Source organism: Mesorhizobium sp. P2_F8, from assembly GCF_056403655.1.
The window spans coordinates 1-54,200 of sequence record NZ_JBFUFB010000022.1; the positions used below are offsets into that span (position 1 = coordinate 1).

At 59.3% G+C, this 54,200-nt stretch carries 44 protein-coding genes and 4 pseudogenes; 32 read left to right on the top strand and 16 right to left on the bottom strand.

Annotated features, from left to right (window positions below; all coding sequences use genetic code 11):
- The first annotated feature begins 131 nt into the window (after window positions 1-131).
- From AC1DZP_RS32090 to AC1DZP_RS32105, 4 genes are all read left to right on the top strand, one after another.
- Window positions 132-596, top strand: coding sequence for a hypothetical protein (locus AC1DZP_RS32090; RefSeq protein WP_477307932.1), 465 nt, complete (start codon window positions 132-134; stop codon window positions 594-596).
- 56 nt (window positions 597-652) lie between these two features.
- Window positions 653-1,768, top strand: coding sequence for an ABC transporter ATP-binding protein (locus tag AC1DZP_RS32095; RefSeq protein WP_477307934.1), 1,116 nt, complete (start codon window positions 653-655; stop codon window positions 1,766-1,768).
- Window positions 1,769-1,858: 90 nt separating this feature from the next.
- A complete protein-coding gene (locus tag AC1DZP_RS32100) occupies window positions 1,859-3,103 on the top strand; it encodes an ABC transporter permease (RefSeq protein WP_477307936.1) in 1,245 nt (414 codons plus the stop codon).
- Entirely contained in the window at window positions 3,103-3,954 is an 852-nt protein-coding gene (locus AC1DZP_RS32105; RefSeq protein WP_477307938.1) for an ABC transporter permease, read from the top strand. Before AC1DZP_RS32100 ends, AC1DZP_RS32105 begins: the two co-directional genes overlap by 1 nt.
- Before the next feature lie 554 nt (window positions 3,955-4,508).
- Here AC1DZP_RS32105 and AC1DZP_RS32110 read toward each other — a convergent pair.
- Both AC1DZP_RS32110 and AC1DZP_RS32115 read right to left on the bottom strand, forming a co-directional pair.
- A complete protein-coding gene (locus AC1DZP_RS32110; RefSeq protein ID WP_477307940.1) occupies window positions 4,509-5,429 on the bottom strand; it encodes a LysR family transcriptional regulator in 921 nt (306 codons plus the stop codon).
- A gap of 374 nt (window positions 5,430-5,803) precedes the next feature.
- Window positions 5,804-6,802: a LysR family transcriptional regulator gene (locus AC1DZP_RS32115; RefSeq protein WP_477307942.1), complete on the bottom strand. Its 999-nt coding sequence runs from the start codon at window positions 6,800-6,802 to the stop codon at window positions 5,804-5,806.
- Between the two features lie 440 nt (window positions 6,803-7,242).
- Between AC1DZP_RS32115 and AC1DZP_RS32120 the strand changes: the two genes are divergently transcribed.
- On the top strand, window positions 7,243-8,394 hold the full coding sequence (locus AC1DZP_RS32120) for an acyl-CoA dehydrogenase family protein (RefSeq protein WP_477307944.1): 1,152 nt from the start codon (window positions 7,243-7,245) through the stop codon (window positions 8,392-8,394).
- Between the two features lie 649 nt (window positions 8,395-9,043).
- Here the strand turns inward: AC1DZP_RS32120 and AC1DZP_RS32125 are convergent.
- Complete coding sequence (locus AC1DZP_RS32125; protein WP_477307946.1) at window positions 9,044-10,471, bottom strand: aldehyde dehydrogenase family protein; 1,428 nt, start codon at window positions 10,469-10,471, stop codon at window positions 9,044-9,046.
- 223 nt (window positions 10,472-10,694) lie between these two features.
- Here AC1DZP_RS32125 and AC1DZP_RS32130 point away from each other — a divergent pair, with 223 nt between their 5' ends.
- Window positions 10,695-11,795 carry an ABC transporter substrate-binding protein gene (locus tag AC1DZP_RS32130; protein WP_477307948.1) on the top strand — a complete coding sequence of 367 codons (1,101 nt, stop codon included), beginning with the start codon at window positions 10,695-10,697 and terminating at the stop codon, window positions 11,793-11,795.
- A 46-nt stretch (window positions 11,796-11,841) separates the two neighbouring features.
- Window positions 11,842-12,663 carry a creatininase family protein gene (locus AC1DZP_RS32135; RefSeq protein WP_477307950.1) on the top strand — a complete coding sequence of 274 codons (822 nt, stop codon included), beginning with the start codon at window positions 11,842-11,844 and terminating at the stop codon, window positions 12,661-12,663.
- 159 nt (window positions 12,664-12,822) lie between these two features.
- On the opposite strand, the gene AC1DZP_RS32140 is transcribed toward AC1DZP_RS32135, so the two are convergent.
- The 9 genes from AC1DZP_RS32140 to AC1DZP_RS32180 all read right to left on the bottom strand — a co-directional run bounded on the left by AC1DZP_RS32140 (window position 12,823) and on the right by AC1DZP_RS32180 (window position 24,833).
- Entirely contained in the window at window positions 12,823-14,049 is a 1,227-nt protein-coding gene (locus tag AC1DZP_RS32140) for an acyl-CoA dehydrogenase family protein (RefSeq protein WP_477307952.1), read from the bottom strand.
- 15 nt (window positions 14,050-14,064) lie between these two features.
- Window positions 14,065-15,093, bottom strand: coding sequence for a phosphotransferase family protein (locus AC1DZP_RS32145; RefSeq protein WP_477307954.1), 1,029 nt, complete (start codon window positions 15,091-15,093; stop codon window positions 14,065-14,067).
- Between the two features lie 90 nt (window positions 15,094-15,183).
- A complete protein-coding gene (locus AC1DZP_RS32150) occupies window positions 15,184-16,248 on the bottom strand; it encodes an NAD(P)H-dependent flavin oxidoreductase (RefSeq protein ID WP_477307956.1) in 1,065 nt (354 codons plus the stop codon).
- Between the two features lie 106 nt (window positions 16,249-16,354).
- On the bottom strand, window positions 16,355-18,571 hold the full coding sequence (locus AC1DZP_RS32155) for a 3-hydroxyacyl-CoA dehydrogenase/enoyl-CoA hydratase family protein (RefSeq protein WP_477307958.1): 2,217 nt from the start codon (window positions 18,569-18,571) through the stop codon (window positions 16,355-16,357).
- A complete protein-coding gene (locus tag AC1DZP_RS32160; RefSeq protein WP_477307960.1) occupies window positions 18,568-19,704 on the bottom strand; it encodes a thiolase family protein in 1,137 nt (378 codons plus the stop codon). The genes AC1DZP_RS32155 and AC1DZP_RS32160 overlap by 4 nt, the downstream gene beginning before the upstream one ends.
- Before the next feature lie 17 nt (window positions 19,705-19,721).
- Window positions 19,722-20,504, bottom strand: a complete 783-nt coding sequence (locus tag AC1DZP_RS32165) for an enoyl-CoA hydratase/isomerase family protein (RefSeq protein ID WP_477307962.1) — start codon at window positions 20,502-20,504, stop codon at window positions 19,722-19,724.
- A 256-nt stretch (window positions 20,505-20,760) separates the two neighbouring features.
- Window positions 20,761-22,314, bottom strand: coding sequence for an ABC transporter substrate-binding protein (locus tag AC1DZP_RS32170; protein WP_477307964.1), 1,554 nt, complete (start codon window positions 22,312-22,314; stop codon window positions 20,761-20,763).
- 458 nt (window positions 22,315-22,772) lie between these two features.
- A complete protein-coding gene (locus AC1DZP_RS32175; protein ID WP_477307966.1) occupies window positions 22,773-23,858 on the bottom strand; it encodes a Zn-dependent alcohol dehydrogenase in 1,086 nt (361 codons plus the stop codon).
- 183 nt (window positions 23,859-24,041) lie between these two features.
- The gene (locus AC1DZP_RS32180) at window positions 24,042-24,833 is read right to left on the bottom strand and encodes a hypothetical protein (RefSeq protein WP_477307968.1); all 792 of its coding nucleotides are present in this window, start codon (window positions 24,831-24,833) and stop codon (window positions 24,042-24,044) included.
- Between the two features lie 295 nt (window positions 24,834-25,128).
- On the opposite strand from AC1DZP_RS32180, the gene AC1DZP_RS32185 reads away from it, so the two are divergent.
- From AC1DZP_RS32185 to AC1DZP_RS32195, 3 genes are all read left to right on the top strand, one after another.
- The gene (locus tag AC1DZP_RS32185; protein WP_477307970.1) at window positions 25,129-26,331 is read left to right on the top strand and encodes an aromatic ring-hydroxylating oxygenase subunit alpha; all 1,203 of its coding nucleotides are present in this window, start codon (window positions 25,129-25,131) and stop codon (window positions 26,329-26,331) included.
- Between the two features lie 320 nt (window positions 26,332-26,651).
- On the top strand, window positions 26,652-27,647 hold the full coding sequence (locus AC1DZP_RS32190; protein WP_477307972.1) for an NADPH:quinone oxidoreductase family protein: 996 nt from the start codon (window positions 26,652-26,654) through the stop codon (window positions 27,645-27,647).
- Window positions 27,648-28,299: 652 nt separating this feature from the next.
- Complete coding sequence (locus AC1DZP_RS32195) at window positions 28,300-29,403, top strand: NADH:flavin oxidoreductase/NADH oxidase (RefSeq protein WP_477307974.1); 1,104 nt, start codon at window positions 28,300-28,302, stop codon at window positions 29,401-29,403.
- 384 nt (window positions 29,404-29,787) lie between these two features.
- Here the strand turns inward: AC1DZP_RS32195 and AC1DZP_RS32200 are convergent.
- Window positions 29,788-30,124 (bottom strand): annotated as a pseudogene (locus AC1DZP_RS32200) (short-chain fatty acyl-CoA regulator family protein); the annotation flags it as partial.
- Between AC1DZP_RS32200 and AC1DZP_RS32205 the strand changes: the two are divergent.
- The 3 genes and pseudogenes from AC1DZP_RS32205 to panD form a co-directional block, all read left to right on the top strand.
- Window positions 30,120-30,938, top strand: a pseudogene (locus tag AC1DZP_RS32205) (aminotransferase class III-fold pyridoxal phosphate-dependent enzyme); the annotation flags it as partial. The pseudogenes AC1DZP_RS32200 and AC1DZP_RS32205 overlap by 5 nt on opposite strands.
- Window positions 30,935-31,918, top strand: coding sequence for a beta-ketoacyl-ACP synthase III (locus AC1DZP_RS32210; protein ID WP_477307976.1), 984 nt, complete (start codon window positions 30,935-30,937; stop codon window positions 31,916-31,918). The pseudogene AC1DZP_RS32205 and the gene AC1DZP_RS32210, both read left to right, overlap by 4 nt.
- Window positions 31,919-31,965: 47 nt before the next feature.
- Window positions 31,966-32,418, top strand: a complete 453-nt coding sequence (panD, locus tag AC1DZP_RS32215; protein ID WP_477307978.1) for an aspartate 1-decarboxylase — start codon at window positions 31,966-31,968, stop codon at window positions 32,416-32,418.
- A 764-nt stretch (window positions 32,419-33,182) separates the two neighbouring features.
- Here panD and AC1DZP_RS32220 read toward each other — a convergent pair.
- Window positions 33,183-34,307, bottom strand: a complete 1,125-nt coding sequence (locus tag AC1DZP_RS32220; protein ID WP_477307980.1) for a 2Fe-2S iron-sulfur cluster-binding protein — start codon at window positions 34,305-34,307, stop codon at window positions 33,183-33,185.
- Between the two features lie 173 nt (window positions 34,308-34,480).
- Entirely contained in the window at window positions 34,481-34,699 is a 219-nt protein-coding gene (locus AC1DZP_RS32225) for a hypothetical protein (protein WP_477307982.1), read from the bottom strand.
- A gap of 87 nt (window positions 34,700-34,786) precedes the next feature.
- Between AC1DZP_RS32225 and AC1DZP_RS32230 the strand changes: the two genes are divergently transcribed.
- From AC1DZP_RS32230 to AC1DZP_RS32275, 10 genes and pseudogenes are all read left to right on the top strand, one after another.
- Window positions 34,787-35,098 (top strand): zinc-binding dehydrogenase, encoded by a 312-nt coding sequence (locus tag AC1DZP_RS32230; protein ID WP_477307984.1) that lies wholly within the window; start codon window positions 34,787-34,789, stop codon window positions 35,096-35,098.
- Window positions 35,091-35,216: a hypothetical protein gene (locus AC1DZP_RS32235; protein ID WP_477307986.1), complete on the top strand. Its 126-nt coding sequence runs from the start codon at window positions 35,091-35,093 to the stop codon at window positions 35,214-35,216. The genes AC1DZP_RS32230 and AC1DZP_RS32235 overlap by 8 nt, the downstream gene beginning before the upstream one ends.
- 742 nt (window positions 35,217-35,958) lie before the next feature.
- The gene (locus AC1DZP_RS32240; protein ID WP_477307988.1) at window positions 35,959-37,224 is read left to right on the top strand and encodes a M20 family metallo-hydrolase; all 1,266 of its coding nucleotides are present in this window, start codon (window positions 35,959-35,961) and stop codon (window positions 37,222-37,224) included.
- A gap of 61 nt (window positions 37,225-37,285) precedes the next feature.
- The gene (locus AC1DZP_RS32245; RefSeq protein WP_477307990.1) at window positions 37,286-37,456 is read left to right on the top strand and encodes a hypothetical protein; all 171 of its coding nucleotides are present in this window, start codon (window positions 37,286-37,288) and stop codon (window positions 37,454-37,456) included.
- Window positions 37,457-37,950: 494 nt separating this feature from the next.
- Entirely contained in the window at window positions 37,951-38,034 is an 84-nt protein-coding gene (locus AC1DZP_RS32250) for a hypothetical protein (RefSeq protein WP_477308016.1), read from the top strand.
- A gap of 162 nt (window positions 38,035-38,196) precedes the next feature.
- The gene (locus AC1DZP_RS32255) at window positions 38,197-39,651 is read left to right on the top strand and encodes an NAD-dependent succinate-semialdehyde dehydrogenase (RefSeq protein WP_477307992.1); all 1,455 of its coding nucleotides are present in this window, start codon (window positions 38,197-38,199) and stop codon (window positions 39,649-39,651) included.
- Between the two features lie 14 nt (window positions 39,652-39,665).
- Entirely contained in the window at window positions 39,666-40,727 is a 1,062-nt protein-coding gene (locus tag AC1DZP_RS32260) for a tartrate dehydrogenase (protein ID WP_477307994.1), read from the top strand.
- A 489-nt stretch (window positions 40,728-41,216) separates the two neighbouring features.
- Entirely contained in the window at window positions 41,217-41,399 is a 183-nt protein-coding gene (locus tag AC1DZP_RS32265; RefSeq protein ID WP_477307996.1) for a hypothetical protein, read from the top strand.
- 389 nt (window positions 41,400-41,788) lie between these two features.
- A pseudogene (locus AC1DZP_RS32270) lies at window positions 41,789-42,355 on the top strand (DUF3991 domain-containing protein); the annotation flags it as partial.
- Window positions 42,356-42,561: 206 nt separating this feature from the next.
- Window positions 42,562-44,221, top strand: a pseudogene (locus tag AC1DZP_RS32275) (ParB N-terminal domain-containing protein).
- 182 nt (window positions 44,222-44,403) lie between these two features.
- Here AC1DZP_RS32275 and AC1DZP_RS32280 read toward each other — a convergent pair.
- Window positions 44,404-45,252 carry an IclR family transcriptional regulator gene (locus AC1DZP_RS32280; protein ID WP_477308018.1) on the bottom strand — a complete coding sequence of 283 codons (849 nt, stop codon included), beginning with the start codon at window positions 45,250-45,252 and terminating at the stop codon, window positions 44,404-44,406.
- A gap of 108 nt (window positions 45,253-45,360) precedes the next feature.
- Here AC1DZP_RS32280 and AC1DZP_RS32285 point away from each other — a divergent pair, with 108 nt between their 5' ends.
- The 9 genes from AC1DZP_RS32285 to AC1DZP_RS32325 all read left to right on the top strand — a co-directional run bounded on the left by AC1DZP_RS32285 (window position 45,361) and on the right by AC1DZP_RS32325 (window position 53,978).
- Window positions 45,361-46,392, top strand: coding sequence for an ABC transporter substrate-binding protein (locus AC1DZP_RS32285; RefSeq protein WP_477307998.1), 1,032 nt, complete (start codon window positions 45,361-45,363; stop codon window positions 46,390-46,392).
- 159 nt (window positions 46,393-46,551) lie between these two features.
- A complete protein-coding gene (locus AC1DZP_RS32290; protein WP_477308000.1) occupies window positions 46,552-47,640 on the top strand; it encodes an ABC transporter ATP-binding protein in 1,089 nt (362 codons plus the stop codon).
- Between the two features lie 7 nt (window positions 47,641-47,647).
- Window positions 47,648-48,523 (top strand): ABC transporter permease, encoded by an 876-nt coding sequence (locus AC1DZP_RS32295; RefSeq protein ID WP_477308002.1) that lies wholly within the window; start codon window positions 47,648-47,650, stop codon window positions 48,521-48,523.
- Window positions 48,520-49,338, top strand: a complete 819-nt coding sequence (locus AC1DZP_RS32300) for an ABC transporter permease (RefSeq protein ID WP_477308004.1) — start codon at window positions 48,520-48,522, stop codon at window positions 49,336-49,338. Before AC1DZP_RS32295 ends, AC1DZP_RS32300 begins: the two co-directional genes overlap by 4 nt.
- A gap of 49 nt (window positions 49,339-49,387) precedes the next feature.
- Complete coding sequence (locus AC1DZP_RS32305; RefSeq protein ID WP_477308006.1) at window positions 49,388-50,239, top strand: creatininase family protein; 852 nt, start codon at window positions 49,388-49,390, stop codon at window positions 50,237-50,239.
- Between the two features lie 211 nt (window positions 50,240-50,450).
- Window positions 50,451-51,248 (top strand): SDR family NAD(P)-dependent oxidoreductase, encoded by a 798-nt coding sequence (locus AC1DZP_RS32310; protein WP_477308008.1) that lies wholly within the window; start codon window positions 50,451-50,453, stop codon window positions 51,246-51,248.
- 45 nt (window positions 51,249-51,293) lie between these two features.
- Window positions 51,294-52,469: a CaiB/BaiF CoA transferase family protein gene (locus AC1DZP_RS32315; protein ID WP_477308010.1), complete on the top strand. Its 1,176-nt coding sequence runs from the start codon at window positions 51,294-51,296 to the stop codon at window positions 52,467-52,469.
- Window positions 52,441-53,778 carry a thiamine pyrophosphate-binding protein gene (locus AC1DZP_RS32320; RefSeq protein ID WP_477308012.1) on the top strand — a complete coding sequence of 446 codons (1,338 nt, stop codon included), beginning with the start codon at window positions 52,441-52,443 and terminating at the stop codon, window positions 53,776-53,778. Before AC1DZP_RS32315 ends, AC1DZP_RS32320 begins: the two co-directional genes overlap by 29 nt.
- Window positions 53,775-53,978, top strand: a complete 204-nt coding sequence (locus tag AC1DZP_RS32325) for a thiamine pyrophosphate-dependent enzyme (protein WP_477308014.1) — start codon at window positions 53,775-53,777, stop codon at window positions 53,976-53,978. The genes AC1DZP_RS32320 and AC1DZP_RS32325 overlap by 4 nt, the downstream gene beginning before the upstream one ends.
- Window positions 53,979-54,200: the final 222 nt, after the last annotated feature.

The following is a 54,200-nucleotide window of genomic DNA, read 5'->3' on the forward strand; positions in this document are numbered from 1 at the left end:
GTGCTGGGCACGAATGTTGCGAATTTCCTTGAGGGGTTTGTCGGCGCGGCACCCTGAGGGTGGCAACGAAATCGTCAACTTCGAGCAAACCGAAGCAAGCATCGACTATCCGACGTGGCGGCGGGTAAGGCTTGATCCTAGTCTTTCCCGACAAAGGGGGAGGGCCCTCGGCGAAGGGGAAGCTCACCATCCTCGCCAGTCAAATGGGGGCACGAATGAAAGGGGCATGTCTCACATTCGCAGCATTGCCGCAGCTCTCCGGGGCAGTCTTTGCGCAGCAGACGCTGACGGTTGTGCCTTCCGGTGGCGATACGACCCAGCTCGAAGCGCAGATGCTCCACAGGCCGTTCGAGCAAAAGGCCGGCGTCGTGAGCGCAAACAGTTGCGTCGGCTTGGTGCCGCTCCGAGCTCAGGTTGAAAGCATTGCCGTCATCTTGGACTACGAAACTTCCCTGAGCTTCGAAGCACTTCGGACAGTCATCTCGACATGGCCATTGGCGCCAGCGGCGGGCCGTCCTGCGGCGAAGAACGATTTCATCAAGGTCGTCCTCGATTGCCCAGCTGGCATCGCAGGACGCGCCGTTCGGTTCGGATAACTACAGAGGAGTCGGTTGAATCCGGCCCGCCCTGCTACATCACATTGGAGGTCTTCTTGCCGGCAGCTCAAGAGAATGATGCGATCGTCAGCTACGACGCCATTTCGAAATCATACGACGGGCGCACTTATGCCATCCGGGGGTTTGATCTCGACATCAAGCCTGGGGAATTCCTGACGATGTTGGGGCCGTCCGGTTCTGGCAAGACGACGCTGCTGATGATGCTGGCAGGTTTCGAAACTCCGACCAGTGGCCGCATCATCGTGCGCGGACGTCCCATCCAGGACACGCCGCCCTATAAGCGCAACATCGGCGTGGTCTTCCAGAGCTACGCTCTTTTCCCGCACATGACCGTGGCGGAGAACGTGGCCTATCCCCTCAAGGTGCGGCGTATCCCAAAGGTGCAGATGGCCGAAAGGGTGAAGCGTGCTTTGGAGATGGTGCAACTGGACCCATACCGCGATCGTCGTACTACTCAACTGTCCGGCGGCCAGCAGCAACGCGTCGCTCTCGCGCGGGCTCTGGTGTTCGACCCCGAACTGATCCTGATGGACGAACCGCTCGGCGCACTGGACAAGATGCTGCGTGAAGAGATGCAGTATGAGATCAAGAAGCTTCATACCAAGGTCGGGGTGACGGTTGTCTACGTTACACACGACCAGTCTGAAGCGATGGTGATGTCCGACCGAGTAGCGATCTTGCGAGACGGGGCGCTTCGTCAGGTTGCGCCGCCGCGGGAACTCTACGAGCAGCCCGCAGACGCATTTGTCGCCAGTTTCATCGGAGAAAACAACCGCCTCAACGGTAAGGTCGAATCCCTGTCGTCCGACATCTGTTCAATCATGGTTCCCGGGTGCGGTCGCGTCGTCTGCCGTTCGGGAGATCTCGATCGGGAGGGCGGCGAGGCAACCGTAACGATCCGCCCTGAGCGCATTCATATCAACCGCGTTCAGGATCCTGACGCACGGGAAAACTCGCTCCAAGCCACCGTTACCGACGTCACCTATCTCGGCGACAGCTTTCGGCTGGAGCTGCGGCTCGCTTCCGGCGTGTCGCTTCTTGCGAAATCGCCCAATACGGCGCGCTTCGAAACCTTTTCGGCCAATGAGACTGTCGAAGTGTCGTGGTCGCGTGCGGAGGCCATAGCCTTCAAGCCGGAGGCGGTTGCCTGAGAGGTGCCTTCCGGCTCGGCTGCCCGTCAGTTGAATTCTTGCGGCTTGCGCTCTTGGACCGAGCAAGCCGACCAAAGTGAGGACGTGCGAATGAGTACTGGCATGACCGCCGAAGGGATAGCAATCCCTGTGCAACGTCGGAAACTGTTTGGCCGGCAGGGTGCAGGCACTGCTCTACTTTTGCTGCCAATGGTGGGCTTTCTCGTCATTTTTTTCCTGACCCCACTCGGGATGATGATCAGCCGTAGCGCCTACGATCCGACATCCGGCGAAGCCCTTCCTGAAACCCGAATGGCGCTGAAGAACTGGAATCCCGAGCAGGGCGTCCCAGGAGAGCCAATCCTAGCAGTTTTCTCGCGTGAACTGGTTCGTTCCCTGGGCGACCGGAGCATCGGCCGGGTGGGTTCGAGGATGAACGACCGCATCTCGGGTGCACCGCAGCTTCTGCGTCGAACGGCCGTCGCGTTTCAGAAAGGCACCGAGCTTCCGCCTTCCAAGGTTCTTGCCTCGGTCAGCCCCGACTGGGGCGAGGTCGGCACCTGGTCGGTACTGAAGGATTCGCTCATCAGCCTGACCCCGGACAAGTATCTGGCGGCAGTCGACGTCGTTCGCGCACCGACCGGCGAATTGACTGCCGCTGAGGGCGGCGCATTCATCAATCTGCGCATCCTCTGGCGAACCATGTGGGTAAGCGCGGTCATCTGCGTATCATGCCTGATCCTGGCCTATCCAATTACCTATCTAATGACCCAGGTGTCGCCACGCGTCGCCAGCGTGTGCATGATCGCCGTCCTCATTCCCTATTGGACGTCCGCTCTTGTCCGCACAACAGGCTGGATCGTCCTTCTCCAGCGCGAGGGGGTCCTCAACAAGGCGCTCGTTGCGCTTGGTATTATCAGGGATGACCAAAGGCTCGCGCTCATTTTCAATATGACCGGGACGCTGATCGTCATGGTTCATGTGCTTCTCCCGATTATGGTCCTGCCCCTCTACAGCTCGATGCTTGCTGTTCCGAAGTCGTACCAGCGCGCAGCGATTTCGCTCGGAGCGCATCCATTCTACGCCTTCTGGTCGGTGTTTGTGCCTCTGACGCGCCCCGGCATCGCCGCCGGCATCACTCTGGTGTTCATGCTGTCAGTCGGATTTTACGTCACACCTGCGCTTGTGGGCGGCGCGCAAGGCACGTTCATCGGAAACGTCATCGCGTTCCACATGGACACGAGTCTCAATTGGGGCCTGGCGGCGGCCATGTCGACGATCCTCTTCGTCCTCGTTTTGTTGATCTATATTTTCTATTCAAAGAAGATCGCCCAAGGCGGAAAGATGTTCGGCTGATGTCAAACCAAAACATTTCCCCCATTGGTATGAAAATTGGCTGGCGAATTTATGTCGCGGTTTGCGTATTGATATTCGTATTCCTTCTTTTGCCGCTGCTGGTAATTATACCCTTGTCGTTCAACGCGGTTCCTTACTTCTCGTTTACGCCGGGGATGCTTAACCTGGACCCAGCTGCATATTCGACGAAATGGTATCGTGAGGTGTTCGCGAGCTACGAATGGGCGGCGGCTTTTCGCAACAGCGTGGTCATTGGCCTAGCGTCTACAGCGATTGCGACCGTCCTCGGAACGCTCGCTGCCCTTGGTCTGGAGCGCGCTCGGTTCGGAGGGCGCGAGTTGATCTCGGCGGCACTGCTGCTGCCAATTTTCGCGCCGACGATCGTGCTCGCGACCGGCCTCTATTTTCTCTACGCCAAGATCGGGCTCCTCGAGAACCGACTTGGCGTCATCTTGGCACATGCCGCCATCGCGGCTCCGTTCGTGCTTATATCAGTACGGGTAGCGCTGGCAGGCATCGATCCTCGCCTTTCGAAGGCAGCTCAGAGCCTCGGAGCCGGCCCCGTCTATACCTTCATGACGATCACTCTCCCGCTCGCAGTTCCGGGCGTGGTGGGCGGCGCTATACTAGCTTTCATCACTTCGTTCGACGAACTGATCATCGTCCTGTTCGTCGGTGGCGTCGACACCGTGACTGTCCCTCGGCAGATGTGGACAGGCGTCCGCGAAGATCTGAGCCCTCGTGTGCTGGCCGTGGCAACGATGCTGACAGTGGTTGCGATCCTTACGATCATCCTGACGCAATTGCTGCGTCGTTTCGCCGAACGCAGAACCCGAAGCGTGGCTGGATAAGCCCGGTTTCGAATGGTGGCTCGGCGAACGGAGACCTTGGCAATCTCATGCCCTGGCCATGACCGCGGATGCGAGCGGATTTGAACGGGGCTCCGCAGGGGTTAATTTCCACCATCAATATGCCTGTTCCCGATCTGCAGGACTCGATGGCTGCACGGCGGCTGTAGGCGTACATGGCCGGATCGTAGCGCTGGGACGTTCCGACTTGGCGTCTCGGGGACGAGTGGTTGCCGAGCCGCTGGCGCGGAAAAGTGCTGGCTAACCCCGCTTGAGGGTCGGGCTTTCGGAATATGACGGTCGTGCACTCGATGCTATCCCGGTTGCCATCGAACGGCTTACACCTGAGTTCGCGTGCATGCCGTGTCGCGTTCTGCGCCTGCTGACCAGAAGCGCGCTATATTTGCCCCCGAGCTGGTGCTTTTCGTGAGGAAGTTGGCCAGGTGTTGGTCCGGCGTGCCGCTCACGCGTATCGAGGAGCTGTGTTTTGAACGGGCACCTGTATTAACGCTCCAGATAACCAGGTCAGAGCGCGCTATTAACGGCTAGTATTCGAACTATCTTTCGGCCAGCGGCTTGTGTGCCTCGACAATCATATCCGAGAGCTTCGATGCAAGACGAAATTTGCGCATACCAGGGCCGCTGATCAGGGCAACGGGGTTGACGGTCGATTCTATCCGGCCCTTGATCTGCTTGAGCGAGCCGCCATGCAGAAACGGCGCGGCGATATGATCTGGCATGTAGCCGATTGCCCGGCCGGACAGGATGAGCGCGAGCTGGGCCTCGGCGCCAAACCCGACATCGTTTGTAAGGGCATCGCCGCCCCATTCGGGATGAGCCCATTCGAGGTGCGCGCGGCTGCAGTAGCGATACTCGCGGACCTGTTCTTCAGTGATATTGTTCGTATCCTCCGAAAACAGGGAGTGTTTGTCGGAGCAATAAAGGTGAGCGGACTCGCCGAAGATGGTTGTCGACGTCACCTGTGGAAGGTTGTTCCGCAGCAGGCAGATCCCGAGCGGAACCACGTTGTCGGCCACGCGGCCCATCACTTGAAAACCCAGCATCATCTCCACCTTCACCCGGACGCGGGGATAAGCCTGCTCGAACATCCTGAGGGCTTCGGACAGCCGTGATGATGGATTGCTCGCTATCGCATCCTGGATCGCAATCGTGATCTGCCCGACCGTTCCGCGATTGATGCTAGTTATCTGGTCCTTGAAGCTATCGATGGCGAAGAACATTTCGCGTGCCGCAGCGTAAACCTTCTTTCCATCCTCGTAGAGTTGGAAGCCCTTGGGGCCGCGTTGGCAGAGCGTCATGCCGAGCCTCACCTCCAAAGATTTCAGATACTCGCTCAAGCTCGATTGCGACAGGTTGAGGCTGGTCTGCGCTGCCGTGAAGCCTCCTTCTTCCACGATAGTGCAAAACACACGAAGTGTTTTTAAGTCTATGTCATGTAGTTGACCGATTTTTGTCATCTATGTCGCTTCAGGGAAGTTCGCCAATGCGACACTCCTTACTTTCGTCTGTGTTCATCGACCGATCGCAGCGCTTACCGTCCACTGGCTGCGGCCACACCTGCAACTTCGCAAGAGATCACAGTCAATCTCAGAGCGCATGGCAACGCCGGTGAAACCTGACCCCGCTGTGCCTGTTGTTCCGAACTCACTTCCTCGCTTATATAGCGTCTGCCTGACGTGCTTTGCAACGTCTCTGGCGCCTGGGCCGCGGAGCGCATTGGGTAGGTGCGGCGCTCCAAATCTGACATGGTTCCGGTGCAGACTCTTGTGCGTCAGGGCGGCTCTGCATGCACACGATCATCAGCCGTCGATCTCGAATTCCTGAACAGTACTCAATCCTCGGCAAGCGCGCCGCCCAATGCCGTGGAGCCGATGAGCGACTGGGCTGTGGGGCGCCGCACCGGCAGCTTGGCGCGGGTGTGCGCATGCGCTTCAGCCAGAATTCGGATGAAGTGACGCAGAAGCTTGTTCTTTGCGGACCTCGGACCGGTCATGGCGGCAACGGTCCTGATGCGGTGGATGAGGTCCGAGCGGACGCTCTTTAGGCGGCCCGCCGCCACGTAACTGGATGCGATATGTACCGGGAGGTATCCCAAGTCCCGGCCGGACAGGATTAGCGCGAGCTGCGCTTGTGCACCCAACCCGATATCGCCGGAAAACGGTATGCTGTTGTCCACGCGTTCGGGATGTGCGGCTTCGAGATGGCCCCTACTGCAGTAGGGAAAGCTGGCGATCTGATCTGCAGTGATCCGATCGTCCGGGACGTCAAAGAGGGGATGGTTGCGGCCGCAATAGAGGTACAGATGCTCCTCGAAAAGATGCGACGAATCCAACTGGCTGAACGAAAGGTTTTCCAAGCCCACGCCGACAGGAAAAAGCCCGTCCGCCACCCTACCGATCAATTGGGCTCCAAGCATGATCTCGACACGAATTCGAATGCCAGACGCGACATTCGAGAATCTCTCGATCGCTTCGGGTATATGGCAGTCCGGGTTCTCTATGATGCTGTCCTCGACCCCCAGCACCAACTCTCCACGATAGCCGGCGCTCACATTGGTGACGCTGTGCTTGAATGCGTCTATGGATGCGAAGAGCTCGCGTGCGGCGAGATAGACCTCGCGCCCTTCTTCGTAAAGCTTAAATCCCTTCGGTCCCCGCTGGCAAAGCGTCACGCCGAGGCGCAATTCGAGGGTTTTCAGGTATTCGCTGAGGCTGGATTGGGACAGCCGCAATGCCACTTGGGCGGCGGTGAGGCTTCCTTCCTCCACGATCGTGCAAAAGCATCTGAGCAGCTTCAGGTCAACGTCCTGGATTTGGCCAATTCTAGACATCGCGCTCCTTCAGGCGGCGGTCCGCCATTGTTTTACGTTCCGAAGCAGGCATGAAGGGATCGTCAAGCGGTTGAGGTCATTATGTTAGCAGAGGATCGAGATCGCCGAGATCAACTCCGTGCACAAGCATCATATTCCTACGCGGCGGTCCACCGCAATGTCAGGAAGCGCTTCCGCACGACAGGCAGAAAGACTTCACGCCAGGCTGGCTCACGCCTGAAGTCGGCATTCGCCAAGCAAAGGCTTTTGGATGGCGCGACCCGTCGCGTAATGGGAACGGCGTGCGTCCCAAAGCTGGGCTAATGCAAGCATCGTAATTTCGCAGAGCAAACAACGCTTACGCCAAATTGACACCAAGGCAGATGAGCGATTTACCAATGCATGACTGGCTAATTGAAAGATTGCAGGAAGTACACCTGTCAAATCCGAAGGGGCGCTCCGTGAGCCTTGATCCTGAAACGCTGCAGCAGTTCCTCTCCGCTCTCGAGCGCTTCGTGCGCGAGCGCCTCGTACCGCACGAGGCGCAGGTCTCTGATGACGACGCTATTCCCCCGCAGATTGTTGCGGAGATGAAGGAAATGGGACTTTTCGGCATGTCCATACCTGAAGAGTATGGCGGTCTTGGGCTTACCATGTCCGAGGAGGTGGCGGCAGCCTTCATCCTGGGAAAGACGTCGCCGGCGTTCCGCTCGCTCGTGGGCACCAACAATGGAATCGGTTCGCAGGGCATAGTCCTCGACGGAACCGAAAACCAGAAACGCAAATACCTGCCGCGCCTTGCCAGTGGCGAGATCATAGCATCCTTCGCGCTTACCGAACCAGATGCAGGTTCCGACGCGGCTTCGGTCCGGACCTCCGCCCGCCGCGATGGCGACCACTACGTTCTAAACGGGACAAAACGCTACATTACGAATGCGCCCTGTGCAGGTTTGTTCACGGTATTCGCAAGGACGGATCCGGGTTCGCATGGGGCAGGGGGCGTCACGGCATTTCTGGTCGAGGCTGGCGCGCTCGGTCTGTCTCTCGGCGTGATCGACCGCAAAATGGGACAACGCGGCTCGCATACCTGCGACGTGATTTTTGACGGGTGTCGTGTGCCGGCCGAAGCGATCCTGGGTGGCGTAGAAGGACAGGGCTTCAAAACCGCGATGAAGGTGCTCGATCGGGGGCGCCTTCACATTTCGGCTATCTGCGTCGGCGCGGCCGATCGGCTGATCAGGGACAGCCTTGCCTATGCGATGAATCGCAAGCAATTCGGCGGTCCTATTGCGGAAAAGCAACTGGTTCAGGCCATGCTGGCCGACAGTGAAGCCGAAACCTATGCCGCCCGATGCATGGTCGAGGAGACCGCGCGGCGCAGGGATCGGGGCCAGAACGTCTCGACCGAGGCTGCCTGCTGTAAGATGTTTGCTAGCGAGATGGTGGGCCGTGTCGCTGACCGCGCCGTACAGATCCACGGGGGCGCCGGCTATATGGTCGATTATGGGATCGAGCGTTTCTACAGGGACGTCCGGCTTTTCCGAATCTACGAGGGAACTACGCAGATTCAGCAGACAGTGATTGCCCGCAACATGATCAGGGCGGCTGGCTAGTCGGTCACGCGAAAAAGCTCCGAATCTCGCGTGAGGAAAGGCGTTGCGACCTGGGGGATCGCGCAGCCTGAGAGTGGCATCAGCCTTCGTGGGTCCAACCGGACATCGCCTTGGGTTCGAGAAATTCCTCCACTGCCTTCCTTTCGCTGGCTCGCCCGGATGCCTTAATGCCGTCGAATGGCGAACCAGCCCCGCGTCCATTGCCGTCCATCTCGACCATATCCTGCGATTTGGACGTAATTCGTCGGCGTGTCGTTGGCTATCTGTATTGCTTCCTCTGCCGTATCGAATCGATTGATTGAAGCACAGGCCCGAGAATCTCCACTTGGACGAGCGCATGTCATTGTTGACCTCCACGAACGCGATGGGGCCCACGAAGCTGCTGCGATTCAATCGGGCTGGACGGCCCGTTCCACGGTAACGCGCCGCGCTCCCTCATCGACGCTCTTCTGGATCATGGTTCTGCACTTGGTGAATTGTGCCTCGGACCCGAGTGGTCCCATGCGCCATGGCGGTTGGTCGTCCGCAAGGGACGCGGGCGTTCATGCCGGATGTCCTACTCGGAGAACGGTGCGTCACATGCCCCGAGTAGAGCAGTTACTGTGGTGCGCGGCAGCGCTTGCATGCGAGTCCGCAGTGACACGACGTATTACGCAGCTGCTCCGGATATGACCTTGGTTTCAAGATACTCCTCAAGGCCCATTTCGCCTTGCTCGCGGCCGTTCCCGGATTGCTTCATGCCGCCAAACGGAGAATCGCCGCTGGTGCCCGATCCGTTGATCAATACGTTGCCGGCCTTGATCTGCAAGGCGACGCGATATGCCTTCTGAGGATTCGTCGACCAGATCTGGCTGGACAGTCCGTAATTCGTTTCATTTGCGATACGGATTGCGTCATCCTCATCCTCGTAGGGAAGGATCGACAACACTGGCCCGAAAATCTCTTCGCGGGCGATGACCATATCGGTGTTCACGTTCGCGAAGACGGTGGGCTGCGCGTAATAGCCAGCGTTGAACAGGGCAGGGCGGCCGAGCCCGCCGGCAACGAGGGTGGCACCCTCGTCAATGCCGCGCTGTATGAGGCGTTGGACCCGGTCGAACTGCTTGGCGTTCACGAGCGGCCCCACAGTTGTCGCGAAGTCCGATGGTGCACCGACGATGGCGCTCTCCGCAGCCTTTATTGCGATTTCCACCGCTTTTTCGTGGAGCTTGACCGGCACGAGCATCCGCGTCGGCGCGGTACAAGTCTGACCGCTGTTGCGAAAGACAGAATTTGCACCACGCGTGACGGCTGCCGCCAGATCGGCATCCTCGAGAATGATATTGGGAGACTTGCCTCCCAATTCCTGCGAAACGCGCTTGACGGTATCCGCCGCAGCCTTAGCGACAGAAATTCCCGCGACGGTGGATCCCGTGAATGACACCATGTCGACATCAGGATGCGATGAAAGGGCACTGCCCGCACTTGGGCCGTCGCCGTGAATCAGGTTGAAAACGCCGGCCGGAACTCCTGCCGCGTCCAGGATCTCGGCAAAAATGTGAGCGGAGATAGGTGTCTCTTCGCTTGGCTTCAAAACCATCGTACAGCCGGCGGCCAGCGCATAGACGACCTTGCACACTGCCTGGTTCATGGGCCAGTTCCAGGGCGTGATCATCGCGCAGACTCCGATCGGCTCCTTCACGATCAGATCGCCCGCGTTGCGCTTCGCGAACTGATAGGAGCGCAGGGTTGCGATAGCGCCCTTGATATGACTGGAGCCCGATGGCGCCTGTGCCGTGCGGGCCAGCGTTATCGGTGCGCCCATCTCGTTCGAGATCGCTTCCGCGATCTCTCCGATCCGCCGCTCATATTCGACGCCGATCCGCGTCAGCATCGCGAGCCGGTCCTCAACGGACATTCTTGAAAAAGTGGCAAACGCTTTCCGCGCCGCTCGAACCGCTGCATCGACGTCGTTGCGATTGGCGAGGATGATTGTCTCGAACGCCTGCTCGGTGGAGGGGTCCACGACCGCGAAAGTCTCGCGGCTGTCGGGTACGATCCACTTTCCGTTGATATAATAATGCTGATATTTAGTCATCCATTCTTCCTGCTGCGCGTTGGCGATGTGCGCCCGTGTTTGTCCATTGGATCGCGCCCCAAGTCTGGACCATCACCAGAAGATAAAGCATCCGAAAGCGCCGAAGCAGGAATCGAGTTTCGCGGGTAGACCGGGACGAGCCAGCCCATAACTTAATGAGTGCGAATAAACCTCGTGCCCCCGCGTCTGACGGGGATTGCGCGGAAGAAAAAGGGGAATGGCAATGAAGCGTTTGGTCGCCTCACTCATATTTGCGACTATGCTGGTCGCACCGGCAGTCGCCGAGGAAACGCTGACGGTGGTGTCCTTTGGCGGAGATACGAAACTTCGCGAGGAGACGGCCTTCTATCGTCCCTTCGAAAAAGAAACCGGCGTTCGGATCGTATCTGTCGATTACAATGGCGGAACCGCACAGATCCAGGCTCAGGTCGAAACCGGGAATGTATCCTGGGATGTCGTGAACGGGGAAGTAGCGCTTGCCCGCAAGGGCTGCGATGAGGGCCTCCTCGAACAAACGAGTGACATCAGCCTTCCGCCGGCCGCGGACGGTACGCCGGCGAAAGAGGATTATCTGCCGGGCTCGGTCGTAGATTGCGGAGTCGGCATGACGACCTGGTCCGTTGCCTGGGGCTACCAATCGGCCCTGTCGGACAAGCCAACAAGCCTCGCCGACGTCTTCGATACGAAGAAGATTCCAGGCAAGCGGGGCTTCTACAAGTCCCCAATGTATGTCCTGGAGTTCGCGCTCCAGGCTGATGGCGTGCCGCCGTCGGACATTTGGAAGGTGCTTTCGACTGAGGAAGGCGTCGACCGTGCATTTCACAAACTCGATACCATCAAGAACGATATCGTGTGGTGGGAGTCCTGGTCGCAAGGAGCACAACTTCTGGCCGACAAGGAAGTGGCTATGGGAATGTCCAGCTCGCAACGGCTGCTGGTCGCAACGGGACAGAGGAAACTACCGATTGGCATCATGTTCAACGGTCAGCTGGCGCAGATGGATGTCTATATGATCCCGAAGGGAACCAAGAAGCTTGAGCTCGCGAAGAAGTACATTGAATTCGTATCGCGGCCAGAGATCGCAAAACGCCTTTACATAGCAGAGGCCGATTTCAAAGGAGGTCCGAACGACTTCCGCTCCAAGAGCCTGTCGGCGCGGTTGTCCGTCCTCAAGTCGACCAATTACGATGAGAACGACCGTCAGGCGGTCGAGCCTTTCATCAGCCCGAGTGCCGAAAAGGGAGTCGTATACGATGACGGCTCGTTCTGGTCGGTGCATCTCGACGAACTCCAGAAGCGCTTCAACGTCTGGCTCAACAAATGATGAGTCGACCGGCCGCGGAGACGCGGCCGGCCTCCCCGAGCCGATGATGAAAGGCAGTACCTCGATGTCCCATGATTACTTTCGGATGCGCAGCCCGCAGATTGCAACGGCGATCGGGTCCAACCAACCGGTGGTCGTTTGTCTCGGCGCTGTTGAGCAACACGGAACTCACCTGCCTGTAGGGACCGATACAATTCAGGTCGAAGGTCTTGCTCGCAAGGCACGCGACATTCTTGCGCACAGAGGCATTCATCTGCATTTAGGGCCGACCATACCTTTCGGGCCGAGGCAATTCCGTTCCGAGGCGCCTACCGACTTTCCCGGTACAATCGCGGTTACGCCAGGGCTGCTCGGACAGATGATCAGGGAAATCGGATCCGAGTTGGTGAGGCACGGCTTCAGGCGGATATATCTTCTGATCGGAAACGCCGAGAGCGACGCGCCGTCCCAGGTAGCGGCGAAGGAGCTGAACGACGAAACGGATGCCGTCGTCACGACAATCAACTGGATCGTCGTGAGCGCGGAGCTCAATCGAGGCAATGCAGTGTTTCCCTCGCCTCAGGGACATGGCGGAGCGGGCGAGACGTCCCGCATGATGGCGCTCTTGCCAGATTCCGTCGACCTTACGGACGCGAAATCATTCTTTCCGACGGACTGTTGCGGCACCTACAAGGGAGCCGGCATGCCCTATATCGGAGGTGCGGTCGGCCGCTACAAGCACCCTAGAGGCAGCTTCGGGGACTTTGCTGGTATCATCGGCGCACCCCATGAAGCGTCCGCGGCAACCGGTGAGCGCTTGATCGACAATATTGGATCCTGGATAGCCGACGTGATTTTTCACGAAGAGTCGATTTGGATGTCCGCCTGAGTCCGATGATCGCGGCCGAGGTGATCGTGGTCGTTTAACGCGGCGACGATCTACCCGCTGCCCGCCGTTTCGTCGCCACCTCAGTGCTCCAGGCGTTTCTGACGGTTGGCGTACAGTGTAGGCTGGTCCACCCTCGCTCGGTGACAAGTTCCGATCTTCTCAGCCGGCGCCTGAGCGGTGCCCTGCTCGCTTCAGTTCCTGGCGCGCGATCCCTCGCAGATGGACTTCGTCCGGACCGTCGATGAATCGAAGCGCGCGTCCCCACGTGTGCAGGTATGCCAGCGGCGTGTCGTTTGTCAGGCCCATTGCTCCAAACACCTGGATGGCCCGATCGGTGACCTTCGTCTGCAAGCGGGCAGCCGCGACCTTGATCATCGAGATCTCGTTCCGGGCGGATCTGCTGCCGTTTGTATCCATCATCCAGGCAGCCTTCAGATTGAGGAGGCGAGCCTGTTCGATTTCGATTCGCGACTCGGCAATCCAGTCGCGAACGTTTGAGTAATCCGCAAGCCGGGTGCCGAAAGTCTTGCGTGCGAGAGCCCGGTTGCACATAAGCTCGAGGGCCAACTCACATTGGCCAATCGCTCGCATGCAATGGTGGATGCGGCCTGGCCCCAGCCTTGCTTGAGCGATCGCGAATCCAGCGCCAAGTTCGCCCAGTAGGTTCTGGACAGGAACCCGGACGTCTTTGAACTCGACTTCGCAATGCCCCTCTATGGAATGATGGCTGAGGATCGGTACATCCCGCACGACGCGAAAACCAGGAGTATCAGCAGGCACAATCACGAAAGAATGCCGACGATGTGCCGCTGCTTCAGGATCCGTGTCGGAAACGCCCATTACGAGGGTAAAAGCAAATTTTGGGTGCAGCGCGCCGCTTGTGAACCACTTACGACCGCTGATAACGAAATGATCTCCGTCACGCCGTATGGTGGTCTTCAGATTGGTCGGGTCTGACGAGGCCTCGTCCGGCTCGGTGATCGAAACGGTGGAACGGATACTCCCTTCCAGCAGCGGATTCAACCACCTCTCCCGTTGTTCAGGAGTGGCGAAGAGATGCAGGATTTCGATATTTCCTGTGTCAGGCGCGTTGCAATTGAAGACTTCGGAAGACCACGGTACTCGGCCCATGATCTCGGCCAGCGGCGCATATTCCAGGTTCGAAAGGCGCGTGCCAGGCTCGTCGTCTCGGAGCGTCGGCAGAAACAGATTCCAGAGTTTCGTCGCCTTTGCCTTTTCCTTCAGCCCGTCTACGAGCCGCTCGGGATAGACGCCCTTGTCCGCGCTTTCATGCCAATCGGCATTCGCGGGATGGATGTGCGCGGCCATAAAGGCGTTGAGTTCGTCGATCAAGCCGAGAACGCGCGGCGAGTAAGAGAAATCCACGTCAAACCTCCTTAGCTAATCGAGCAGTTCGACCGCGCGACGGGCGAACACGGACGCCAGCGACCCAACTTTGTGAGCATCGGCGGACGTTGCGTTGCCGGCGAGCGCCCGGGCGGCGATGCCTTCGAAGATGACGGCGTTACGAAACAGCGCGAGTACAAGATCGAACGCCGAAATGCGGTGGCCGTCTCCGGTCGACTGATAGTAGAGGTCCAGGAACTGCTCGAGCGACGGCAAGCTGAGTTCGTCGAGAGGGAGGTCGCGAACGCCGCCATATTCGTCGGCGTTCATGGACCAGGTGAAAACGCACATGTGGGCAAGGTCGGCCATGGGATGACCGAGCGTTGACAGTTCCCAGTCGAGGACAGCGATCACTCGCGGTTCCTTCGGATGGAAAATCAAGTTGCCGATACGGAAATCTCCATGCACAAGCGTGGTTTCGTCGCTGTCCGGCAAATGCTGCGGGAGCCAGGCGATGAGCGTCTCGACGTTTGCGTCGTCACGGGTCTTCGACAGCTGCCACTGCTTGGTCCAGCGGCTTATCTGACGCTGATAATAGTTGCCTTTTTTTCCATAGCCGCCAAGGCCAGTCGCTTCGATGTCGACGGAGTGCAGGGCGGCCAGCACCTTCGCCGCCGAGCCGTACATCGGCATACGAACGCATGGCGAGGCGCCTCCAAGAGCGCTATCCGCAAAAATCCGGCCTTCGACCCGCTCCATCACGTAGAAGGGCGTGCCCATGATCGAACTGTCCGTTTCCAACAGCAGTACCGGAGGAACGGGAACTGCCGATTGCTGCAGCGCCGACAGGACACGATACTCCCGTTCCACAGCGTGGGCGGAAGGCAGGATGACGCCTCCAGGCTTCTTGCGGATCACGAGCCTGCGGTTGTCGTAGTCCGCGAAGAAAGTTGGGTTTGAACGTCCGCCCATAATGGGCTGAAGCCTCAAGGTGCCCTGAAGTCCCCGGATATGTCGACGAAGATGGTCGTCGACCTCTCGCGTGCCAAATCCGTGCTGGGCTTCGTCGAATGGTGGTGTCATCCTAGCGGTCCGTCGCTCGCAGGCATGTAGATTGAATAGCGATCGCGCATCGTCCCACGAACGGTGACGAAACACCGTTGGTTCTCGCCTTCACGGCGACCAGCAATCTGAACAGGTGGTTGCGTCAGTGCGTTTGAACTCAGGCACTTGCGGTGACATATCGGATTCGGGAGGCGACGCCGGTTCGTCCAGGATCTTCACAAGCATCCCAATGCGAGTCCGGCATTGACGATCGATCCTTTGGAGAAGCTCTGCGCAACTTGGAACGTCGTCGATCAGGCCGACGCAGAGTCCGGCCCAGATAAGTCCACCTTCCGAATCCCCGTCCAGCAAGGCCTTCAGGCCGCGGACACCTGACACGAGAGGCTTTATATCGTCAAAAACGGCGCCGCCCGGGCAGTTTTCTATCGCGACGACCTCTACGGAAACTGCGTTGCGCAAAACCCGTCCGGTGTTTCGAAAGGTACGGAAGATCAACCTCGTGTCGCGCTCGGTAGCTTCCGTTAGGCGCTGTTTGATATTCTCATGGATGGGGGCTTCCTTGGTCACCATGAAGCGGGTGCCCATGTTGATCCCGTCCGCCCCTAAGGCGAGGGCTGCTGCCAAGCCGTTCCCGTCGGCAAATCCGCCGGATGCGACTATGGGCACTCGCAGCTGACGCGCCGCGGCGGGGATGAGGATCAGTCCTGGAATATCGTCTTCACCTGGATGGCCAGCACACTCGAATCCGTCGATGCTGATGGCGTCCGCGCCTCGCTTCTCAGCCGAAAGAGCATGCCGCACCGACGTGCATTTGTGGATGATCTGGACATTGTTTTCCTTGAAAAGCTGCGTGATTTCTACGGGATGGTTGCCTGCCGTCTCCACGATCGTGACGCCTTCGTCGATGATCGCCTGGGCGTACGCGTGGTAAGGCGGTGGCGATACCGTGGGAAGAATGGTGAGGTTGACGCCAAAGGGTCTTTTGGTCATGGCGCGACAACGGCGGATCTCGGTTCTCAACGCCTCGGGTGTGGGCTGCGTAAGCGCGGTCAGGGTGCCGAGTCCACCTGCGTTGGAAACCGCACTGGCAAGCTCGGCACGCCCTACCCACATCATGCCACCCTGCACCACCGGATATTCGATGCCCAGCAAATCGGTAAGGCGTGTTTTCACAGTTTCTCCAAATCGCTATTACCAAGCCATGACATGTGAACATGCGTCGTGAGGTAGGCGGGGCGGGCGGACGTCGAACCTCCGCCCTTGGTTGAGAACGACCGGGTCAGTTTTGCAGTGGCTTGCCAGTCTTGAGCATATGCTCCATGCGCGCCCGAGTGGTCGGCATGGTGACGAGCTCACGCAGGGCTGCCCGTTCGAGCGCCATGATGTCCTCTTCCTGCATTGCTCGGTTCGGGTCGGCGTCTGGGCCGCCCGTGAGAACGCCGGCGAGGATCTCCGCGATGCGCTGGTCGGTGTCCGTCGCCCGGCCGGCCTGAACGTTGGCGGACACAGGGGCGAGCAGGCCAAGCTTGCCCGATGGCCCCCCAACCGTGATGAGCGCGGCCGCGGGCGGAGCATAGCCGTCCGCGAGTTCGAGCGCCTTTGCCTTTGCGGATGGCAACAACCGGTCGCGGTGCATGACGATACCATCGGCAAAGCGCAGGAACCCGGCCGCGCGCGCTTGCAAGGCAGAGGTCGTTACGGTTCCTGGCAGGATCGCATCGAAGGCGGTCGTGGCAGATGCCAGCGGTCCCCTAGGCCCGGAGCGGGAGGCTGCTCGCAGCAAGAGTTGCGTGCAGCCTCCCCATGCGGGGATGAGGCCCACCTTGGTCTCTGGAAGGCCCGCGTTTAGCTCCGCATGGGCAATCACAGCATCGGCATGCATGAGGAATTCGCAGCCGCCCCCGAGCGCGAATCCATGAGCCGCCGCGACGACCGGGACCCGAGCGTACTTCAGGCCTAGGAACAGCTTCTGCCCGCGTGCTATATATGCTTCGAGCGCTTCGATGCCGCCACTGTCGATCATCTTCATGATGAAGGAGAGATCGGCGCCGGCAGAGAAGGCGCGCGGGTCGTCGTTGCCGAGAACAAGCGCAGTAAAATCCCGGCCGACGCGTGACAGGGTGTCCTCCAGCGCATCGAAGACCTCCGGCGCGAAGGTGTTCATCTTGGTCTGCATCTGGAAGCAGGCGACGCCGTCTCCGAGATCTATTAGTCTGGCCGCTGCATTGCTGGCGATTTCGCGCGCGCTGCTGAGAAGGCTTGGGCTCAATGAAGCGGTGTGCTTCGCAGCTGTCTCCAGTCCGATACGTTCGGCAAGTTGAAACGGTCCCTCACGCCAGGAGTAGCCCAGCGCAATGGCGGTATCGATCGAGCCCGCGTCGTCGGCGATCTCATCCGCATGGTCGGACGAATAGGAGACCACGCGCGACAACACGGCCTGTGCATAAGTGCCAAACTTGCCCTTGTCGGCGAGCAGCGCTGCAATATCGCGCCCGCCGCCGGGCAGCGACGCCGGAATGACAGGGTGTTCCGGACGGTACTCGCCGGTTGCCAGATCAAGCGCCTCGCGCGATCCATCCCTGGCCTTCCGGTAGAAGCCCTGGCCGGCCTTGCGGCCATGTCGACCGGCCGCGATCATCGCCTGAATCGTCCGATCCCCCGGTAGGTCGAAATTGTGGATATCGTCGCTCGCCGGGAGCATCCGCATCATGCTGCCCCAGACATGTGGCACGAGGTCCACGCCGATCAGATCGAGCAGGCCGAAGACACCGGTGCGCGGCACGCCGAATACCGTATGAATCGCGTCCGCCTCCTCGACGGTCAGGCCGAAACGCTTGGCCTCCAGCGCGCCTACCGCGAGCCAATAGCAGCCGATGCGGTTGGCGATGAAGCCGGGCGTATCGCGGCAAATCACGACCGTCTTGCCGAGCCCGTCCCTGCAGGCGAGGGCGGCGCGCTCGAAAAGCTCCACCGGGTTCTCTCTGGCCGAGACGATTTCAACCAACTTCATCACGCGTGGCGGGTTGAAGAAATGGGTGATGATGAAGTCCCGCGCGAAAAGCTCGCTCTGGCCTTCGACAAGTTCGGCGCGTGGGATGGTAGAGGTGTTCGACGAGACGATCGTGCCCGGTCGACGAATCTCATCGATACGAAGATAGAGATCCCGCTTGATACCCAAGTCCTCGATCACTGCCTCGACGATCCAGTCCGCCTCGGCAAGGCGGTCAAGATTGTCCTCGACATTGCCCATGCGCACTAGCGCGGGGCTGTCGGAACACATAAAGCCGCCGGCCTTCACCTGCCGCGCGACGCCGTTCTCGGCATAGCCGTTGCGACTATCCTTGCCGACGATATCAAGAAGGTCGACAGGGATGCCGGCGTTGGCGAACTGCGCGGCTATGCCTGAACCCATGGAGCCCGCACCGATGACGGCGGCGCGTCTTATGCCGGTCGCTTCGATGCCGATGGCGGGGGCGTAAGGTGCTGTCGCCATCATGCTGTCTCCAGAAGCATTGCGATGCCCATACCGCCGCCGATGCACTGCGTGGCGAGCGCGCGGCGCTTGCCTTCGCGCTTCAGGAGCGACGCGGCCTTGCCGACGAGACGTGTACCTGTGGCGCCGAGCGGATGACCAAGTGCGATTGCACCCCCGTCGATGTTGAGCTTGGCCGGGTCGATGTCGAGTGCGCGGCGACAGGCTTCAGCCTGAGCAGCGAAGGCCTCGTTCATTTCTACAATGTCGACGTCGTTGACCGTAACACCGGCCCGCGCCATCGCCTTGCGCGATGCCTCGATCGGTCCAAGTCCCATCACGCCCGGGGCGCAGCCGGAGACGGCGAAGCTCTCGACGCGCGCGAGTGGTGCCAGGTTGTGGCGCTTCAGAAAGTCCTCGCTGCAGATAAGGGTGGCGGTCGCGCCGTCCGTCATAGGCGAGGACGAGCCGGCGGTGACGGTTCCGTCCTTCAGGAAAACGGTCTTCAGTTCGCCGAGCTTCTCGAGGCTTGTCGCGCGGACACAGCCGTCTTGGCCCGCAGACCCCGCCGCACCGCTGAAGGCTGCGATCTCGGCAGCCAGGCGACCGTCATTTTGTGCGGCGAGCGCCTTGGCATGGCTGGTATATGCAAAGCGGTCCTGATCTTCGCGGGTGACATTGCATTCGCGCGCGACACGCTCCGCAGTCAGTCCGACATTGACATAGTCATCGACGACCTGACGGCTCCAACTCGGATGCGGCAGCACGTTGAAACCCATCATGGGCACGCGCGACATGCATTCTGTGCCACCCGCTATGAATGCCTCTCCTGCATTCATGGCAAGCATGCCAGCCGCCATCTGCACCGCCTGGATCGAGGAGCCGCACCAGCGATTGACAGTCGCTCCAGCCACCGTCTCCGGCAAACCGGCGAGCATGCCGACGGCACGGCCGATGTTCAGTCCCTGCTCTCCTTCAGGGAAGGCGCAACCCCATACAACGTCTTCGATGTCCCCGCCCGCAACGCCGGTGCGCTCCAGCAGTGCCCGAATGACATGTGCGCCCAGATCGTCCGGCCGGACATTGGCGAGCGCTCCCTTGCGCGCGAAAGTGAAAGGCGAGCGTACGTATCCGGCGATGTAGGCGTGCTTTGGCATTTGGATGTGTCCCTCTCTCAGGATCTCGTAAAAACAGGTATGCGCTTTTCGAAGAAGGCCCCGACCGCCTCTGCAAAGTCGGGATGCTCGGCGCAGTCGCCGAAGGCCTTGGCCTCAACGTCGAGTTGCTCGCGATAGCTGCGGTCAAGCGAAGTACGGATTAGCCGTCTGGTAACGCCGTAGGCAGTTGTCGGGCCATTCGCGAGACGGAGTGCCAGTTCGCGGGTTTTCGCTTCGAGTTCGTCCTTCGGCACGACACGATTGACTAAACCAAGACGCAATGCCTCATCCGCGCGGATGTTGTCTGAAAGCAACGCAATCTCAAGCGCCTTGCGCATGCCGACGAGGCGTGGAAGCGCCCAGCTGCCCCCGCAGTCCGGCGAGGCGGCGATCTTGGTATAGGCGAGATTGAAGGTCGCATCCTCGGCCGCGATCGCCAGATCGGCGTTCATACAAATGGACATGCCGGCACCGGCGACCGCGCCCTTTACGCTGGCTATCACGATTGGATCGGCCTCTGCCAGTTTTTGCAGCCCCGACTGGATCGGCCTGATGAGGTCTTCGGCCGCCGCACGCCTATCCGTCGCGGCCTTGAGATAAGCGAGATCCCCGCCGGCGACGAAAGCGCGTCCTTCGGCAGACAGGACGACGACGCGGGTGCGCTTGTCGGAAAGCGCCTCGTCTACCGCGACGGAGAAGCCGCTCGCCATCTCGAGGCTCAATGTATTGAGCCGCTCGGGGCGATTGAAGCGAAGTTCGGCGATGCCGTTCGCCACGGTGAGAACGACCGCTGGGCTCATGCAGCCACCTTTTCTGGGAGACTCGCGCCGTCCGTCACCGGCTCAGGGCGTAGGGAAGCAGACATCCCTTGTCTGGCTTTGACTTAAGTGCCGCCGCCTGGATTGTCGCGATCCGGTAGGCCGCATAGGTCGTACGAGGTGTTCCGCTTAATTAGACATTCCCGGCGCACAAGCTGGACTCGCTGAACCCAAGGCCCAGCGATTCTTGCTCTCCGACGTGTCGTCGAATGGGCGGAAATCGTGCAAAGGCGCTTTGTCAGGCCTGCTTCGAAAGCGCTGCAAGGGAAGCGGGCTCATCGACGACGAATATATTTCCTTCAACCGATCGGTGAACCAAATAGTTTTGGTCCGCGAACACCGGCATTATTCGAGCAGACTCCTCAGCGGCCCGCTGCAGGGCCTGGGTGTACATTTCCTTCTGTTTGGCCTTGTCAGGCTCGCCCACCGCCGCGGTAATAAGCGCCCGGAGCTTGCCGTCGTCGTCGAACTTTGCACCATTGTAGATGCCGCCCTTGGCATAGCCAACGTCGAGAATGTCATGTGCAAGTCGTCGGCCCAGAATCGTCACCCAGCACTGCTTCTTCTGATCCACCTGGTCCCAGTAAGTCTCGACTGGCCACTGAATGACGTTGACCGTTATTCCGATGGCTTTCAGGTTTTCGGCAAAGATCACGGCCATGTCGACCATTCCAGGGAATGCCGGCGAAGTATAAAGATCGTATGCGAATCCGTCAGCATAGCCGGCTTCGGCGAGCAACTCCTTGGCTTTGGCGACGTCGGGCTTAATAACTTTCATTCCCTGCGGGTAGTAGAAGTCACTCGGAGGTACCGGGACATCCGGCGTGGTCGAACCAAGGCCGTAGAACGCGTTGTCGAGGATCATTTGACGATCGACGGCCAACTTAACGGCATGCCGGACGCGCTGGTCATTGAACGGCTTCTGCGACGAATCATGCTCGATCAACATCGCAACATAATCTTTCTGGGGCATCAGTCTCACCCCGGAATTCCCGGCCAGTTCCTTGGCCTTCGCGGGAAGGATGCGGTCGACAACATCAACGCTCCCGGAAAGGACGGCCTCGATCTTGGCGTTTTGATCGGGGATGCCGATGCATTGAATTCCGTCGAGGTAGACGATGTCTTTGTTCCAATAGGTGTCGTTGCGAGCCGCTTCCCATGACTGACCAGGGTCGAAAGAAACGAGCTTGAACGGACCGGTTCCAACTGCGGTATTGACCTCCGTGGTCGGAACGGTACCCTTCTTCACAATGCTGGAATACCAGGACGTGAAGCCAAATGGGAGAAGCGTATCGGGCTTCTTCAATTTGATCTTCACCGTGTGACCGTCAGTTGCACTCACTCCCGTGAGATCGAAACTCTGGGCGTATCGCGAGTGCATCGCCGAACCGTTGGCGGGGTCCAAGTGACGCGAGAGCGTGTAGATGACGTCCTGTGAACCGAAATCAGAACCATCGTGGAACTTGACGCCCTGGCGCAGATTGAAAGTCCATTCCAGGGCTCCAGCGTCATATGTCCAGCTTTCAGCCAGGCAGGGCTCGAGGGTGAAATCAGGTTTCCGACGCACGAGGGGCTCAAAGATCGTCCAGACCAGCGGCATCGATGCGCCGTTTTTGGCGCTGATGGGGTCGAGCTTTTCACCTGCCTGAACATCTCCCCATCCCACACGAAGCGTTCCGCCTCGGGTGGGTACGGCGAAGGCGGCGTCCGAACCCCAAATCAACGAAGTTGTTGCGATGGCCGCTGTCGCTTGCAGAAGCTGCCTGCGCGAAAGGTTGTTATCGGCTTTCATGGTCCACTCCCATTGGCTTTTGATTTCCCGAACTAAACCAGTAGAGTCGGCACTTGGGCATCCGCAATTTGTGAACCGAGTATCGGAAAAAGCGGAGTAGTCGGAAGGCGCTCTCAACCGCGGGGGTCGCTTGCCAGTCGTCTCTACCCGCAAATTCTCTCAAGTCGATCCTCATGGGCTCGAGATGCCGAGGCTGCTCTGCGGACTTGCGGTTACGGGCGGGACACGACGCTCAAGCTGCGCATCTCTTCTTGCGGCAGCAGACCACGTCGACTTCCAACTTGACGTAGACGGCAGGGCTGCCCGCACCGTCGGGACAGACCGTATGGGAACTCCATTCCGCGCCAGGTGACTATGCCAATAGCAAAACGATGCCTCACTTGCGGCAACTTCAGCGCAAATTCCGGACGGAAGGCATTCGGCTCCCGGCGCGTTCGGTTGCGAATGCCGCTTCACAATCACAAGGCGAAGTCTATGACCTGACGCAGGGCGTTTCCCTTCTTCATGATGGCATAGCCTTCGTTGATCTGGTCAAGCGGGATCTGGCTGTCGAGCATATGATCGAGCTTCAGCCGGCCCTGACGGTAGAATTCCACATAGCGGGGCACGTCGAGCCGGAAGCGGTTGCTGCCCATCTCCGACCCCTGGATACGACGCCCGTCGAGGAACTGGGCACCATGAAGCTCAATTTGAGTTCCATAGGGGATCATCCCGATTAGAGTGGAGAGCCCGCCGCGCTCGAGCATCGCGAACGATTGCTCAGCGGTCTTCTTTGTGCCGACGCACTCGAAGGCGTAAGTAACACCGCCAGCCGTGAGCTCGCGGACCTGCTCGACCGGGTCGCCGTCCCTGATGTTGATTGCGTCCGAAGCGCCGAGCGCCCGTGCAACCTCGAGCTTCTCGGCAACTGCATCGATCGCGATGACGCGAGCGGCTCCAGCCAGTATGGCGCCGTTGACCACGGAAAGGCCGATACCGCCACATCCGATCACCGCTACGGTGCTGCCCGGCTCGACCTTGGCCGTGTTGAACACTGATCCGACGCCGGTGATGACGGCGCAACCGATGAGCGCTGCACGGTCGAGCGGCATCTCCTTCGCGATTTTGACCAGCGCGTGCTCGTGAACGAGCATCAGCTCGGCGAATGTCGAAGTGTTGTAGAACTGATGCAACTGCTTTCCCTTCCAGGACAGGCGTTGCGAGGTCCCGGTAGGCAGCTTCACCGTCGTATCGTCACAGTAGTAGGGGCGCCCGCTGATGCAGAAGTCACAGCCGCCGCAGAAGACTGACATGCATGTCACGACGTGATCGCCAGGTTTCACGTAAGTGACGTCCTCGCCCACCGCTTCGACTACTCCCGCGCCCTCGTGACCGAGGACCGCCGGCGTCGGGAACGGATACAGCCCCTCCATAAAGTGTAGGTCGCTGTGGCAAAGTCCGGCAAATGCTACCCGGATTAAGACCTCGTTTCGTTGTGGTTTCTGGATCTGAACGTCCTCGACCGTAAGCGGCTGGCCCGCGCCGTGGAATACTGCTGCTCTCATGGACACGACTCCTCATTCCGCCTCGACTATGCCGCGAAACCAATGCGCAGCCATTGCCATTTTCCGATGATTGCCTTGGTTCAGCTGTTGCCCAGGACCCCGGTATTTTCCCCGAACTCGCTCAATATCGGCTACGTTTTTTGCATATCCAATGATCCGGCCATGGACATCGCCGGACGTCGCCTAAACCGGCACCGCTATCACGATCGGCTCTTTCAAATCCGCGGCAAGAACACTGCGGACCCTGTCGCCGTCCTCGAAGGACGTCAGCGGAAAGGATGTTGATGCTAGTTTCCCCGCCTCGAAAAGGGCTACAACTTGCTCGAGTTCGGACGTTGTTCTGTTGTCTCGGCGGTGATCAGGCGAGCTCACGTTTCCATCCCGGTGGACTAGTAGACCGTCCTCCCGAAGGTACACGCCATGCGGCTTCAATTTTGGGAGGAGTTCGTGGTACGCTCCCGCTGGCCGGCAATCTAGAATGACGTCGTAGGTACTGCTCGAGCCGGTGATGACTTTAACTTCGCTTGATCCGACGAGGTGGTGCCAGATTTCGGAAGAGGGCAGCACGTCGACCTCAACGCGGGTGCTTCGCAATCCGCTCAGATGAGCAACCGCAGGCCCAAGCTTCTGATCTGCTCCCATCACCAAGACCGCTTCGTCGCGCGCCACTTCACCCCAATGCAGCAGCAACTCGGCCCGCGCATAGTAGGTTGGCAGGAGTGCGGCGAAAGGAACAACGATTTCGCCCTTTAAGGTGACCGTCTCATCGACCAGAACGCGCTGATATTCACCAAGCTCCCCCGCTCCGAGTGCCATCGTAATGTCGGGGGTTCCCTTGCACGCAGCGCAGATCTGATCGCCCAGACGAAAGGCGGGCACCTCCTCGCCGACGGCGATTATCTTGCCCACGACCGTCAGGGTGGAGGCGCTGTCCTGCGAAGAAGATGGCAGGACACCCCAGTATGCGACCTTCACGACGACTTCGCCGACCCCTGCAAGAGGGGCGGGGACTCTCGGTTGGATTTCGAGTTGGCCGCTCACCCGTTGGTAAGCGCGCATACAATGAACTGCCATCCTTGCCCAGCTTTCAATACGTCACCTTGACTAGGCCATCTCAGTTGTTCCTCACCATCGGCATTTGTCGAACCATCTATGCTGAATTGTCGATGTTCAAAGCACGTCAGAACGCTAGTGTGAGCTAAGACCGCCGTTGCCTAAATTGCGAGCAGGAACGATCTTGGGCGCCGCGAATTCAGCGAAGGGAGCCAACATGAAACAGAGCGAACCGGAAATCAAAGATGAAGAGCGGGAACCACTTTTCAGGCCTACGGGGCGTGCTGCTGGCCTTCCAGGACGCGCCTACTACGACCCGGCCTTTTATGAAAACGAACGTCATACGATCTTCAGTAAAAACTGGATGGGTATCGGTTTCGCGGCAGACGTCCCCGACGCAGGCGACATTCAACCGATAAGCGTCGCTGGATGGGAACTCATCACGGTCCGTCAGAAGGACGGAAGCATCAAGTGTTTCCATAATATCTGCCGCCATCGGGGCATGCGCCTGGTCAAGGAGAAGGGAAACGCGCGGTCGATCCGCTGCATTTTCCACTGCTGGACGTATGCTCTCGACGGAAGGCTGGTCGCGACTCCGGTCATCAACGGAGTCGACGAGCATCAATCGGAGGACTTCGATTACAGTGAGCTGGGTCTGAAGGAGGTCCGATGTGGCCAGTACCTGGGTATTATCTTCGTCAATCTCGACGAGAACGCGGTGCCGCTTGAGGAGTACCTGCGTCCTGTGAGGGAGCGGTTGGAAGGCGTGTTCGACATGTCTCTCATCCGAGACGGGAAGACCGTCAACACCATGACCTACCCTGTAAACTGGAAAGTCGCTTACGAGGGTGGCATCGAAGACTATCACGTCGGCTTCGTGCACAAGAAAATGAGCCACAGCCCCGTCTACAAGTTTGAAGACGGCGGCGGGACTTACGCAGGGTTCTCGAATACCCGCAAGCTTGACGACCTTAAGGGAGCGATTTTCGAACCGTCCCTTGACGGGAAAACCTTGCCGATTTTCCCCAGGATGGAGCAAACAGGAGTCACTGATGCAATCACGCTGTTCATCTTTCCGACTGTCGTCATCAGCTGCAAGCCCAACAGTGTAAGAACATCGGTATCCCTGCCGCAAGGTCCTGAAAAAACCGAGTACTACGCGCGTACATATTTTATCGGCGAGGGGGCGACAAACCCTGCCTATCAGAAGCTGCGCGACGGGGTCCAGGAGTTCTGGGCGGACGCTTTCCACGAGGACGACGTGGTTTGGCGCGAGATCCAGGCGATGGTGAAAATCCGGGAGGATCTCAAATTGGGAACGCGTTTTTCGCCGCACTGGGAACGTGCATTGCACGCGTTCCAGAAGTACGTTGCGAACGCAGTTGACGGTCAAGCGCAGCCGGCACGTGCACATGGGTAGCTAACTTTCACCATCACGCTCGAGTGCCCCGAGGGATTGGTTGCTCAAGGCACGTTTTTCAGGGGAGCTTGGCTGCGCTCCGGTGGAACTGTACCGTCCGAAACTGACGCGATCATGGTCAACGTTCCCTTAGGTAGCGTAGGCTCTATTGGGTGGGGGCCCAGTTGGGCGGGCTGAATACCTTGAAACGCCTATCGGTCGACAATCCGGTCGGGGACATGCCTTGCGCCAGTACCGGGCGTCGGACCCAAAAAAGCGAGGGACACAGGCATTCCAAAGGGCTGACGACGATGTTACCTCTCGACCGCGCGGAGATCAAAATGAAGGCCATATTGAGCCGCGAGCCCGGTGGACCAAATGTGCTTGAAATGGGCGAAGTTCCGCTGCCCGAACCGAAGCCACGCGAGGTACGCATCAACGTGGCGGCTATCGGCGTTAACTTTCCCGATCTGCTGATGATCGAGGACAAGTATCAGTTCAAGCCGGACAGGCCGTTTTCTCCTGGAGGAGAGGTCTCAGGCACCGTCGATGTAGTGGGTGGCGACGTCTACGATCTCAAAGTCGGTGACCGTGTCCTGGCCTTAACGCTCTGGGGCGGCATGGCGGAAGCGGTCGTCGTGGATGCCCACAAGGTCTTTCGCATCCCGGACGCGATGCCGTTCGACGAGGCGTCGGCCTTCCTGATGACCTACGGCACGTCCTGGCACGCGCTCCGCGACCGCGCCGATCTGAAAGCTGGCGAGACGCTCCTTGTATTGGGCGCGGCAGGCGGCGTCGGGCTCGCGGCGGTTGAACTGGGCAAAGCGATGGGCGCACGGGTCGTCGCAGCCGTGTCCTCCCGGGAAAAGCTGGACGTCGCGGAACGGGCGGGCGCATCCGACGGCGTGGTTTATCCGACAGGTAGCCTCGACAAAGCGGCGCAAAAGGCATTGTCCGAGCGGTTTAAAGCGGTATGCGGCCCCGACGGAGCCAATGTGGTCTACGATCCAGTCGGTGGCGATTACAGCGAGGCGGCGATCCGTTCGATCGCCTGGAAGGGGCGTTATCTTGTAATAGGTTTCCCCGCTGGCATATGTAATCTGCCGCTCAACCTGCCGCTGCTGAAGGGCTGCGACGTCCGCGGTGTGTTCTGGGGCGCAGCCGTGGAGCGTGATCCGGCGCGCAACAACGCCGCGACCGCCGAACTGTTTGACCTCTACGGGAGCGGCAAGATTAAGCCGCACATCCATGCAACGTATCCCTTAAGGCAGGCTGCTGAAGCGCTCAGGTCGCTCGCGTCCCGAAAAAGCGCGGGTAAAGTCGTAGTTACGATCTGAATGCTCCGACTGAACGCAGACGCTAGGTGACCGATTGCCTGCCTGCCTCACCGATGCAGCAGGCGCCGCCGGCCCGATCCTTGAGGCCGTTGAACAAATAGGTCGAGTTACGTCCCTAGAGCCTGGCGGCCGCCGACGCCGGGTCCAGGCTTAGCCAGGCCGAACGCTTCTTTGCCGAACCTGACTAAAACCAAGTCAAGCGCGGCGTCCAATGTCAACGCGACAACTGGAGACGGCAAACAGAGCAAACCAACCGTCAGTGAAGATCCAAAGCCGTTGAGAGGGGCCGCGTCGGAAACGATATCCTCGACATCATCAAGCGCCTTTGTTCTGGCTGCGCTTCAAATCGCGCAACCCCAAAGCGAAATGGTGGAAATCGCGAACCAGACACTCGTCTGCAAAATGAGCAGGGCGGCCTCCGCCAATGTTTTTGCGACATGAGGAAAAAGCCTTAGGGAGTTCCATCACAGCTTTGCGATGCAAGCTTCTGACTTTCACGAAGCCTAGGGCTGTTCTTATTGGGTAAGGCTGAGGTTGACAGCGTGGCGCTGCAGAGCAGCAGCTGTATCGTCGCTGCTTTGGCGGCGAAACTGCCAGTGCGCTTCGATCGCTACAATAGCGTAATGCAATTGCCCTATCGATAGGCGGCTCGATGTCGACTCTGTTTTCTCCCTTCAGGCTCAAAGACGTCACCTTGCGCAACCGCATTGCCGTTTCACCGATGTGCCAATACTCCGGCGTCCAGGGAATGGTGACGGGATGGCATCTTCCGCACTACGCTGGCCTTGCCCGCGGTGGGGCAGGCCTCGTCGTCGTCGAGGCGACTGCAGTGTCACCAGAAGGACGCATCACCCAAGGATGCCTTGGCATCTGGAACGATGAACAAGCTGAACGCTTGGTAGGCATCGCACGTTCCATCAAGGCCGCCGGCGCCGTGCCTGGAATACAAATAGCGCATGCCGGGCGCAAAGCGAGTGCTAACCGCCCCTGGGAGGGCGACGATCATCTGTCCCGAGATGATCCTAGGGCATGGCAACCGATAGCACCTTCGGCATTGGCGCACGGAAATAAATTATCGCGCGTCCCAAGGGCGATGTCTCTGGACGACATCACCCGCGTGAAGAACGACTTCGCCGCAGCCGCGAGGCGCGCATATCAAAGCGGATTCGAATGGATCCAACTGCATTTTGCCCATGGGTATCTGGCGCAAACATTCTATTCCTCTCATTCGAACCTGCGTGAGGACAGGTATGGCGGAACCTATTCAAATCGCATCCGCTTTCCCTTGGAAACGTTCAACGCTGTTCGCGAGGTCTGGCCGGAGCGTCTACCCCTGACCATGCGGCTCGGTGTCATCGAGTATGACGGCCGCGACACCGAGACGCTGATCGAGTCCATCGATCTGATCAAACGCTTGCGTGGTGCCGGTCTCGATCTCCTTGATGTCAGTATTGGGTTCACAACGGACAAGGCGAGAATCCCCTGGGGTCCCGCGTTGTTGGCACCGATCGCTGGCCGTGTACGCCGGGAAGCAAATCTGCCCGTCGCGTCATCCTGGAATATCGATACCTCCAGTCGGGCCGAAAACGCGCTCGCCAACGGGGAACTGGATGTCGTCATGGTCGGCCGGGCACACCTCGCGAATCCCCATTGGGCCTATGCCGTAGCCCGCAGTCGTCGAATTCCAACGCCCACCAGCTTATTGCCTGCGCAATACGCCCATTGGCTTGAGCGCTACGGCTCTGGCGCCGACTAGGCCGGTAAGCCGCGCCGCGGCAGTCAGGATAGCCGCCCATGTTCGCGTGCCTTGCGCGAAGTAGGGATTGGTCGCTCCATTGACCCTCCATCGAGCTTTACGTCCATGGTCGTTATACCTCTGATTTCAGCGGTAATAATGCGGGACCGCTGCCGGCATTTTGGGCATGCTTTACCGCGCGATACCAACACAGGAAAGCTATGCATCTCGCCTAGGTAAAGGCGAGGTCACCGGTCGCAATTGTTCAACAGCCATCAATCGCTGTTTGCGTTCCAAAAAGTTCCGTCCCAAGCCCTTGTGAAACGCCTCAAGGTGCGCCGAATTAGTGCTGCCTTGAGGAGGCTGCGCGGAATAGAGCCGCAAGATGGTCTCAAATCTGGTAGATCACGAGATCTGATAAGGCAAAATCCCTCGGCGCTGGTGATCGATGCTCAACCGGCTCTTGAGCGGTGGAACAGCCCGCTGGGGGCAGCTTGTGCGTTCGCAGATACGGCAAGAAATGCCAATTGGATCGAAGGCCGCGCGATTAGAAAAGTCGAGGCTATCGGCATAGACGAAGCCCCTTGCGTAGGCGACTTCGCAACCCAAAGCGATGGCGTAACGTCGCTGCGGAGCGTTAAATCCGCCACTGCCTTTTGTAATTTCTGTAGCAATGCTCAAATAGCGTGCGCCATCGGGGGGTCTCGGCGAGTTGGCGGATAATGCGCCCTGGCGTTTCGAAAGTGTTCAACGCTGCCTACGAGCCGCTGCTGTTCGAGGTCGACACCATCCCCTTCCCGGCCGCCGGGCGCGAGCAGGAGACGCTGGATAGGTTCGAGGCGGTCTCCCGCGACCGGCACGCCGCCGCGCTGATCGTCGAGCCGCTGGTGCTTGGCGCCGGCGGCATGCTGATGTATCCGGCCTGGGTTCTCACCGAGTTGAAGAAGATCGCCGAGGCCTCCGGCACGCTGCTGATCGCCGACGAGGTGATGACCGGCTGGGGCCGTACCGGAACCATGTTCGCCTGCGAGCAGGCATCCATCTCTCCGGACATACTGTGCACCTCAAAGGGCCTGACGGGCGGTGTGATCCCGTTGGCCGCCACGCTTGCGACCGATGCCATCTTCCAGGCCCATTATTCGACGGATCGCAAGAAGACCTTCTTCCACTCGAGTTCCTACACCGCCAATCCGATGGCCTGCGCGGCCGCACTCGCCAATGTCGAGATCTGGCGTGACGAGCCGGTGGCCGAGCGTATCGCGGCCCTGAGCGCGAGACAGACCGCCGGGCTTCGGCGCTTTGGCGACAATCCCTACTTCGCCGACAGCCGGGCGACCGGCACGATCGGAGCCCTCGATCTGCGCACCGGCTCCGCCGGATACCTGGCCGAGATCGGGCCGAAGCTGCGCGCTTTCTTCCTCGAGCGCGGCCTGCTCGTGCGCCCGCTCGGCAATGTCCTCTATCTCATGCCGCCCTATTGCATCACCGGCGACGAACTCGACGGGCTCTATGACGCCATCGAGGAGGCCGGCGAACGCTTCGGCGCCAAGCCGTGAACAGGTCGTCGCGCCTTCTCGGGTTCGGCCATCATGCGCCGGCGCGCAAGGTCGAGAACCCGGAGATCGAAAACAGTCTCGGGCTCGAGCCCGGCTGGATCGAGCGGCGTACCGGCATTCGCTCGCGCTTCTGGGCAACGGACGAAGACACGCTGTCGGGCCTTGCCGCGCAAGCCGGCGACATGGCGCTGGCGAGCGCCGGCATCGAGCGTGGCGACATCGGTCTTTTGTTGCTTGCCACCTCGACGCCCGATCACCTCTTGCCGCCCAGTGCGCCGCTGGTCGCGCATCGGCTTGGGCTGGGGCGTGCGGGCGCGGTCGATCTGACCGGCGCCTGCGCCGGTTTCATCTATGCGCTGATGTTCGCGGACGGCTTCACCCGCCTGCATGGCAAAGCAAGCCTTGTCATTGCCGCCAACATCCTCAGCCGCCGCATCAATCCGGCCGAGCGCGCCAGCGCCGTGCTGTTTGCCGATGCCGCCGGCGCCGTGGTGATTGGTCCCGGCAATGACCCGGACAGCCGCATTCTCGGCGCATCGGTGGATTCCGACGGCTCGCGCTACGGGCTGATCCAGATCCCCGCGGGAGGAAGCAACAAGCCGTTCCATGGCGACCTCGACCTCGGGGAAACCCGGATGACGATCACCGACGGCCGTGAAGTGTTCGGCAAGGCCGTCGAGATGATGACCGCCTGCTCGCGGGATGCGCTCACTGCCGCCCGGATGCAGCCGCAGGACATCGATCGGTTCGTGCCGCATCAGGCCAACGCCCGCATCTTCGATGCGGTCGGGCGAAACCTCGGCATTGCGGATCAAGCAATCGTCAAGACGATCGCCGCATATGGGAACTCTTCTGCCGCCACGATCCCGCTGTCGCTCTCGCTGGCCAACCGGACGAAGCCATTCCGACCTGGTGAGAAGATCCTGCTGGCGGCGGCCGGTGCGGGTCTCAGCGGCGGTGCGCTCGTCGTCGGAATTTAACATGGCGACCGGTCGCTCCGAGTCGGGCAAGATAGGAAACGAAACCAATGCGAAAAATAGTCGCCGGCAAGCTGCACGGCATCCATGTCACTGAAGCGAACCTCAACTACCACGGTTCAATAACGCTCGACCCGGACCATTGCGAAGCAGCCGGGATCTTGCCGATGGAATTCGTGGAGATATGGAACAAGAATTCCGGTGCGCGGATATCGACCTATGTCATTCTCGGCGAGCGCGGCTCACGATGCTGCATCCTGAATGGAGCGGCTGCCCGCACCTGCCAGCCCGACGACCAGATCATTATCTGCAACTCCATCTACCTGGACGAGGCGCATATCACCTCGTTGAAGCCGCGGATCGTCACGTTCGACCAGGATAACCACATACTCGATCGCCTGAGCTACTCCGTCGATCTCGACGCTAGCGGCAGATACAGTTTCTCGATCCTTGACGAGGCGAATGAGGCTTTGGCCATTCCTGCGCTGGTCTCCGGCGCATGACTTCACAGCATTTGCCATGATGTGCTGAGCCCGGTTCACCGAGCTTGGAATGCCTAGAACTTTACCTTGGCGAGCTAATCTACCCGTTGAGGTGGTCACTCCGAGGATTTCGGCATAAAACGCCATGCAATCGCGCGGTAACCTCAGCGCATTGACGCGTCATTGTCGCCCGTAGTCTAGATCTTACTGCGTGCTGTTGAGTTTGCGGCGACGGTTTTCTGGAAGTTGTGGAGGGCGACTTCCAGTGCGGAGAGAAGCGGCTTGGCAGGTTGAGTTCCTCCCGGATGGGCGCCATGGCCTGGACCTGGGTCCAGGGTCCGTCGTCCTCGTCGAGAACCTGCTTCCAGTAGATGGTGTTCTCGTCGCGCAGCTTCTTGAATTCCGGGGCGGTGGCCGCATCGCCGATGAAGTAGGTGCGGGAGGTGTAGTGGGTCAAAGTAGGCCCGCGCGGCAACTGCAGAGACGCGGACATATACACACCTGGCTTATATGACCGAACGGGGCAAGCTGGCGCCGAAGCCGGCCAAAGTTGTGGTATTTTGCAGCATATGCAAGACGCCAGTGAAATCATTTCCAAGCAGCAACTCGGTCCGACTGTTGTCATCATGTGAAAATGAGCGCGCGATTGTCAGCCCCCGCGCCGGGGCGTCTGACAGCGACCCATGTCAGGGCTAATGCCGGCAAATCGGGGGTATGATCTCGACGGGGAACGCGGTTGTCGGATCATGCTCGACAGCGAACGCTTTCATCATTGCTGAACGCGACTAGGACGCGGGCGTCCAGAAGACGTCCGCGTGGCAGTCCTGCCGGGCGAGACCAAGGTCCAATAACGACTTACGGCATGTCTCGATCATGATGGGTGGACCGCAGAGGTAGGCCTTCATCCCCTCGCAACTGGTCAAATCCTGCCTGATAGCGTCGGCGAGAAAACCGTTGCGGCTGGCAGTTTCGCCGCTCGGGCTTGACAGCACGATCTGTGGCGCATCCCAGCCCAGATTCTTGCAAAGATGGGTGATCTCAGCTTCGCAATAGACATCTCTTTCTGACCGAACGCCGAAAAAGACATAAGCGGTTCTTGCAACCTGCTCACGGCTGAGCCAGCGGATCATCGACAGGATAGGTGCCAGCCCTGAACCTCCGGCACAGAATACTATTGGCCCAATATGCTGTTTGCGCAGATATGCCATGCCTTTTGGGCCAGCGATGATGGCTTCGTCGCCTGGCTTAAGGTCGGCATAGAGGTGTGGGCTGACTCTGCCGCCGGGAACCGCCCTTATGTGAAATTCCAGGAGGTTTGAGGTTGGCGTGTTGGCGAAGGAGTAACTTCTCGGCGGATGCTGGGAGAATTGCACATTGGCATACTGGCCCGGAGCAAAGTCGAAGGGACGGCCGTCCTTCGTCACCATTTGCACTAAAGCGATGTCATGGGTGACCCGCTCGATGGACTGCACTGTTGCTTCGACCGAACGAAAGGCCGCAGCAGGCGCTTCTTCTCGGTCAAGCAGGGCAATTTCGCAATCGCTTCGCAGCATCGAGCGGCAACCCAGAATATAACCCTGTTGCTTCTCGTCCTCGTCGAGGGCGACATCCAGATACTGCTTCATGTCCACGGAACCGGAGATGAGAGCGCATTTGCACTCGCCGCAAACTCCGTTTCTGCAGTCCGAAGGATAGTCGTGCCCGGTGCGTATCGCCGCTTCGAGAATTGTTTCGCCGTCTTGTACGGCGATCTCGTCCGCAAATTGCTGCACGATAAGTTTGTAGGGCATCTCCACGATCCAATATTGGCAGGCAGATTCAATTTCGCGGGGACGCGCAAAAAAGCTCTGCGCCCCTGCTGAGCAAGAGCCGACGTTGCGACTGAACGCAATTTGAACAATGCGAAGCAAGGTTTCGCTTTACCCGATGCAGCCTTGCCTCGGCGGAGATGACTAAGCGGTCGACAACACGTGGAGCGGCCGTTTGCCCGAACTTGATCAAGCTGTCGGCCAAAGGCATCGCCGCTTCTCTTGCCTACTAGCCTGGTACACGAGGCAGTGGGAGTGGTTGCGGATCTGATTCCTCAGTAGAGGCGTTTAAGATCGGCGATTGGGTCGCATATATGGGCGCGGGCCCAGGAGCCTACGCGAAATTCAGGGCCATCAACGCCGAGAAGCTGGTTGCCCGTTCCTGTGGCCTTGCGGACGAGGTGATCGCCGCCCACTTCTTCAAAGGTTTGACTGCGCAGTATCTGATACAAAAAACGTTCCCCGTGTGAAATGGGCATCTGGTGCTTCTGCACTCCGCTGCCGGCTCCATACGGACAATTTGGGGCAGTAAGCTTGGGGCAACCGTCATTGGGACGGTCGGTTCGGACGAGAAATGTTCGTTGGCGAAAGCCAACGGATGTGCGTTCGCTGTCAACTATTCGAGAGACTGGGAGCACGAAATTCTCGCATGGACCGGAGGTACCAAGGTCGACACAGTCTTCGATTCAATATGCAAAGACACATTGCTGTCTTCGCTGGATCTGACCACTCCTTTCGGACCTGTCATTGTCTTTGGTATGGCATCCGGACCGGCCCCGGCGATCGATCCGGAACTCTTGAACCGCAAAAGGCTGTCTCTTGCTGACGAGGCCTTCCATTTTTCCGCACAGCGCGGCAGCGGCGCAATTTCGGGAGACGCCGCAAATGTTTAAAGCAATGTCGGACGGAATGTTCGATACCAATTCCTACTCCTGGTTCGACTTGACCAGGTTCATGATCATGATCTGCATCGGGCCATCGAAGCGCGCGAGCTATCCGGCCCTGCTGTGATGATTCCCCAAATTCCCCAAAGCACGTATCGGGACTGTCGCACAGTTTGTAGCTCGATCGGGCGCCACCTGCTTGGCAAAATGACTTACCTCCAGAATACCATGACGGCCTGGTTTCCCACCCGGCGGCATCCGAACCAAGGTTCGCCCAAATCCGATTGAATGTACCCGAACTTGGGGCACAATGTTTTCCCAACAACAACGACCAATGGGAACAAGAATGTCGTACAAGGTGAAATTCGGTTTCGTCGCTGCGATCGCGCTGGCCGGCGCCTCAGGCGGCCGCGGCCGACAGCATCACGGTTGCGGAATGCGGCGGCGCATCTCAAGCCGCTGACCGCGCTGCGCTCTTCGAGCCGTTCAACAAGGAAACCGGCATCAAGGCCGTCGACGACGTATGGTAGGGAGACCTTTCGACGACCCTTAGCAAAGGTGCAGACGAAATCCTACAAATGGTCTCCCGTCAGAGCAGTACAGCGCTCGTCAAGCGGCAGGCGCGATTGCGGGTCCATGCCCCGAGATCGACCTGCGTGATCTCATCTACAAGGATCTACAGATGTGGGGGTGGGAAATCTGCGGGCGAGCACCTTCGCCGCGCTGGTCGGCTATATCGAAAGCGCTGAGATCAAGCCGCTCGTCGCAAGGACGTTTGCCCTGAGCGGCGCATGCCGAATTCGTTTCAAAGAAGCATGTCGGAAAGATCGTTATCAAGATCTAGCTCCGAGATTAAGGGATTGTCACAAATGCTTACTATTGACGCGCAGCGATTCATGGGGCGGCACGAGTCGCTGGCAAAGTGGGGGGCGACTGGCAAAGGAGGCGTCAATCGTCCGGCCTTGAGTGCCGACGAGACGGGGGCAAGACGAGAACTTCTCGACTGGGCAAGGAAACGCGACTTCGCGTGCTGCGTGGACCCGATCGGCAACCTTTTTGTCCGGCGCCAAGGGAGGTCGGCGAATGCCCTACCCATTCGAATGGGTTCTCATCTGGACAGTCAGATACCTGGCGGCAATTATGACGGTGTGTACGGGGTTCTCGCGGCCTTCGAGGTGCTTGAGACGCTGGAAGACAACGCAGTCGCAGTCGATGCCCCGCTAGAGTTGGTTATCTGGAACAACGAAGAGGGGTGTCGCTTTTCCCCTACGACCATGGGGTCGGCGGTTCATGGTGGCTCCCTGTCCCTGGACCAGGCGCTGTCGGCCGTCGACAGAGAGGGCATCACCGTTGGCCAGGCTTTGGAACGAAGCCTTTCGGCTCTTGGATCGCTGACGCCAGTCGACCTCGGATCGCCCTGCAGCGGCTATATCGAAGCGCACATTGAGCAGGGGCCAGTGCTCGAGGCACAGGGTCTTTCGATCGGTGTTGTTAGCGGTATCCAGGGCATTGCGCAATTCGTATTCGAAGTTGGGGGCGAGGAGGCGCATGCAGGGACAACCCCCCGGGACAAGCGTAAGGACGCGCTGCGCGGGGCGATCAATCTCGTCGAAGAGTTGGCCTCGGCAATCGAGCACGACGATGATGTGCGCTTTACGGTTGGAAGGTTCGAGGTCGCGCCGGGGGCGATCAACACCGTCCCCGCCAAGGTGGTCTTCACGCTGGATCTTCGACATCCCAACAGTGAAGAACTTGCACGCCTGATCCAAGTCGTCTTGGCAATCTGTTCCAGTCCGCGGCGCATCTGTGGCGTACAATGCAGGCAGGTCCTCAATTCTCCACCGGTCCAGTTCGACGCGGCGGTGACGTCGATCATAGCGGGGTCGTGCTCAAAAGCGGGCATCGAGACGATGACGCTGCCATCTGGAGCAACCCACGACGCCAAGCATATGGCGGAGCTCTGCCCGTCAGGCATGATATTCATCCCGTGCCGGGACGGCATCAGCCACAGCGATCGTGAACATGCTAGCGCGCCCGATATGATCCAGGGCGCCAACATTCTGTTGGTGTCCATCGTTCGGCTAGCCGACCTGATAAGTGTCGGCGCTTCCGACCAAAATCACGAACGCGTCTAGCTGAGGCCGTGGTCAGCTGGAGCGTTGCTGCAATGGTGCGCTCTACGACATACATCACGGTATGACCAATGGCGTTTTTCCTGCCCTATGTGATGATCGAAAATCGCTCAGCGGCCCGCGCCGCGACGAAATTGTAGAGATGGCGATCATCGATGCGTACGCGCCTGTTGAACTGACACGGGAGCTGGCACTGGAGATATTCGATCGCACCCTTGAAGTGCGCCTCAACTGAGCTGTCGAGAGAGGCTCGTCTGGCACGGTGAGGAAGCTCCGTTTGCGGCAGGTGATGAACGGAGGCGCGACTGACAAGGCATAGCGCAACAGGTGGGGACGGCAGCCAAATCGATATTTTAGGTTGTCCGACGGCTCTACTTGAAGAGTGCAAGCCACATGATGGGCCGCTCTAGTTTGGAGCCGAAGTTTGGTTCGTTAAACGACAATGGTCAGGCTGTTGGGGGGAGCGCAGTATAGGCAGGCGGAGATGATGGCGGGTGGGGACTGTGGATTGGCGAGCCGGCCTCGTTGGCAGGCTCGCTCGTCACGAAGGAATGGAGGCATGAATGCTCATGACAGGTCGGGTTTGGAAGCTGATCCGCTCTGGCCCACGAAATCGAGAGCGACCGCAGCACCAACCTTGCCGACGGCCTGCCGGGGCGGGCCGCCGGCTGGGTGGGCGTCGGTTACGCCAGCGACATCCCCAACCCCGGTGACGTCGTTCCCGTCAGCGTGGCCGGATACGAGCTCATCCTGGTGCGGCTGAAGGACGGCAGCATCAAATGCAATCATGACATCTGCCGTCACTGCGCATGAAGCTCGTCAGGACAAGGGTAACGTAAGGCCGCCGAAGCATTCTCCCACCCCCGCTCCGTAAGGGAGAGGGCCGTCCGGCCGCCGGCTTCATTGGCGCAAATGTCTTTCTCGTAGCTACGCCTCACCAAAATACAAACTACAATTTCGAAAGAGGACTAATCAATGAGTTCATGGAGCGATTTCCGCCGCGATCAGATCCTGGTGGGAGGTCAGTGGACGTCGGCGGACGATGGCGGGACGCTCGAGGTCATCGATCCAGCAAGTGGCGAAATCATCGGCACCGTCCCCAATGCCGGTGCGGCCGAGACCAGACGAGCGATCGACGCCGCCTCCGCAGCGTTCGCCAGTTTCAGCCAGACGACCGCAGCGGTCAGGGCGAGAATGCTCCGCGATCTTTCGACGGCACTTCTCGACCACCAGGATGCACTGGCCGAACTTCTCACCCGTGAGCAGGGCAAGCCGCTTGCCGAGGCCAAGGGCGAGATCGCGACAGGTGCTGCCTACATCCAATGGTTTGCTGAGGAGGCTCGGCGCGTCTATGGAGACACGGTTCCTTCGCCATGGGCTGACCGTCGTATTCTGGTGACGAAGAGCCCGGTCGGCGTCGTCGGCGCCATCACGCCCTGGAATTTTCCGTCTTCGATGCTGGCCCGAAAGATTGGCCCTGCCCTTGCCGCGGGATGCACAGTCGTTGCCAAACCAGCCAGCGTGACGCCCTACTCGGCGCTCGCCTGGGGCGTGCTTGCCGAACATGTTGGTATCCCCGCAGGCGTCATCAATATTCTGACGGGCAGCGCGCGCGAGATCGGCGGCGAACTGACCTCAAATCCCCTCGTGCGCAAGATTACCTTCACAGGCTCCACTGATGTTGGGAAACTCCTGCTCAAGCAGGCTGCCGAAACCGTCAAGAAGGTTTCGATGGAACTCGGCGGCAACGCCCCGTTTCTGATTTTTGACGATGCCGATCTTGACGGTGCGGTAGCGGGCGCCATCGCCGCCAAGTTCCGTAATGCGGGTCAGACCTGCGTCTGCACCAACAGGCTTTATGTGCAGGCTGGTATCCACGATCGATTTCTCGAAGCTTTTGCTGCCGCAACGCGGACGCTTGTTGTTGGCTCTGGACTGGAAAGCGGTACGACTTTGGGTCCGTTGATCGACGATGCCGCTGTGGTCAAGGTCGAGGCGTTCATGAGTGATGCACTTGCCAAGGGTGCCAGCGTTATCACCGGTGGCAGGCGGCATTCGACAGGCGGACGCTTCTATGAGGCGACGGTTCTAGCCGATGCGAATTCGACCATGGACTTTGCACGCGAAGAAATCTTCGGCCCCATAGCGCCTGTCTTCAAATTCGAGACCGAGGATGAGGCCGTTCGCCTGGCGAATGACACCCAGTACGGGCTGGCCGCCTATTTCTACACGCAGGATCTCGGCAGGGCTTTTCGTGTTTCCGAGCGGCTCCAATACGGCCTTGTCGGCGTCAATGAGGGCTTGATCACCTCGGAGGTCGCACCGTTCGGAGGCTTGAAGGAATCTGGCGTCGGCAAAGAGGGATCGAAATACGGGCTCGATGACTATCTGGACGTCAAATACGTTTGCGTCGGCGGTCTCGGTTTGTAGTCGGAGACAAGACCATGAAAGACTATAAGATCGCGCTCATCCCCGGAGACGGCGTCGGCGTCGATGTGACCGATGCCGCATGGGTCGTCCTTGACGGTGCGGCCAAAAAATTCGGCTTCGGCCTCTCGCCGCGGCGCTTCGACTGGTCGTGCGACTATTATCTGAAGCATGGCCGCATGATGCCGGAAGACGGCATAGCGACTTTGAGGGCTTTCGACTCCATTCTGCTGGGCGCCGTCGGCTGGCCAGCCCGGGTGCCAGATGCGGTTTCCCTGCACGGGCTGCTGCTGCCAATCCGCAAGGCATTCGATCTCTATGTGAACGCGCGACCGCACAAACTTCTCGCCGGGACGACGGGGCCATTGAAATCGGAAACCTTCGACATTCTGTGCATCCGGGAAAACACCGAGGGTGAATACAGCGGCGCTGGCGGGCGCATCCACGGCGGAACGCCGGATGAAGTAGCCGTCGAGACCTCCATTTTCACACGTCGGGGTGTCGAGCGGATTTTGCGATACGGGTTCGAACAAGCACGCAAACGTAGCGGTCGGCTCGCCTCGGTTACAAAATCAAACGCCCAGAAGCATTCGATGGTGTTCTGGGACGAAGTGACCGACGAACTGGGCGCAGACTATCCTGATGTCCAGGTAACCCGCTATCATGTCGACGCAATCGCAGCCCGTTTTGTAATGAAACCGGAGACCCTTGACGTCGTTGTCGCCTCAAATCTTTTTGGTGACATCCTGACCGACCTTGGCGCAGCCATCCAGGGTGGCCTGGGCTTTGCCGCGTCAGCCAACATCAATCCAAAGGGCGGCGTACCATCGATGTTCGAACCGGTTCATGGCTCCGCCCCTGATATCGCCGGCAAGGGAATCGCAAATCCTATCGCCACGATATGGAGTGGCGCCTTAATGCTGGAACACTTGGGTGAGCGGTCAGCCGCGTCTGCAATTCTTGCGGCCATAGAGAGCGTCACGTCACAAAAGAAAATCCGGACTCCTGACCAGGACGGCAAGTCTTCGACCACCGACGTTTCACTCGCTGTCCTGGCAGCGCTCGACCGATCCGCCTAAATCGAACAGCCTGCTGTGAGCAGGTTCAAAAACAACTTACAAATCGCCTAATTTATCCAGGCAGCTGCCACGCGGCCCACAGAGGAACCGCGGACACTGGGCGTTCGTGCTCTGCGCCGCAACGATCCCTAACGCACTCCGGCTCGTTTCCAGCATATCCCGAGTTCGGCCGCCGATCCCGCTCATGTCCTTGACGCCGGTGGGGTCGAGATCGAGGATGCTGTGAGACGTGTGTGCGACCGGTACAGGTTTTGCCCGGCGAGTGGACCGATGGCGCGCCAGGTTTCTCCGGCTCCTGACAAAGCCGCCCCGCTCTCTTGTATGCTTGCCTGGTCCAGGTCCTGGCCTTCCACGATCAACCCGCAAGGGGTTCGCTACGCCTGCGTGCGACCGCTGCGACTTCGCCTTCGCGGTGATCGCGCCCAAGCCCTGAACACGACTTGCGCCTGTCCAGCGGGGATGGACCTCGCCCAAGGACGGAAGCAAACGATGTCGCACAATCTCACCCTAGCTCAGGACCACGCCTTCAACCTCGCGCGGATCCTGATGGTTCCGGTGACGCTCTTTCAGGTGGACGGAGAGTTCGGCGTCATGGTGTCGAGCAAATATGACGGTGAGGAAGACACGGTGGTGCATGAATTCGACCCCTTCGAATGCGGACTGGCTCACTGAGCCGGATGCGGAGCTGCCGCTGGCGTCCGGAAGAGCGAAGGGAAGCTTCGCCACAGGCAACACCAGCCAGATTGGCCAGATTGTCACCCGCGCCCCCTTCGCGGAAGGTCCGTGGGCTTGGCCTGCATTGCCGGGAAATTGGAACTCCAAGAAAGAAGGGCCGGATCGGCGCCGATCGGGCGTGCCATCGATCGGGAATGGAGGGGACGGGATCGCGCGCCTGGGACAGCCTCGCCCAAACTGGAGCGGTCGGCACGAAGAGCCGATGAGGCCTTTTACCCGCTTAAGGGCCCCGGCAAAAGCCAACGTCTCTCCAAATGGCCGACGAGCGGACAAGCGCAGCGCATCGATATCCTTCCTTTCCATGATTTTTCCACGGAACGGCGTCGCCATCGCAAGGCTCGCCCACATGGCGCTACCTGACCGAGTTCCGGGCGATCCCGGGTGCGATCCTCGCGGTGGCCATGCGGCTGGGTCTGCTCCGGGAAGGCCCGCGCGGCAGCATGTGGGCAAAACATGTCGACAACGCAGGCGGCGTCATTGGCTGGGAGGAGCGCGGGCCTGAGTGGCGGGGCTTTGCCACGGCGGTTCGAAGCAGCTGTTCAACTTCGGACCAGTCGGCGCGGCTCGTATCGCCATCACGGAAGCGGCGATCGACACCATGAGCCTGGCGGCGCTGGAAGCCCCTCGCGAGGACACGGTCTATGCCAGCACGGGCGGCGGCTGGTCACCAGCGACCGCGGCAATCCGCGCTTTTTCGATCCGGGCAGGGATGATGCTGGTCGCGGCGACCGACGCCAATGCGCAGGGCGAGGCCTTTGCCCACCGCATCCGACACGATTGCAAGGGAAGGAGGCTGCGATTTCGGGCGCCTTAAGCCGCGCTTGGAGGACTGGAATGAGGACTTGAGAAAAAACGGGAAGGAAATCTCTCCTCGCATGCGATCGGTTCGGTGACGCTGACGCTCAATCGCGCGTCTCGCGATCCCGGCCGCGTCGCCCTTCGCAGGGCTGTGAGCCCCGCTTGGGCGCCGGACGGGGATGCTCGCCCGCAATTGCACCGGCCCGATCGCGCTGCGGGCCGGGGGATGTCTTGGAGAAGAAGACGGAAAAGGACCACTGGCCAGGCCTGGTCCGCAACCCCGGAAATGGAGAAGCATCCCATGGAACTCATGATGGTCGATCCGCGCGCGCTAAAGGAGAATCCCGACAAGACGCGCCGCACGAAATCCACTCCTCAGTCCGACGCCTTGCTGCTGGCGACGATCAAGGCAGTCGGCATCATCCAGCCACCGATCATCCTGCGCGAGCAGGGCGGTGGCAATGGCAACACCATCCATTTCGGCCATCGTCGCGTCGCGCAGGCGATCGCAGCCGACCTCATGGAGATACAGGTTCTCGTTGCCAAACAGGACGAAGACCGCGACGCCATGCGCGCGCTCATCGAAAACGTGGCCCGCGATCACTTAACCCAGTCGATCTGTGGCGTTCGATCGAACGCCTTGTCGCGCTCGGATGGACCGAGGAATCCATCGCGCTCGCGCTTGCGCTGCCAGTGCGACAGATACGCAAGCTGCGCCTGCTCGCCAACGTCCTGCCCGCCATGCTCGACCAGATGGCTAAGGGCGACATGCCGAACGAACAGAACCTGCGCACCATCGCTTCGGCCCCCGTTGAAGAACAGTCCGAGGTTTGGAAGAAGCACAAGCCGAAGAAGGCGGACCCACAGGTTGCGTGGTTCGATGTTGCGCGTTCTCTAACCAAGACGCGAGTGTTGCCCGGCATGCGAGCTTCGGTGAAGATCTCGCCTAGGCCTACGGCATCGTGTGGCAGGAGGATCTGTCCTCATCGGCCGATGAGGACAGCCGCTACACGACCGATATAGAAGCGTTCTACGTGGCGCAGCAGGAATGGCTGGCCAATAACCTGCCCAAGCGGGGTTCGATCGTCGAACTGGGCGACTATGGCCAGCCGAAGCTCCCTCCAAAGGCCGAACGGGTCTATGGGAAGCCCGGCAAAGGCGATCATACCGCCTAGTATGTCGATAGCCGGACGGGCGAAGTCCAGTCGATCGCCTTCCGTATGCCGGAAGCTAAGAAGGCAAAGGACAAGACGGGTTCGGGCAGCATCGCTGTTGCGGCAACGCAGAGACCGGACGTGACCCGCAAGGGCATGGAGATGATCGGCGACCTTCGCACCGATGCGCTGCATGAGGCATTCGCCCGCGCGCCGATCGAGGACCACACGCTGGCGCTGCTCGTTCTGGCGTTCGCCGGCACGAACATCTCCATCGCCAGCGGCTCTTCCGACAATCCTTATGCACACGCAGACTGCAACGCGCATGCCGCGCAGCTGATCGGCGAGGACGGCAAGCTCAATCCCGACCGGGAGACGCTGCAGCAGGTCGTGCGCTCTGTGCTGATCGACGTGTTGTCGTGCCGGGAAAACCGGTCCGCCAGCGGTATCGTCGCGCGGATCGCCGGCGAGGCTATCGGCGCGGACGCCTTCCTGCCGAACATGGGCACGGACGATTTCCTCTCGTGCCTGTCGCGCGCAGCACTTGAGGCTTCGCTGAAGGGCACGACGGTCGCGCCGCGCGATCGCGTGAAGGACATGCGCGCGGCCCTGGTCGAGCATTTCGCGGGAGGCCTCTTTGTTCATCCAGCGGCTCTGTTCGCGCCGAAGCTGGAGGCGATCACCTACTGGGTGGCGACGCACTCGGCGTCCGACGCCGGCCACGCGCTCGGCGATGGCGCGGCGCAAGACCTTAACGAACTGGATGGCGACCAGTCGGACGCCACGGCACAGGACCATCCCGCGTGATGGCAGCAGTGTTCGCCGGCTTCGTCATCATGGGCGTGGCGTTGGGTGGAGGATGGCTCCTACAGCGGACCCCATCGCCGCTCGAAACGACACTTCCACCCCGATCAGGCGGCTGGCTTTATGCGCGCGCGTGCGTTGCTTATTTTGCCGGGAAGGACGATAGCCCAAACTCGCGACAGCTCCTATTCATCGTTATTGAAAAGCGCCGATATGAGGAGAGACAGCTCCGCCGCCATCCGTTTCACTACTTCAAGTATGAGCGCTTCTTGCTGATCCGCCAAAAGGCTAGATTCAAATCCTATCATCCCCGCAGCAAAGGCGAGTTGGTTCCCCGCCACTTGAACCGGACAAGCGAGCGCAAAAACGCCTTCGTCGAATTCATCTCGACATGTGGCAAAACCCAGTATCCTCACCCTCTCGACTTCTCTGCGAAGCTCGGTTGGATCGGTGATAGTGGCGGGCCTATACCGCCGAAAATGGCCAGTTCCGAGGTATTCTTCCCGTTTGTCAGGACTCATGCCGGCGAGAAAAAGCTTCCCCGACGCAGTGGCGTGATAGGGCGCATCGGTTCCGAGCAAAACCAGCGAATTAGGCGTTTTCTCTGGGATTACCTGGACGGCCGTCACGATCCTGCGTCCAGTAGTGCGTGTCAGAAAAACCACCGCATTGAGCTCGTTGGCAGTGCGCTGCAAAACTGGGCGGCAGACGCTACTCAGATCTTCGCGGGTTACGCCAAAATCGAGCAGACCATACAGTCGCGTCCCTAGGCGGTAACCGCCGTGTCGAGCGCCTTCGAGAAATCCGACCGCCACTAGCCCTCGAACCAATCGATGCGCAGTTGCCAGCGGCAGGCCTGTTTTTTGGGTGATCTTCGCCACCTCAAGACCATTCGGTCCCGCACCAGCTACCACCTCGAGGATTGCGGCCGCCCGGGATAGCGGTTCAGGCGGCTTATTCGTTTCTTTGCTAACTGGTCTCTCGGATCGGCTCAAACTGCTGTCCCTTCCATCCAATTGTGACTTGCCAACCATAACGCTGCCTGTTACGAATTCAATTGTCAAAATATGAGATAATTCTCGAAAAACGAGAATCCCCACCGGTGCACGCGACGTTAGCGCCACAATCAATGGGAGAATGTCATGTACAGAACTGCTCTGGTTGCATTCGCCGTCGCGGCTGCGGCGTGTTCCTTTTCTGTCCACGTCGCGAGCGCTGAGGATACAGTCGCGATCGCGAATCAGGGAGGTGGCTATGGCGACGCCATGTGGAAGGCTGTCTGGGAGCCGACTGAAAAAAAACTTGGGGTCCCGATCAAGCAATACTCGCTAATCGGATTGTCAGATGTTCGAGCGCAGGTGTCCGCGAATGCCGTCCAGTGGGACATTGGCGAGGCCGAGGTTAGTGAATGTGCGATGGGTGTGAAGGAAGGCCTATTTGAGCCGTTGGACTACAAGGTCATTTCCCCGAAAGGTTATCCGAGTGAGGCGATCAACCCCAACTATATTAACGTCAATACCGCATCATATGTTCTAGGCTGGAATACAAACACCTTTGGCTCGAACGGCCCGAAAAACTGGGCCGATTTCTGGGATGTAAAGAAGTTTCCAGGCAGCCGCGCGCTACGAAACTCCCCCGGCCCAAATTTGGAAGCTGCTCTCATTGCGGACGGCGTGCCTCTCGATAAGCTTTACCCGTTGGACGTGGATAGGGCCTTCCGCAAACTTCAGGAGATAAAGCCCTCCATAACTGTGTGGTGGACCACCGGGGCCCAAGCTGCCCAGCTGGCCAAGGATGGCGAAGTCGACATGCTGTCGATTTGGAGCAATCGTATGCAGGGCGCCATCAACGACGGGGCTAAAGCCGAATTCACCTATGCAGGCGGTGTTCTGAATCCGGATTGTTTCTTTGTTCCGAAAGGGGCGAAGAACCGCGATTTGGCGATGAAGGCGCTCGCGATTGCGGTTTCGCCGGAGGTGCATGCCAATATCGTAAAGTACTTGCCTATTTCTCCGGTAAGCGAACAATCGTACCAATTTATCGATCCCAAGAGCGCGAAGACGCTGCCAACCTCCCCTGAAAATGCTGCAAAGCAGGTTTGGATCAACGCGGAATGGTGGGCCGAGCACGGCCCTGAGGTGAATGAACGCTGGACCGCCTTCCTGCAGAACTAGCACTCGCCGGTAGCGGCGGCCCGTGGCGCGGGCCGCCGCAATCTGAAGACCTGTGGGTCGTGAGGTGCCTGGGCGATGTCCTCCCCGCAACTAGTCAGAAATGAAAGTTGCCGCGAGAACCATTCCCTCTCACGCCGACCTCCAAGGGAGCCAAATAATATGGAAAGCGGCACGTCCTCCGGACTCTCGATAACCGTCAGAAATCTGAACAAGGCGTACGGGGCTCACACGGCCTTGGAAGACGTTAATCTGGAGGTTCGGAGCGGCGAACTGATCACACTGCTCGGCCCGTCTGGATCGGGCAAGACCACATTTCTGATGACGTTGGCAGGCTTCGTGCGACCTTCCACAGGAAGCATTCTATTCGGTGCCCAACAAGTTGCCGCATGGCCGGCCCACAAGCGAAATGTAGGAATGGTATTCCAAAGCTTTGCCCTGTTCCCGCATATGACGGTGGGTCGAAACATTGGCTACGCTCTTCGGGCCAGGGGGGTCTCGACAAAGGAAATAGGTCGGAGGGTAGACGAAGCCCTTGAGCTTGTTCGCCTTTCCGGTTTGCAATCTCGACGTATTGATCAACTCTCAGGAGGCCAGAAGCAGCGCGTCGCACTCGCCCGAGCTATCGTATTTCGACCTAAGATCTTGCTAATGGATGAGCCGCTCTCCGCTTTGGATAAAAATCTTAGGGAGATGATGCAAGTTGAAATTCGCAATCTGCAGCGCGATCTCGGGATTACGACAGTCTCAGTGACTCACGATCAAAGGGAAGCCCTGTCAATGGGAGATCGGGTCGCCGTGTTCAACGCCGGTCGCCTCATTCAGGTCGATACGCCAGAAGCGCTCTACAACCATCCTTCTACTGGTTTTGTCGCCAGCTTTCTGGGCGAAACAAATTTGGAGCCGGTCGAAATTGAAAACTCTGCAGCGTTCTACCGCGGTCAAAGATTGAAATTGTCTGTCCCATTGCCGACAAGAGCCTCCCAACAGAATTTCTTGGTCCTGCGTCCGGAAAGAGTGTCAATACTGGATGATTTCAATTCAGATAAATATAATTGCTTCCGCGCCCGGGTGAAGGAAGTCGTATTTCAAGGGGATACCATCCTCGTAAACGCCGTGCTCGAATCGGGAACTACAGTAGCGATAAGGAAGTCTTCGATTTCGCCGTCAAGTGCAGCCGGGATGGAGGTCAATTCCGAAATTATCATCGGCCTGCACCAGGACAATACTATCATTGTATCCAAGTGTTGAGGCGTCCATGAGCACCGATATCAACGTGCACGACCTTAAGCGAGCAGCTTCTCGTGAAGGTCTTCTGCGGTTCGCGCTGACCACGCCCGCATTGCTGGTTGTGTTGGGCGTCTGCGTCCTGCCGGTGCTGTGCCTATTCTGGCTTTCATTCACCAATACGAGCGGCTTCACCCTGTCTAACTATAGCCGCGTCTTGGGAAGCTACGCATATCTCCAGGTTTTCTATTCCACGTTCTTCATGGCGGCTACGATCACGCTGGTCGTCGCAACGTTAGGCTTTCCTCTGTCATACTATATTGCCGGGCTCCCAAGGCGCTCCGCCGCGATATGCCTAGGCATTGTCTTAATTCCGCTCTGGACCTCGGTGCTGGTCAGAACATACGCGTGGCTCGTCATATTGCAGCGAGCGGGACTGATCAACAAGCTGCTCATCGGTTCCGGCATAATAGATCATCCGCTACAGCTGGCTTACAACCGGAGCGGCACTGTGTTGGCCATGGTGCACATAATGCTCCCGTTCTTCGTGCTTCCAGCATACTCGGCTATCAAAGCAATAGACAAAGATTACATTCGTGCGGCGGCCAGCCTTGGGGCTGCGCCCACCCGCTCTTTTTGGACCGTCCTTTTTCCTCTCGCACTGCCTGGCGTATGTTCAGGTGCCCTACTCGTGTTTGTCTATAGTCTCGGCGTCTACATCACCCCCGCCATCCTCGGAGGAGGGCGGGTAATCACAGTTGCCATGAAGGTAGAACAGAACGCGTCAATGTATTCGGACTGGGGCGCGGCGTCGTCGCTTGGCTTGATACTGCTTCTCCCAACGCTGCTGATCTATTTTGGAATCGTAAGACTGACAAGTCGTCAGCAAAGGAGTTTTGAGGAATGATCCGCGAGGCGCATGGAATAGCTGGTTCCAGCACTCGGGGTTTGTGGTTGGACATTGTGGCCTGGACCGTAATGTTGTTCCTACTAACGCCGATATTTATAACCATTCCGATGTCGTTCTCGGACTCCCAGTATCTGGCGTTCCCCCCGGAAAAGTGGTCGCTGCGTTGGTACAGGAACTTCTTTGGCTCAAGTGAATGGATGGACTCTGCTTGGGTCTCAGCCCGCGTTGCCTTTTTCACTGTGGTGCTTGCGACACCACTCGGTACCGCTGCGGCCTATGGCCTGGATGGTGTCAAGGGTAAAAGAGCCGACTTGATGCGGGCCTTGCTGACAATCCCGATGATTGTGCCTGTCGTGATCATAGCAATAGGGGTGTTTTATATATTCGCCTGGATCGGTCTGGTGAATACGATCACGGGCTTGGTGGTAGCGCATACTGTACTGGCGATTCCCTTTGTGTTCCTCATCGTAACGTCTGGTCTGGCACAATTTGACAGAGAATTGGAGTTGGCTGCCGTTAGCCTTGGGGCCAGCCGCTGGCGGGCATTTTTCACGGTTACTCTGCCACTCATTCAACGATCGATTTATGTTGGAGCACTAGTAGCGCTCGTGACGTCACTCGATGAAGTGGTGGTTTCGCTGTTTATCTCCTTTGGAGAATATTCGACGCTCACAAGGCGAATGTTCAGCTTTTTGCGCGACCAGGTCGATCCCACGATTGCTGCGATTTCAACGATTTTGATTGTCACAACTACTCTCGTAGTTGTTTTGGTGGTTGCGTTTTCAGGCCGCGACCATCTTCAGGGCGATTAGAAGAGCCTGTGCAAGTCTCAAAAACCTCATACGATTCAAGGAGAGAACCATGTCCGCGGATTACTTTAGACTTCGTAGCCCTGAGATCGCTGCGGCCGTCCGTAGCGACAGTCCGGTGATGATATGTTTGGGGGCGATCGAGCAGCATGGCGTGCATTTGCCCATTGGAACGGACACAATTCAGGTTGAAGGACTGGCCAGGAAGGCTCGGGAGATCCTTCGCGATAGGGGCGTCGAGATGTTACTGGGGCCGACCATTGCGTTTGGGCCGAGACAGTTTTTGGCTGAAGCCCCTCATGATCACGTCGGAACGGTGGCCATCTCAAGCGGCCTCTTCCAGGCTTTGATCAAGGAGATTTCCAAGGAGTTGATCCGACACGGTTTTCGCCGTCTTTATCTTTTGATCGGCCATGCAGAAAACGATGCGCCGGCACAACTTGCGGCGAAGGAACTAAACGAGGAGACAGATGCCGTTGTCACGACCATCAATTGGCCCATGGTCAGTGGAAGGTTGAACAAGGGCAGCGCTGTGTTTCCCTCAGCCCAAGGGCATGGCGGAGCTGGGGAAACTTCAAGGATGATGGTGCTTCTGCCTGACTCCGTCGACCTGCCGTCAGGGCGTGCATTCTATCCCAAACAATATGAGGCATCCTATGAAGGCGCTGGGTTGCCCTACGTCGGCGGCGCGGTTGGACGGTACAAGCAACCCTCGGATAGCTTCTCTCAGGAGTTTGTAGGCGTTATTGGTACGCCCGAGGAATCGACGGTGGAAGCAGGCGTCCGGCTCATCGATATGATCGGTACCTGGATCGCCGATGTTGTCGCATTCGAAGAGTCCATATGGAAAGGACATGGGGGTGGGGCGAGCTCCTCTTCGACTGATGGACGTACCCGTCGTTGATCTCGTTTCGGGGCCGGTATTGGGCGATGATATCGGGAGCCGGGGCACGTGCTCTTGCACCTGAGCCGAAAGCTCGGCACCGGGCCTCGGATAACCCCTTTCTAATGTGTGTGAAGCGGCCCACTGCGTCGCCGTGGCAGACCGCGTGCTCGTGTCGCCGGGGGTCGGGACGACGAACTGTGGCGGTACCGAGAGCGGCCATCGCGCAGGCATGAGTGAATATCAGGCAGGAGAAAATTTGATGAGAGGACTAAAAGGAAAGGTCGCTGTCGTTACGGGCTCGGGCGGCAGTATCGGGCGCGCCAGTGCACTGCGATTCGCGGCCGAGGGAGCGCTGGTGGTCGGCAGCGACATTGCGGCGGAGGGAGCGGCAGAAACGGTTCGCCAAGTCGAAGCCGCAGGTGGATCGATGATTTCGCTTCACCCTTGTGATCTGACCAAGAAATCCGAATGCGAGCGCGTCGTCACGACGGCTGTAGATAAGTTCGGCAAGGTCGACATCCTTTTTAACAACGGTGCCATGGCCTATTTCGCTTGGATCGCTGAAATGAATGACGATACTTGGAACAATACCATTAACGAGGAACTAAATCTCGTCTTCCTACTTACCCGTGCGGCCTGGCCGGAACTGGTCAAAACCAGCGGCTCGATCATCAATGTCGGATCAATCTCCGCGTGGCAGGGACTCCAGTTGCTGCCGGGGCTCGCTCACACAGCCGCGAAGGGCGCAGTGGTATCCATGACTCGGCAGTTGGCGATGGAGGGTCGCCTTCACGGCATTCGCGCCAATAGCGTATCGCCAGGAACGATTGAGACCAACCAGAGTCGGTTCAAGCCCGGTGACCCCGGATACTCCGAATGGTGCCAGATCCAGCTCGGTCGCGCCATGATGAACCGGATCGGCCGGCCCGATGAGGTGGCTGCGGCAGTGGCGTTCCTGGCGAGCGACGATGCATCCTACATCACCGGCGTCGACCTCGCTGTTGACGGCGGAATTCGTGCCTGGTGAAAACGCGTGCGACCCGGCTGCGCTTTCGAGCAATCACGGTGATCCATGACTGAGCCTCCGCTGAAAGGCATCCGCGTCATTGAACTCGCCCGCATCCTCGCCGGGCCATGGGCGGGACAATTGCTGGCCGATCTCGGCGCCGACGTCATCAAGGTCGAAAGCCCCGATGGCGGCGACGACACCCGCAAATGGGGCCCGCCCTTCGTCATGAGCCATGACGGCGAGAACCTGTCGGCCGCCTATTACCATTCCTGCAACCGCGGCAAGCGCTCCATCGCTGTCGACTTCTCGACGCCCGAAGGTGCCGAGACCGTGCGCAAACTGGTGGCGACCGCCGACGTGCTCATCGAGAACTTCAAGCTCGGCGGCCTCAGGAAATACGGGCTCGACTACGAGAACCTGCGCAAGATCAACCCACGTCTTGTCTATTGCTCGATCACCGGCTTCGGTCAGGATGGGCCTTACGCACCGCGCGCCGGCTACGATTTCATCATCCAGGCCATGGCCGGCATGATGTCGATCACCGGCGAGGTCGGGCGCGAGCCGCAAAAGGCCGGCGTTGCCATCTCCGATATCTTCACCGGCCTCTATTCCGTCATCGCCATCCAGGCGGCGCTTCGCCATGCTGAAAAGACCGGCGAAGGCCAGCACATCGACATGGCGCTGTTCGACACCCAGATTTCGGCCCTCGGCAACCAGAACCTCAACTACCTCGTCTCCGGCAACTCGCCGGTGCAGATGGGCAATGCGCATATGAACATCGCCCCCTATGAAGTGGTGCCGGTCAGGGATGGCCATATCATCCTGGCGGTTGGCAATGACGGCCAGTTCGCCAAATTCTGCGCCGCCGTCGGGCTCGACGATTTGCCCTCGAACCCCGACTTCGCCACCAATCCGGCCCGGGTCGCCAACCGGGCAAAACTGCGCGAACGCATGATCGAGGCGCTGAAGATTTTTGATCGCGACCCGCTGCTGGCAAAGCTGGAGGCGGCAAGCGTGCCGGCCAGTCCGATCAACAATATCGGCCAGATGTTCGCCGATCCGCAGACCATCGCGCGCGGCATGCGGCTCGACCTCGACGACGGCCACGGCAATCTTTTGCCCTCGGTGCGCGCGCCGATGGTCATGTCCGGCACGCCGCTGGTCTATGAGCGCCCCTCGCCGCGCCTGGGCGAACACACCGAAGAAATTCTTGCTGAGCTGGAGAGATCAGGACAATGAAGACCGCGGACAACTGATCGTCGACGCGCTCGAAGCCAACGGCACCGACCGCATCTATTGCGTGCCTGGCGAATCCTACCTCGCCGTGCTTGACGCGCTGCACCATTCTGAGATCCGCACCATCGTCTGCCGCCAGGAAGGCGGTGCCGCCATGATGGCCGACTGTCAGGGGCGGCTGACCGGCAAGCCCGGCATCTGTTTCGTCACCCGCGGCCCCGGCGCCACCAACGCGTCCGCCGGCATTCACATCGCCATGCAGGATTCGGTTCCCCTCATCCTGTTCATCGGCCAGGTCGCCAGCCACGCCAAGGAGCGCGAGGCTTTCCAGGAGGTCGACTACAAGCGCTTTTTCGGCGACATCGCCAAATGGGTGGTCGAGATCGACGATGCCGCGCGCATCCCCGAACTGGTCACCCGCGCCTTTGCGGTGGCGACCTCGGGCCGCCCCGGTCCGGTGGTCATCTCGGCTGCCGGAAGACATGCTGACCAGCCTGGTCGAGGCGCCAGCTGCTTTGCCGCACACGCCGGTCGAAACGCGGCCGGGCGAAGCCGAGCTCGACACGCTGGAAAAGCTGCTCGGCAAGGCCAAGCGTCCCTTCGTCATCCTCGGCGGCACGCGCTGGAACGAGGAAGTGGTGGCACGCATGCGCACCATCGCCGAGCCTGGTCGCTGCCGGTCGGCTGCTCCTTCCGCCGCCAGATGCTGTTCGATCATCTCCACCCGAACTATGCCGGCGATGTCGGCATCGGCATCAACCCGAAGCTGGCAACGGCGATCAAACCGGCCGATCTGGTGCTGCTGATCGGCGGCCGCATGGGCGAGATGCCGTCCTCCGATTATACGTTGCTAAAAAGCCCCTATCCCGACCAGACGCTGGTCCATATCCATGCCGATGCTGCAGAGCTCGGCCGAGTCTACCGGCCGACGCTGGCGATCAATGCCTCGCCTTCCGCCTTCGTCGAAGCTTTTGCCAGGCGCAAGCCGTCCGGCGAGCCGGCATGGGCGGCTGAGACACCAAAACTGCATGCCGCCTATCTCGATTGGTCGACGCCGCCCGAAAGCGGTCCCGGTTCCGTGCAGATGGGGCCGATCATGAATTACCTCGAAAAGATGCTACCCGACGACGCCATCCTCACCAATGGCGCCGGCAACTATTCCACCTGGGTGCATCGCTTCCACCGCTTCCGCCGCTTCGCCACCCAAGGTGCGCCAACCTCAGGCTCGATGGGCTACGGCACACCGGCGGCGGTCGCCGCGAAAGAGCTGTTCCCGGACCTCGACGTCATCGCCTTTGCCGCTTCCTCATGAACGGTCAGGAATTCGCCACCGCCGTGCAATACGACCTGCCGATCATCGTCATCGTCGTCAACAACGGCATTTACGGCACCATCCGCATGCATCAGGTTCGGACAATGGAGAGGCATCGAACGAAGAATGTTGGGGCAATCCGCGCTTGCCGTCTTTTTCGATTGGTGGCTTTTGCGGGTAAGTTAAAGCGCCACGACTAAGTATAACAATCTTACCATCACCGTTAACAGCGATTTTCCGATAGATGAGCGGCCCGCAATCGATATACCGCTGGCCGTCTGATCATACACTTGAAATCCCTTGATTCAAAACGCCTGCAACCCGGTCTGCGCCCTTCCGAGGATCAGCGCGTGCACATCATGCGTGCCCTCATAGGTGTTGACCGTCTCCAGGTTCTGCGCGTGGCGCATGACGTGGTAGCC

Bases quoted from the DNA above. Each gene is read 5' to 3' on its own strand.
- AC1DZP_RS32125 (WP_477307946.1), bottom strand. From the start codon at position 10,471: ATGACTAAATATCAGCATTATTATATCAACGGAAAGTGGATCGTACCC.
- AC1DZP_RS32145 (WP_477307954.1), bottom strand. From the start codon at position 15,093: ATGACACCACCATTCGACGAAGCCCAGCACGGATTTGGCACGCGAGAG.
- AC1DZP_RS32240 (WP_477307988.1), top strand. From the start codon at position 35,959: ATGCTTACTATTGACGCGCAGCGATTCATGGGGCGGCACGAGTCGCTG.
- AC1DZP_RS32310 (WP_477308008.1), top strand. From the start codon at position 50,451: ATGAGTGAATATCAGGCAGGAGAAAATTTGATGAGAGGACTAAAAGGA.
- AC1DZP_RS32260 (WP_477307994.1), top strand. From the start codon at position 39,666: ATGAAAGACTATAAGATCGCGCTCATCCCCGGAGACGGCGTCGGCGTC.
- AC1DZP_RS32255 (WP_477307992.1), top strand. From the start codon at position 38,197: ATGAGTTCATGGAGCGATTTCCGCCGCGATCAGATCCTGGTGGGAGGT.
- AC1DZP_RS32115 (WP_477307942.1), bottom strand. From the start codon at position 6,802: ATGTCTAGAATTGGCCAAATCCAGGACGTTGACCTGAAGCTGCTCAGA.
- AC1DZP_RS32110 (WP_477307940.1), bottom strand. From the start codon at position 5,429: ATGACAAAAATCGGTCAACTACATGACATAGACTTAAAAACACTTCGT.
- AC1DZP_RS32170 (WP_477307964.1), bottom strand. From the start codon at position 22,314: ATGAAAGCCGATAACAACCTTTCGCGCAGGCAGCTTCTGCAAGCGACA.
- AC1DZP_RS32305 (WP_477308006.1), top strand. From the start codon at position 49,388: ATGTCCGCGGATTACTTTAGACTTCGTAGCCCTGAGATCGCTGCGGCC.
- AC1DZP_RS32175 (WP_477307966.1), bottom strand. From the start codon at position 23,858: ATGAGAGCAGCAGTATTCCACGGCGCGGGCCAGCCGCTTACGGTCGAG.
- AC1DZP_RS32300 (WP_477308004.1), top strand. From the start codon at position 48,520: ATGATCCGCGAGGCGCATGGAATAGCTGGTTCCAGCACTCGGGGTTTG.
- AC1DZP_RS32290 (WP_477308000.1), top strand. From the start codon at position 46,552: ATGGAAAGCGGCACGTCCTCCGGACTCTCGATAACCGTCAGAAATCTG.
- AC1DZP_RS32155 (WP_477307958.1), bottom strand. From the start codon at position 18,571: ATGATGGCGACAGCACCTTACGCCCCCGCCATCGGCATCGAAGCGACC.
- AC1DZP_RS32165 (WP_477307962.1), bottom strand. From the start codon at position 20,504: ATGAGCCCAGCGGTCGTTCTCACCGTGGCGAACGGCATCGCCGAACTT.
- AC1DZP_RS32160 (WP_477307960.1), bottom strand. From the start codon at position 19,704: ATGCCAAAGCACGCCTACATCGCCGGATACGTACGCTCGCCTTTCACT.
- AC1DZP_RS32245 (WP_477307990.1), top strand. From the start codon at position 37,286: ATGACCAATGGCGTTTTTCCTGCCCTATGTGATGATCGAAAATCGCTC.
- AC1DZP_RS32280 (WP_477308018.1), bottom strand. From the start codon at position 45,252: ATGGTTGGCAAGTCACAATTGGATGGAAGGGACAGCAGTTTGAGCCGA.
- AC1DZP_RS32105 (WP_477307938.1), top strand. From the start codon at position 3,103: ATGTCAAACCAAAACATTTCCCCCATTGGTATGAAAATTGGCTGGCGA.
- AC1DZP_RS32185 (WP_477307970.1), top strand. From the start codon at position 25,129: ATGAAACAGAGCGAACCGGAAATCAAAGATGAAGAGCGGGAACCACTT.
- panD (WP_477307978.1), top strand. From the start codon at position 31,966: ATGCGAAAAATAGTCGCCGGCAAGCTGCACGGCATCCATGTCACTGAA.
- AC1DZP_RS32135 (WP_477307950.1), top strand. From the start codon at position 11,842: ATGAAAGGCAGTACCTCGATGTCCCATGATTACTTTCGGATGCGCAGC.
- AC1DZP_RS32195 (WP_477307974.1), top strand. From the start codon at position 28,300: ATGTCGACTCTGTTTTCTCCCTTCAGGCTCAAAGACGTCACCTTGCGC.
- AC1DZP_RS32235 (WP_477307986.1), top strand. From the start codon at position 35,091: ATGTTTAAAGCAATGTCGGACGGAATGTTCGATACCAATTCCTACTCC.
- AC1DZP_RS32265 (WP_477307996.1), top strand. From the start codon at position 41,217: ATGTCGCACAATCTCACCCTAGCTCAGGACCACGCCTTCAACCTCGCG.
- AC1DZP_RS32190 (WP_477307972.1), top strand. From the start codon at position 26,652: ATGAAGGCCATATTGAGCCGCGAGCCCGGTGGACCAAATGTGCTTGAA.
- AC1DZP_RS32295 (WP_477308002.1), top strand. From the start codon at position 47,648: ATGAGCACCGATATCAACGTGCACGACCTTAAGCGAGCAGCTTCTCGT.
- AC1DZP_RS32130 (WP_477307948.1), top strand. From the start codon at position 10,695: ATGAAGCGTTTGGTCGCCTCACTCATATTTGCGACTATGCTGGTCGCA.
- AC1DZP_RS32100 (WP_477307936.1), top strand. From the start codon at position 1,859: ATGAGTACTGGCATGACCGCCGAAGGGATAGCAATCCCTGTGCAACGT.
- AC1DZP_RS32315 (WP_477308010.1), top strand. From the start codon at position 51,294: ATGACTGAGCCTCCGCTGAAAGGCATCCGCGTCATTGAACTCGCCCGC.
- AC1DZP_RS32325 (WP_477308014.1), top strand. From the start codon at position 53,775: ATGAACGGTCAGGAATTCGCCACCGCCGTGCAATACGACCTGCCGATC.
- AC1DZP_RS32285 (WP_477307998.1), top strand. From the start codon at position 45,361: ATGTACAGAACTGCTCTGGTTGCATTCGCCGTCGCGGCTGCGGCGTGT.